This window comes from Arthrobacter sp. 10T419 (genome assembly GCF_056394105.1).
In genome coordinates, this window is the sequence record NZ_JBFTHF010000011.1 from 54,984 (window position 1) to 110,638 (window position 55,655).

A 55,655-nucleotide genomic window follows, 5' to 3' on the forward strand; every position below is an offset into this window, starting at 1 on the left:
GTAAGCACCATGGCGGCGATGCCGGCCAGGATGTGCCACCCTCTGAACTTACCCACAATTCAAGCGTAACCCCGGCCTCTGCCGCGTTTCCGCGCCGGGACGGGATCGTTGTTTGATCCTTATCACGCCGTCACGAAGCATCCGCGCCGCCGCTGTCATTGCTGTCAGCTGAGTCGCCGACGGCCTCGGGTGCCGCATTTTCCGCGGCGGTTTTCTTCTTTTGCGTCTCCAGCCACGCCATGATGTCGGCCAGCCGGATCCGCCGGTGCGTGCCGCGGTACTCGACCGGGATCTCGCCGCGGTCCGTCATGTTCCGCAGGTACGTGTGCGAGATGCCCGCCAGCTCCGCCGCCTTCGACGTGGTCAGCATCTCCTCCATGCTGCTGACGGTGACCGACTCGCCCCGGCTGAAGCGGCCCAGCAGGTCGACGACGGCGTCCCTTGCCGCGGGCGGCAGGCGGTGCACGGTGCCGTCGACGAAGACCGTGATGTCGTTGCTGCCGTTGAGCGCGTACTGGAGTTTTTGTGCGTCCTCGGCCGGGAGCCCGGCGGTCACCCGGGGAGCAATCAGTGTCATGGAGTGCATCCTAGCGCCCCGGGTGCGGGCTCACGCTCCGGTTACAGACCCAGTTCTTCCAGCACCGGCAGCTTGGCCCGGACCCAGGCGCGCGCCTCTGTGGCGCTCGGGGCGGAAAGTGCCAGCTTGGCCAGCTCCTGCGCCTCGGCCAGGGTCACGGTCTTCAGCACCGCTGCCACGGCCGCGATGGAACGCGCCGTCATCGACAGGGTCGTGACGCCCAGCCCGGTCAGCACGACGGCGAGGGCAGGATCCGCCGCGGCCTCACCGCAGACGCCCACCGGTTTGCCGTGGCCTTCGGCGGCGGAACCTTCGACCGTCAGGCCCACGAGCCGGAGCACGGCCGGCTGCCACGGGGTGTTCAGCGCGGCGAGCGGGCCCAGCTGCCGGTCCGCGGCCATGGCGTACTGGGTCAGGTCGTTGGTGCCCAGGCTCGCGAAAGACACTTCCCGCAGGATGGCCTCCGCGGTCAGCGCCGCGGACGGCACCTCCACCATGACGCCGGGGGTCTTGATCCCGGCGGCAGCGCACAGGGACGCGAATCGTGCGGCTTCCTCCGCCGTCGAAATCATCGGTGCCATCACCCAGACGTCCGCCTCGGATTCCTGCTCCGCCAGGGCGATGGCCTGCAACTGGCGTTCCAGCACTCCCGGGGTGGTGAAGTCGGTCCGGTAACCGCGGACGCCAAGGGCCGGGTTGGGCTCGGTGGCGTCGGTCAGGAACGGGAGCGGCTTGTCCGCGCCGGCGTCGAGGGTGCGGAGCACCACCTTCTTGCCGGGGAAGGCGTCGAAGACGCCCTTGTAGGCGGCGGCCTGCTCCTCCACGGTGGGTTCGGTATCCCGTTCGAGGAAGCAGAACTCGGTCCGGAACAGGCCCACGCCCTGGGCGTTGAGCCCGGCGGCGGCCACGGCATCCTTCGCCCCGCCCACGTTGGCCAAGAGCGGCACGAGGTGGCCGTCCGCCGTCGCACCGGTACCGTCAAAGTCCGCCAATAGCGACGCGGTCGCGGCCCAATGCTCCGCGGCGGCGCGCTGGGCGTCGTCCGGTTCAGCCGTGATGGTCCCGGCGGCCCCGTCGACGTAGACCTCTGTGCCGTCCGGCAAGGCGTCGACGCCGGCGGCAGCGACGACGGCGGGCAGGCCGAGGGAGCGGGCGATGATCGCGGTGTGCGACTGCGGGCCGCCGCCGGCGGTCAGCAGTGCGAGCACCTTTTCGGGATCGAGCGTGGCCGTGTCCGCCGGCGCCAGGTCCTCCGCAATCAGGATGAACGGGGTGGCGGCGGAGGGGATGCCCGGGGCGGGCACGCCACGCAGCTCGGCCACGATCCGCGCCCGCACGTCCAGGACGTCGGTGGCCCGCTCGGCCATGTAGCCGCCGAGGTTGTGCAGCATCTCCGAGACGGACGCGCCGGCTTCCCAGATGGCGCGCTGGTTGGAGGTCCCGCGGCCAATCAGCTTGGCGGCGGACTTCAGCAGCATGGTGTCGGTCGCCATCAGCGCGGTGGCCTCCAGCACGGCCTTGCCGTCGCCGCTGACCGTCTCGGACCGCGCCTTGAGCTCGTCGTGCACGGCCTTCGCCGCCGCCTTCAGGGCCGCTGTGGCCTCCTCGGCGGAGACGCCGGCCGGAAGCTGTTCGCCCGCCGGCGGCTCACTGACCGGCTTCGGCATCTGCCGGATGGTGCCGATGATCCGGCCGGGGCTGACGCCTACTCCTTGGAAGTTCTGCACTGAAAGTCCTCATTCTCTGCCGTGAGCCAGTAAGTCAGTCCAGGTGCCGCCACTGAACCGCTAGATCCTAGATTTCCTGCGGCTGTCCACTACGTCAACCGGCTACTTGCGGTACCTGAAAAAAGTGTATGTGATGCACTTCATATAGCGTTGCTATAGGTGCTAGGGTAGCGGTTATGAGTATCGAAGGCCAGCTACCGCCCAAAATCCGGCTGCTGCGTGCAGCTGCGGGATTGCTGGCCAAGTCCGGGGGAGCCGCGGTTTCCACGCGCCAGATCACGCAGCTGGCGGGGGTGACTGCCCCCACCCTGTATCACCACTTCGGTGACAAGGAGGGGCTGTTCGACGCCGTTGTGGCGGCAGGTTTCGAGGAGTACGTGGCCGGCGAACGAGACTTCGCTCCGTCCGGGCAGCCGCTGGAGGACATCCGGCGGATGTGGGACCAGCACGTGCAATTCGGGCTGAAGCAGCCGGAACTGTACCTCGTCATGTTCGGCAACATCCGCCCCGAGAGCCGTCCCGCCGTTGTGGCCGACGCCGAGGCGCTCATGGAGGAAATGCTGAACAAGGCCGCGGTCGCCGGCCAGCTCAACGTCCCGCCCCGGGAGGCGGCGAGGAGCATCCTGGCTGCGAACGTGGGCGTGACCCTCATGCTGATCACGGAGAAGGCACCGGAGCGCAACCTCGAGCTCTCCGCCATGACCCGCGACGCGATGATCTTCGCGGTCTCCACGGAACAGGCCCGGCAAGCCGGGCCGGAAGACTCCGGGAAGTCTCCGGTGGTGGTAGCGGCCATCGCCCTGAATGCGGCGCTGCAGGCCTCGCACTCGGACCAGCTGTCCAGCTCTGAACTCAAGCTCTTTCTCGAATGGCTCCACCGGATCTCCACCAGTTCCACCAGCTAGCTCGTCGAAAATATCGGACAATCCTGCGGTGCAGCAGGAATCACGGTTAGGAAATCACATGGCAACAGAGACCGTTGCGAAACCCCGGACCAGTATCAGGGTCGGTGTGCAGAAATTTGGCACCTTCCTGTCCGGAATGATCATGCCCAACATCGGCGCCTTCATCGCCTGGGGCATCATTACCGCCTTCTTCATCCCGGCGGGCTTCACCCCCAACGCCGACCTGGCCAAGCTGGTCGGCCCGATGATCACCTACCTGCTGCCGCTCCTGATCGGCTACACCGGCGGCCGCATGGTCTACGGCGTGCGCGGCGGCGTGGTCGGCGCGGCGGCCACCATGGGCGTGATCGTCGGAACGGACATCCCGATGTTCATCGGCGCCATGATCATGGGGCCGCTGACGGCGTGGATCATGGAGAAGATCGAAAGCCTCTGGGAGAACAAGGTCAAGCCCGGCTTCGAGATGCTGATCGACAACTTCACCGCGGGCATCGTCGCCGCCGTCATGGCCATCTTCGGCATGCTGGTGATCGGCCCGGTGGTGAAGGCCTTCAGCAACGGCGCCAGCGCCGTCGTCGAGTTCCTGGTCAACAACGGCCTGCTGCCCTTCACGAGCATCTTCATCGAGCCCGCGAAGGTATTGTTCCTGAACAACGCCGTGAACCACGGGATCCTGACCCCGCTGGGCACCGAACAGGCGCTCGCCCAGGGCAAGTCCATCCTGTTCCTGCTTGAGGCCAATCCCGGCCCGGGCGTGGGCGTCCTGCTCGCTTACATGATCTTCGGCAAGGGCATGGCCAAGGCTTCGGCCCCCGGCGCCGCCCTGATCCAGTTCGTCGGCGGCATCCACGAAATCTACTTCCCGTACGTGCTGATGAAGCCGATCATCATCCTCGCCGCGATCGGCGGCGGCATGACCGGCATCTTCACCCTCGTCCTGACCGGTGCGGGCCTGCGCTCCCCGGCCGCCCCGGGAAGCATCCTCGCGGTCTTCGCCGCGACCCCGCCGGACAGCTACTTCGGCGTGGCCTTGTCCGTGCTGCTGGCCGCGACCGTGTCCTTCCTGATTGCCTCCGTCATCCTCAAGTCCAGCAAGGACGTCGAGGGTGACGAACTTGGCGCCGCGACCACCCGGATGGAAGCCATGAAGGGCAAGAAGAGCTCCGTCTCCTCCGCCCTCGTGGGCGGCGGTGCGGGCGCCGGCGGCGTCGCGGTGCTGGCCGGTCCGGTCAAGAACATCGTCTTCGCCTGCGACGCCGGCATGGGCTCGAGCGCCATGGGCGCCTCGGTGCTCCGCAACAAGATCAAGGCCGCCGGCTACCCGGATGTCAAGGTCACCAACTCCGCGATCGCGAACCTGAGCGACACCTATGATGTCGTCATCACGCACCAGGACCTGACCGAACGGGCCAAGCCCGCGACGTCCAGCGCCGTCCACGTCTCGGTGGACAACTTCATGAACTCGCCGCGGTACGACGAGATCGTGGAGCTGGTCCGGACCAGCAACGCGCCGGCCGACGCCTCCGGTGCGATGGCGGGTGCGGGAACGGGTGCGGCCGTGGCAACGGCATCCGCACCGGAAGCGGAGCCCGAAGCCGGGCCGTCCGGCATCCTGGTGGCCGACAGCGTGATCCTCAGCGGCACGGCAACCACCCGTGACGCTGCGATCGACGAGGCGGGCCGGCTGCTGCTGGACCGCGGCGCCGTCGACGCCGGCTACCTGGACGCCATGCATGAGCGCGAGGAATCCGTCTCCACCTACATGGGCAGCTACCTCGCGATCCCGCACGGCACCAACGCCGCCAAGGACCACATCATGAAGTCCGCGGTCTCGGTGATCCGCTACCCGAACGGCATCGACTGGAACGGCAAAGAGGTCAAGTTCGTCGTCGGCGTCGCCGGCATCAACAACGAGCACCTCCAGATCCTCTCCTCGATCGCCAAGGTCTTCACCAACAAGGCACAGGTCGCGCAGCTGGAGGCGGCCACCACCGTCGACGAAGTGCTCGACCTGTTCGGAAAGGTAAATTCCTAGTGAAGGCTGTTCATTTCGGAGCCGGAAACATCGGCCGTGGATTCGTCGGACTGCTGCTGCACGAGGCCGGGTATGAGGTGGTGTTCGCGGATGTCGCGGATGCCCTCATCACCCAGCTCGCCGCGGCGGACAGCTACCAGGTCCACGAGGTGGGGGACAGCCCGGCCGTGCGCACGGTGGACAACTTCCGCGCGCTGAACTCCGGCACCCAGGAAGCCGACGTCGTCGCGGAAATCGCGACGGCGGACATCGTCACCACCGCGGTGGGCCCGCACATCCTCAAGTTCGTGGCACCCGTGATCGCCAAGGGGATCGCGGCCCGGCCGGCCGGGCTGGCGCCGCTGCAGGTGATGGCGTGCGAGAACGCGATCAACGCGACCGACATCCTGAAGTCCGAAATTTCCGCCCAATGGGATCCGGCCGCCGGTTCGCTGGATGCCGCCGCCGTGTTCGCCAACACGGCGGTGGACCGGATCGTGCCCAACCAGGAGGCCGGGCAGGGCCTGGACGTCACAGTGGAGACGTTCTATGAGTGGGTCATCGACCGGACCCCGTTCGCGGGGAAGGAACCAGCCATTCCGGGGGCGACCTTCGTGGACGACCTGGCGCCCTACATCGAGCGGAAGCTCTTCACCGTGAACACCGGGCACGCCTCGGCCGCGTACTTCGGCTTCGAAGCCGGGCTGTCCAAGATCTCCGAGGCCATGGCGGACCAGGACGTCGCCGCCGATGTGCGCGCAGTGCTCGACGAGACCAAGGAACTGCTGGTGGCCAAGCACGGCTTCAACCGCGAGGAGCAGGAAGCCTACGTGCAGAAGATCCTCGGCCGGTTCTCCAACCCGCACCTTCCGGACACCGTGAACCGGGTGGGGCGGGCACCGCTGCGCAAGCTCAGCCGGCACGAGCGCTTCATCGGTCCCGCTGCGGAGTTGGCCGAGCGCGGGATTGTCCCCGAGGCACTGCTTGGTGCAATCGCCGCCGCGCTGCGCTTCAACGACCCGGCCGACGCCGAGGCCGTGGAGCTGGCGCAGATCCTGAACTCCTCCACCCCGGAGGACGCCACGACGAAGATCACCGGCCTGGACTCGGGGCATCCGCTGTTCCCGGCCGTCTGTGCCCTCGTCGAGGAAGCCAAGGCCGCCGTCTAGCCGGACGCTTCCTCACCTTTCGCGGAAAAACAACGGGCCCTCCCTCACACCAGGTGAGGGAGGGCCCGTCGTTTAGGCCGTGGATCTGCGCGGGCGTCGCCCCAGGCCCGGCAGGCCCGGCAGGACCGGCAGGAGCTGCCGAAGCGTCAGACGCGGCTGGCGGCGGCGGTTTCGCCGTCGGCCATCGCCTTCCATTCGGCCACGCGCGCCTGGTGCAGCGGCGAGCGGCGGACGACGGCGAACGCGGCACCCAGGACCGCGAACCAGAGCGGCGTGACCAGCAGGGCCACAAGGGTGTCCGGCTGCGTGGTCAGCGCCCAGACCAGGAACGCGAAGAACGCAAACACGACCCACACCATGGGAATGCCGCCGGGCATCTTGAACGTCGAGGCCGCGTGGAGTTCCGGCCGGCGCTTCCGGAACACGAGGTAGCTGGCCAGGATGATGCTCCAGACAAACATGAAGCAGACGGCGGACACGGTGGTGACCATGTCGAAGGCCACGCCCACGTCCTTGCCCGCATACAGCAGCGCGACGCCGGCCAGCAGCAGCACGCAGGACAGGAACAGCGCGTTCTGCGGGACCTTGCGGCTGGAGAGGCGGCCGAAGAGCCTGGGGGCGTCGCCGTCGTTGGCCAGGCCGTAGACCATCCGGGAGGTGGAGTAGATGCCGGAGTTGGCCGAGGACATCGCGGAAGTCAGCACCACGAGGTTCACCACCGTGGCGGCCATGCCGAGCCCGGCGAGGGAGAACATGGCGATGAACGGGCTCTGGCCCGCCTTGAAGCCGGTCCACGGGGTGACGGACATCAAGATGATGAGGGCGCCGACGTAGAACAGCATGACGCGCAGCGGGATCGCGTTGATGGCGCGGGGCAGGTTGTGCTCCGGGTTCTTGGTTTCGGCCGCGGCGGTACCCACCAGCTCGATGCCCACGAAGGCGAAAACAGCGATCTGGAAACCGGCCACGAAGCCCATGAACTCCTTGGGGAACAGGCCGCCATGGCTCCACAGGTTACTGAAGCCCGCGGTGCCGGCGTTGGAATGGAAGCCGGTGAAGATCATAACCAGGCCCACAGCGATCAGCGCCACGATGGCCACGATCTTGATCAGGGCGAACCAGAATTCCGTCTCACCGAAGGCCTTGACGGTCGGAAGGTTCAGCAGGAGCAGGATGATGATGGTCGCGATCCCCGGGACCCACAGCTGGATGCCGGGCCAGAGCTGCTCGGCGTAGCCGGCAATCGCGATCACGTCCGCCACCCCGGTGACCACCCAGCAGAACCAGTAGGTCCAGCCGGTGAAGAACCCGGCCCAGGGGCCCAGCAGGTCGCCGGCGAAGTCGCTGAAGGACTTGTAGTTCAGGTTGGACAGCAGCAGCTGGCCCATGGCGCGCATGACGAAGAACAGCATGAAGCCGATGATCATGTACACGAAGATCACGGACGGTCCGGCCACGGAAATGGTCTTGCCGGAGCCCATGAAGAGGCCGGTGCCAATGGCGCCGCCGATGGCCAGGAGCTGGATGTGCCGGTTGCTCAACGAGCGTGCAAGGTGGGGCTCGGTGTCCCGGCTGGAGGCAGTTCTCTGCTCCGCGGTTGTCTGTTCGGGCATGTCAACAATCCTTCGTGTGGTCCGCCGCATTGGTGACGGCGGTTACAAATCAGCCTTTCTAAGGTACAGCTTCGAAGGCCGGGCCCCCTGCCGAACGTTTCATCGTTGCGTCATGGCAAGCTGGGCGGGTGACTACAAATTCGGCGGACCAGGCCGCCCTGCTAACATTCGGCGTCGACGGCGGGACGTTCCGGCTGCGCCCCGCCGCCCGCGCGGACCTGCCCGCCATTCTCCGGCTGCTCGCCGACGACCAGCTGGGCTCCTCGCGCGAGGATGCTGCGGATCTGGCGCCGTACCAGAGGGCCTTCGACGCGATCGACGCCGATCCGGCCCACCTGCTGCTGGTGGGGGAACTGACACCGGAGCGCGGCGCCGGGCCCCGGGTGGTGGCGACCTTCCAGCTCAGCTTCCTGCCCGGGCTGTCCCGGCGCGGGTCGTGGCGTGCCCAGCTCGAGGCCGTGCGGGTCGCCGGCGAACTGCGGGGCCAGGGCGTCGGCGCCGCGATGGTGCAGTGGGCGCTCGGGGAGTCGCGGCGGCGTGGCTGTTCCCTGGTGCAGCTCACCACGGATAAGTCGCGGACAGCGGCGCACCGATTCTACGAGCGGCTGGGGTTCGCGACCAGCCATGAGGGCATGAAGCTGCTGCTCTAGCGGCCGCGCCGGCGGCAGCCGCACCGTTGACTCTTAGGCCGCCTAACTGTTAGGCTCCCTAAGTATGAGTGAACACCCGCTGCCGGATCCCGTACTGCTCGCCCTCTCCCGGGATTTCCGGGAAGCCCTGCGCCACAGCATCTACCTGGTCCGGCGCTTGGACGCCGACGGCGAACTCAGCGCCGCCCAGCTCAGCACTCTCAAGATGCTGCTGGACAGCTCCGAAGACAGCGCCCAAGACAGCGCCGGGGCCAACGGCGTGCGGGTGGGTGAGATTGCCCGCAACCTCGGGGTCAAGGTTCCCAGCGCCACCGAGCAGATCATCAAGCTCGAACGGGCCGGGCTGGTCCGGCGTGAGGCGGATCCGGCCGACTCCCGGGCCGTCCGCGTCAAGCTCACCGCCGAGGGCCACGCCGCCGTCGAATCGGCCAACACCCGCCGCAACGCGGTCATGGCAGGGATCCTCGGCTCACTCACCGATGCGGAACGGCAGGCCCTCGCGGCCGCCATCCCGGTGATCGGCAAGATCAACGAGAGCCTGCAGCCCTGACAGCCAGGCCACTGCCTGCCAGGAACAACGACAGCAAGAACCCACAACCTTAGGAGCGCCCTCCATGGACGGCCAGCTCACGGCCCCCGCGCCGGAAGCAACATCAACCCTTGAGGCCGAAAAAGCCTCGCTACTCAAGCAGCCCAAGGCGGTCTGGGCCACTGCCCTGGCGGCGGTGTTCGCGTTCATGGGAATCGGGCTGGTGGATCCCATCCTGCCCGCCATCGCCAAGAACCTTGACGCCACCCCCAGCCAGGTGTCCCTGCTGTTCACCAGCTACTTCATGGTCACCGCCATCGCCATGCTGATCACCGGCTTCGTCTCCTCCCGGATCGGCGGCAAGCGCACGCTGCTGGCCGGCCTCGCCATCATCGTGGTGTTCGCCTCGCTGTCCGGCCTCTCCGGCAGCGTGACCGAACTTGTCGGCTTCCGTGCCGGCTGGGGGCTGGGCAATGCCCTCTTCGTCGCCACCGCCCTGGCCGTGATCGTCGGCGTCGCCAGCGGCGGCGCCGGGACCGCCATCATCCTCTACGAGGCGGCGCTGGGCCTGGGCATTTCACTCGGCCCGCTGCTGGGCGCCCTGCTCGGGGGGTGGCAGTGGCGTGCCCCGTTCTTCGGCACCGCCGTCCTGATGGCCTCGGCCTTCATCGCCCTGATCGCCCTGCTGCCCAAGACCCCGCTGCCGGAACGGAAGGTCCGGCTCCGGGACCCGCTGCTGGCGCTGGGCCACAAGGGCCTGCGGACGACGGCGGCCAGCGGGCTGTTCTACAACTACGGCTTCTTCACCATCCTCGCCTTCACCCCGTTCATCCTGGGGATGGACGCCTACGGGATCGGCGGCGTGTTCTTCGGCTGGGGTGTCGCCGTCGCCGTCTTCTCGGTGTTTGTCGCCCCCGCGCTGCAGCGGCGCTTCGGGGCTGTCCGCGTGCTGAGCGGCACGCTGGCGCTGCTGCTCCTGGACCTGGCCGGCCTCGGCCTGGCCGCGGGGCACTCGGTGCCCGCCGTCGTCGTCCTCGTGGTGGCCTCCGGCGCCCTGCTGGGGATCAACAACACGATCTACACCGAGCTGGCCATGGGCGTCTCCGACTCGCCGCGGCCCGTGGCCTCGGCCGGGTACAACTTCGTGCGCTGGATGGGCGGCGCACTGGCGCCGTTCGCCGCGGCGCAGCTGGGTGAACACTTCGGGCCCCAGGTTCCGTTCTTCGCCGCGGCGGTCGCCATGGCGCTGGCGATCGCGGTGGTCCTCGGCGGGCGGCGGTACCTGAGCACGCACGAGCCGCACCTGGTCTAACCCGCCGGACCTACAGTTGAGGCCCATGTTCCGCGGAACATGGGCCTCAACTTTTTGTTCGTGCAATGCCGCGGGGGCTACTTCTTGGCGGAACCCTTCGGCACGAACAGCGTCTCCGCGTGCTCCAGCGCCATGCCGTTGGTTTCCGGCACCTTGAACATCACGAAGAAGAACGACGCCGCCGCGAACAAGGCGTACATGGCGTAGGTCAGCGGCAGCGAGGCTGCCGCCATCACGGGGAAGCTCAGCGTGATGGCGAAGTTCGCGATCCACTGGGCGGCCGCGGCCAGGCCCAGGGCGCGGGCGCGGATCCGGGACGGGAAGATTTCACCCAGCAGCACCCAGACCAGCGGGCCCCAGGAGGCGCCGAAGCTGATCACGAAGACGTTGGCGGCCACCAGGGCGGCGGGGCCCCAGGCGCCCGGGAGCGTGATCGCATCGCCGGATCCGGTGGCGGATCCGAAGGCGAAGGCCATGGTCGCCAGCGAGACGGCCATGCCGATGGAACCCGCCAGCATGATGGGGCGGCGGCCGATCCGGTCCACCAGTGCGATGGCGACAAGGGTGACCAGGATGTTGGTGATCGCGGTCGCCACGGAAATCGTGAGCGAGTCCTTCTCCTGGAAGCCCACAGCTTTCCAGAGCGTCGTGGAGTAGTAGAAGATCACGTTGATGCCGACGAACTGCTGCAGCACCGACAGGATGATGCCGATCCACACCACCGGCTGCAGGCCAAGCGCCTTGCCGCGCAGGGAGCCCTTCTGGCCGGCGAGCTTGTCCTCCTCGATGGCCTTCTTGATGTCACGCAGGTGGCGGTCGGTGTCCTCGTCCGGCGCGATGGATTCGAAGACCTTGAGGGCGTCCTCGTCCTTGCCCTTGAACACGAGGAACCGCGGCGATTCGGGAAGCGTGAAGGCGATCCAGCCGTAGACGACGGCCGGGACGGCGCCGGCAATGAACATCCAGCGCCAGGCCTCGATGCCGAACCACAGGTTCTGGTCGGCGCCGCCGGCGAAGTTGGCGAACACGGCGTCGGAGAGCAGCGCCGCGAAGATACCGGTGGTGATGGCGAGCTGCTGCAGCGACGCCAGCCGGCCGCGCACGTGGCGGGGTGAAATCTCGGAGATGTAGGCCGGGGCGATCACCGAGGCGAGGCCGATTCCCAGGCCCCCGACGAGGCGCCAGAAGATCAGGTCCCAGACGCCGAACGCGAAGCCGGTGCCGAAAGCGCTGACCAGGAACAGCAGCGCGCCGAGCTTCATAGCGGGGATGCGGCCGTAACGGTCCGCGACCTTGCCGGCCAGGTAGGCGCCGGCCGCGCAGCCAAGCAGGGCGACGGCGACGGCGAACCCGGTCACGGCCTCGCTGAGCGCGAATTCTTCCTTGATGGCGTCGACTGCGCCGTTGACAACCGAGGAATCGAAGCCGAAGAGGAAGCCGCCAACGGCGCCCGCCACGGCCAGCCAAATGACCCGCTTGGGGATCTTGGCGACGGTCTGGTCTTGGGTGGTGGTCATGTGGCTCCCTCGGCAATTCGTGGTCAGCGGCTCACGCCGCAGCTACCCAGTCTGACACCGGGGATGCCGCGATGCACGTCACAGGACGGGAAAATGAGAGCAAGCTTACAATTCCGGAGGAGATGCGCCGCGCGGCCCACCGGCGGCGTCACGCCGGACCCACTTTCGACGTCGGCGGCCCTGGAAGGCCGCGTCCCGGCGGCCAAAAGCGAGGGCAGGCAGTCCAAAAGACTGCCTGCCCTGACGTGCTGCGGCGTGTGCCCTAGTGCGCGGGGACTGCCTCCTTGGCGGCGGCCTTCGGGTCCGTGAGCTTCTTGTTCGGCAGCGCGAAGCTGATCAGGAAGGCGATGCCGGTGAGCACGGCGGCGGTGAGCATGACGGCGTCGATCGACTGGGCGAATCCTTCGGTGATCGGCCGTGTCAGGCTGGCGTTCGCGGTGTGCAGCCAGCTTGTGTCGTTCAGCGAGTCGTTGCTGGCGCCGTTCTTGAAGAACTCGTAAAGCTTGGCGTTCGCGGGGTCGGCGGCAACGGCCGGGTCCTTGAGCACTTTGAGGTAGTCCGCGTTCTGCGCGGCGGCTTTCATGCCGGTGGCGATCTTGTCCGCCGCGAGGCTGAACAGCATCGAAATGAACACCGCGGTCCCCACGGCACCGCCCATGGAGCGGAAGAACGCGGCGGAGGAGGTGCCCACGCCCATGTCCTTGGCCGGAACGGAGACCTGCATGGCGAGGGTGAGCGGCTGCATGCAGAAGCCCAGGCCCAGGCCAAAGAACACAGCAATCGCGCCGGGGACCCAGAGCGGCGTATCCACGCCCAGCGAGAGTCCCATAACGACGGCGGCCGCGGTCAACACGGCGGTGCCCAGGATCGGGAAGATCCGGTAGGTGCCGGACGCCGAAATGGTCCGGCCGGCCGTGATGGACCCGGTGAGGATGCCCACCGTGAAGGTGATCATCATGAGCCCGGCCTCGGTGGGGGTGAGGCCCTTGACCAGCTGGAGGTACATCGGCAGCATCGCGATCGCACCGAACATGCCGACGCCGATGATGAAGTTCAGCAGCGAGGAGAGTCCGAAGGTGATGTTCTGGAACAGCCGGAGGGGGATCAGGGCGTAGTCGCCGGCGCGCTTCTCGGCCAGCAGGAACGCGACGATGCCGATGATGCCGAGTCCGTAGCAGAGGAAGGCCCCGGTGGAGCTCCAGCCCCAGGTCCGGCCCTGTTCGGCGACGAGCAGCAACGGCACAATCGCCAGGGTGATGGCGGCGGCGCCCCAGTAGTCGATCTTCTGCTTCAGGTGCTTGGCCGGCAGGTGCAGGTAAAGGAAGACGACGGCGAGGGCGGCCAGGCCGATCGGGATGTTGATGAAGAAGACCCAGCGCCAGCCGTCAAAGCCCAGGATGTTGGCGGAACCGGCAAAGGCGCCGCCGATCACCGGGCCCAGCACGGAGGAGATGCCGAAGACGGACATGAAGTAGCCCTGGAACTTGGCGCGGTCCTTCAGCGCCACGATGTCGCCGATGATGGTCAGCGCGAGGGCCAGCAGGCCGCCGGCGCCCATGCCCTGGATGCCGCGGGCGATCGCGAGCTCGGTCATCGAGTGGACCGAGCCGGCGTAGAGCGAGCCGGCCAGGAAGATCAGGATCGCGGCGAGGTAGAGCGGCCGCCGTCCGAAGATGTCGCTGAGCTTGCCGTAAAGCGGCGTGCTGACGGTGGAGGTGATCAGGTACGCCGTCGTTGCCCAGGCCTGCAGCGAGAGGCCGTCCAGGTCGTTGGCGATGGTGTAGATCGACGTGGACACGATCGTCTGGTCCAGGGAGGACAGGAACATGCCGAGCATGAGGCCCACCATGACGGTGATGGTCTGACGGTGCGTCAAGACCTCTCCGGGCAGGCGTGAGGACGTGGTTTTGGACATAACCGCTCCAAGGGGAAGTTTTTTTTGGGGTCAAGCAGGAAGGTTGCTTTCAGTAACTATCTTAGGGCCTGCTTTGTTCCCGCCCGCACCGGCTCCTTGGGCGTTGCCGTCCAGTTCCCGCCCATCCGCTCAGCGTTCCAGCAGGATGCCGTCCGGGTCGCACCAGATCAGCTGGCCGGGCCGGACGGCGACGCCGTCGATGTCCAGCTCGACGTCGGCCTCCCCGGCGCCTGCCTTGGCGCTCTTGCGCGGGTTGCTGCCGAGCGCCTTAACCCCGAGCGGCAGGCCGGCGACCGCCACCCGGTCCCGGATGGCACCGTTGATCACGACGCCGGCCCAGCCGTTCTCCACGGCGCTCGCCGCGATCAAATCCCCCATCAGCGCGGTGCGCAGCGAGCCGCCGCCGTCGACCACCAGGACGGCGCCGTTGCCCGGCGTGCCCAGCATGGCCTTGACCAGGGCGTTGTCCTCGAAGCAGCGGATGGTCCGGACCGGTCCGCTGAAGTGGGTGTGGCCGCCGAGCGACTGGAACTGCAAGGAGATGGAGTCCAGCTCCTCGCCACGCTCGTCGTAGAGGTCGGCGGTGTTGACGGGATTTGAGGGCTGGTCTGGCACTGGTTCTCCTTGGCTGCGTGAATAAGCGGTGGGCGTTGCTGCCCACGATAGTCTGGGCCCACACTGATCATCAGCTTCAGTCACCAGTTCCGGGGGGAACCACATGAGCCTGTCCAATGCCGCGGCACCGGCCCTTGCCGAGCCGGAACGCCGTGTCCGCCCGGTCTGGACGGCGGGTGTGGTCTTGGTCAACGTGGGCATTAATGCGGCCTTCTTCGGCCCGCTGCAGGTGCTGCTCGGCCAGCAGGCGGCGGCCTTCAACGAGGGCGAAAAGGAGGCAATCCTGGCCCTCGTGACCGGGGCGGGGGCGGCCGTCTCGCTCGTGGCCAACCCGTTGTTCGGCGCCTTGAGCGACCGGACGGTTGCGCGCCGCGGCCGCCGCGTGCCGTGGGTCCTCTTCGGTGCCATTCTTGGCGCGGCCGCCCTCACGGCGCTCGCCGGCGCCCCGAATGTCGCCGTCATGACCATTCTCTGGTGCCTCGTGCAGGCCGGCTGCAACGGAGCCTACGCCGCCATCACCGCCGCCATCCCGGACCGGGTGCCGGTACCGCAGCGCGGCACCGTGGGCGGGCTCGCCGCAATGGGCCAGACCGTGGGCATCCTGATCGGCGCCGTGATCGCCGCCGTCGTCTCCGGCAACTTCGCGCTCGGCTACGCGTTCTGCGCCGTGGCGCTGCTGGCCGGCGTCGGACTGTATTTCTTCCAGAACGACGACGTCGCGCTGCCGCGGCACGGCCGCCCGCCGTTCAAGCTGGGCGAATTTGCCCGGAGTTTCTGGATCTCCCCGGCCCGATACCCGGATTTCGCCTGGGCCTGGCTCACCCGCCTGCTCGTGAACATCGGCAACCACATGGTGACGCTGTACCTGCTGTTCTTCCTCACCGACGCCGTGCGCCTGCCCCAGACGCAGGGCATCGAGGCGGAGTTCGGCGTCCTGATCCTCACCGGCCTGTACGCGGTCATGGTGATCATCACGAGTGTGATCGGCGGCCGGCTCAGTGACCGGATGGGCCGGCGCAAGCCGCTCGTTATCCTCTCCTCGGCCGTCATCGCCGCGGCCGCGCTGATCCTCGCCTTCGCCCCGACCTGGCCGGGGGCCCTGATCGGCGCCTCGGTGCTGGGCATCGGCTTCGGCTCCTACCTCGCCGTGGACTTCGCCCTGATTACCGAGGTGCTGCCGACGGCGCTGAACCGAGGCAAGGACCTGGGGGTCATCAACATCGCCAATTCGCTGCCGCAGGTGATCGCGCCGCTCATCGCCTACCCCTTCGTGGCGCTCTGGGGAGGGTACGTTTCGCTGTACGTCGCGGCCGCGGTGATCGGCCTGCTCGGCGCTGTCTTCGTGGTCAAGATCAAGGGCGTGGACTAGGCGTTCCGGGGGTCCGTGTGACTGGCAAACGGCCCCACACCGTGCCGTATAGTGGACGGGATCGCCGCGGCAGTGCTGTGGACTAACCCTCCCGGCTGCCGAGAAAAACGACCCCCGGAACGCTGCTGATGCCTGAATTTCCTTCAGATCTTCCACCAATGGCCCCGCCGCCCACCCTGCCCCGGCAGCGCCTGCGCTATGCGCGGATCCTCGACGTCGCAGCCGGCTTTGCCCGCAAGGGACTCGACTCCGTGGTTCTCTCCGAGGTGGCAGCCAGGGCGGACGTACCGCTGGGCACCCTGTACCGCTATTTCCCCTCCTCGGCGCAGCTGATGCTGGCCCTGTACCGCAAGCAGCTCGGCGAGCTGCACCTTGGCGAATGGCCGGCGGGGACCAGGGTGCCGGTGCACGCCCTGGTGGGCGCGGTGATGGAAATCTTCCACATGCGCCTCATGCAGCCTGCAGTGGAGCAATGCCTGACCCGCGCGGTCTACGCGAAGGACACGGACACCACCCGCCTGCTGCGGGACATTGACGCGACGGCGGAGAAAGCAGTGACCGCGGTCAGCGGCGACCCCGCCGTCTCGCGGGTCCTGCTGCTCACCGTCACCGGCCTGGTGCAGTCCGTCCGCTGCCGCCGGCTCTCGCTCTTCGAGGCCGAAGAGGACCTGAAGAAGGCCTGCTCCCTGCTGTCCCGGGGGCGCCAGGCCGCCCAGCCGGTCTAGACCAGTTACCGGAATGTGTCCGGCCGAATCTCCGGCCGGCGACCGCGTTGCTTACCATGGCAGAACCGGAGCGGCGCGAGCGCCAGCACTTCCGGAGCTTCACCCGCAGGCCCGCCACCCCGGGGCCGCCGCCGGAGTTCCGCCAGACCATCTCGGGCACCCTGTGCCCCAGCAGCCAAGTGCCGTATGCCCACGGTGAGCCCCAGGAGACAACGACGTGTCCATTGAAACGACCATTCCCGCCGATCCCACTGCCCCCGAAGGGGCCGCAGAAGCGCCGGTAGCGGCGCTCAGCGACGAGGAGATCTTCGCCTCCCACCAAGGCGGCAAGCTCTCGATTTCCAGCACCGTCCCGCTCGCCAGCAAGCGCGATCTGTCCATCGCCTACACGCCCGGCGTCGCCCAGGTTAGCCGCGCCATCGCAGCCAACCCGGAACTGGCCAAGACCCTCACCTGGGCCCAGCGCCTCGTGGTCGTGGTCAGCGACGGCACCGCAGTGCTCGGACTTGGCAACATCGGCGCCAGCGCCTCGCTGCCCGTCATGGAAGGCAAGTCCGCCCTCTTCAAGGCGTTCGGCGACCTCGACTCCATCCCGCTTGTCCTCAACACGACCGACGTCGACGAGATCGTCGAGACTCTGGTCCGGCTGCGTCCCAGCTTCGGCGCGGTTAATCTTGAGGACGTTTCGGCGCCGCGCTGCTTCGAACTCGAGGAAAAGCTGATCGAAGCCGTCGACTGCCCTGTCATGCACGATGACCAGCACGGCACCGCCGTCGTCGTCCTCGCCGCGCTGACCGGTGCCGCGAAGGTGACGGCCCGCGAGCTCAAGGGACTCCGCGTGGTGGTTTCCGGTGCCGGCGCGGCCGGGATTGCCGTCGCCGAAATCCTGCTGACCGCCGGCATCGACGACGTCGTGCTGCTGGACTCCCGCGGCGTGATCAACCGGGACCGCGCGGACATCGCCGCGGACCCGGCCAGCAAGAAGGCCCAGCTGGCCGTCCGCAGCAACCCCCGCGGCGTCTCCGGCGGCCCCGGCGAGGCGCTGCTCGGCGCGGACGTGTTCATCGGCGTCTCCTCCTCCCGGCTGGACGAGGAACACTTGAAGCTGATGAACCACAGTTCGATCGTTTTTGCCCTTTCCAACCCGGATCCCGAAGTGCTGCCGGAGGTCGCGTCCAAGTATGCGGCCGTCGTCGCCACGGGCCGCAGCGACTTCCCCAACCAGATCAACAATGTGCTGGCGTTCCCAGGCATCTTCCGCGGCGCCCTCGACGCCGGTGCCCGCCGCATCACTCCGGCGATGAAACTCGCCGCGGCCCGCGCCATCGCGGACCTGGCCGAGGACGAGCTTTCCGCCGACTACATCGTGCCGAGCCCGCTCGACCCGCGTGTGGCCCCGGCCGTGTCGGCGGCCGTAGCCGCGGCGGTGGAGGCGGAATAACCAGCCGCCGCCGTGGCCAACCCTAAACTGGGGGCATGAACCCCGAGATCATCGTGACCGTCCTCTGCGGGCTCGCCATTCTGGTGGGCGTGGCGGGCATCGTCATCCCTGTGCTCCCCGGCAGCATCCTGATCGGCCTCAGCCTGCTGGCCTGGGCCCTGTGGGGCGGTGCCGGAACCACCGGCTGGGTGGTCTTTGGCGTTGGCCTGGCCTTGGTGCTGGCGGGAATGGCGGCTAGCGCCGTGCTGACCGGCCGCAAACTCAAGGAACACCGCATTCCCAGCCGCAGCGTGGTGACAGGCCTGGTCTTTGGGGTGGCGGGCATGTTCCTCATCCCGGTGGTAGGACTCTTCGTGGGGTTCGCCGCCGGCCTGCTACTCAGCGAATCCCACCGCACCCGGGATTTCCGGACCGCCATGACCACCAGCTGGGCGGCCTTGAAGGCCACCGGTGTGGGCATGCTGGTGGAGTTCGGTCTGGCTTGCCTTGCCGCGAGCACCTGGGTGATCGGCGTCTGGGTGGCTGCCGCCAGTTAGCCCTTCCACCGGCTGCCAAGGGTGCACTACTAGCATGGAAGAATGAGCGCCGGACAGTCCCCAGGACCCATCTATCGCGACACCCGTGACCTCACCCCGTTCGGCGTCCCGCAGGTCCGCACGCCGGTGCGGGACATCGCAGACGGCGTCGGCGGCATCCTGCATACCGCCCTGGGCGGCCGGAACGGGGCGCTGCTCAGCGTGGACGGCGCCACCCCCCGGCTCAAGCGGATGCCCGGAAAAGCGGCGAAGGCGGTGTACGAGGCGACCTTCCACAACACCGACCCCAACCGGCTGATCGCCTTGGGCCGCGCCTACCCGGGCTGGGCCGGGCTTTGCTACGTGCTGGCTGGTCTCCTGGCGCACAAGCAGGGCGGCTACCTGCGGGCCTCGGAGCTCCTCCAGCGCGGACTCACCACCGGGAACGACGACGACGCCAACCGGTTCGCGTCCGGCTATCTGACCCGTGTGGTCACCCGGGTCGAAGTAGCCGAGCGCATCGAGGTTCCGGTTCTGTTCAGCGAGGAAGCGGTGTTCCTCGCACTTTCGCACTCCCTGCGGGAGACAGGCCACCTGGAGGCAGCGGTGCAAACCGTGGCCTCGCTTCCGCCGTCGCTGCCCGCGGCCCTGGCCCGGTGCTCGGTGGCGTTCTCGATGGGCCGGGACAAGGAAGTGATGGTCTGGACGGAGGGGCTGCTGAATGCCGACGACCTCTCGGCCGCGCTGCTGCTGATCCGCGCCCGGTCACTGCGCCGCCTTGGTGCCGCGGCGGCCTCCCAAGCGGCGGTGAAGGAAGTTCTCCGGCGGCGGAAGACCCACCTGGCACTCCGAAATGATGCCCTGACCGACCGCGCCTTGATGCTCCTGGACAACGGCCGCAAATCACTGAATCCCCGCGACTGGCTGCGCGGCCGGCCCGCCCAGCTGGAAACTTTCGAGGTCATCCGCAAGGACGTGGAGGAACGCAGGCTTTGGGAACAGGAATGGAAGCAGTTGAACGGGGAATGATGCCATCCTGGCGGTTTCCGGAGGGCTACTGCCAGATGGTCTGCGCAGCCAGCGGCACCAGCTGTTCGCCCAGCAGCACCAGGCCCAGCGCCACCATGATGATTCCGCTGGCCAGCGTCACCCGGCGGGCAGCGCCGGGCCGGGTGTGCAGGAGCTTCCGGGCCAAGAGCGCCACGCAGCTGTAGACCACGGCCACCAACAGGACAAAGGTGAGCCCCAGCAGGCCGGACTGCAGCGGCACGGACAAGGCGGCGTCGGTGCTGACGAACTGCGGGACCAGGGCAACGAAGAAGAGCAGCCCCTTAGGGTTGATGCCGCTGGTGCCCATGCCCTGCAGGAAGACCCGGAACTGGTTGGCCTGGGCCGGCGCGGTGGCGGCTTGGCCGCCGAAGCTGGCGCCCCGCCAGGAGCGTACCGTGCTGACGCCCAGCCAGAGCAGGTAGCCCGCGCCCGCCACCGTAAGCCAGCCCAGGAGCCCGGGCATGCCCGTGATCACGGCGGCCAGCCCGGCGGCCAGGAGTGCGGTGTGTACGACGTAGCCGCCGCAGAGGCCGGCCACTGCGGGCACGAAACTGCGGTCCTTGAGCCCGGCGGCGATGGAGTAGGCCCAGTCGACGCCCGGGGTGCAGGCGAGGGCCACGGCGACGCCGATGAAGGCGAGGAACAGCTGGGGGTTCACGGCGGACTCCTGACGGTGGGCTCTAGGAGTAAGCCTAGGAATTTTCGGGCCAAAAGTGCTTACTGATTTCGCCCGTAAAGCCGTGCCGACGGTAAGGTTATTGCGTGATTGACCATATTGACAGAAGTATTTTGCGCAACCTCCGTGAAGACGGCCGGATGACTGCCACGGCGCTCGCGGCGAAGGTCGGGCTCACCGTGGCGCCGTGCCACCGGAGGCTTCGCGAGCTGGAGACGTCCGGCGTCATCCGCGGTTACCGCGCCGACATCGATCCGGCCGCCGTCGGGCTGGGCTTCGAAGCGATTGTGTTTGTCACGCTGCGTCAGGTGGACCGCGCCACCATGGAGATCTTCGAGAACCGCGTGGCGGAGAACCCCAACATCGTCGAGGCCCAGCGGCTCTTCGGCGAGCCGGACTATCTGCTCAAGGTCATTGCAGAGGACCTCCCGGCGTACCAGCGCTTTTACGACGCCGAGCTGACCTCGCTGCCCGGCGTCGAGCGTCTAACCTCGACGCTGGTCATGAAGAACCTGAAAGCGAATACCGGGCCGCCCGTGTGATCCGGGCGGTTAGCCTTCCAGCAGCCCTGTGGTCCGGTAGGGGATGACCTCGCGCAGGAACATGCTGGTGGACGTCCGCACAATCCCCGGACACAGCCGGATTTCCTCGGAAACCCGGTAGAGATCGTCGGGGCTCGTGGCGACCACCCGGATCAGCAGGTCGGTGTCGCCTGCGGGCGCATGGCATTCGAGCACCTCCGGGATGTTCCGCAGCGCGGCGATCGCCTCATCCAGGTGGCTCTGGTCCAGTTCGGCGCTCACCGCCGCTGCCACTCCGCGACCAAGTGCGGAGGGCAGCACCCGGCTGCTGTTCGGGCGGAGCGCGCCCGACGCCGTCATCCGCTCGAGCCGGGACTGGACAGTTCCGCGGGCCAGGCCCAGTTTCTGGGCCAGCACCATGATGGGGACCCGCGGGTCAGCATCCAGGGCCAGGAGGATCCGGCGATCCGTCGAGTCGAGCTGCTGCAATCTGACCACTTCCTGCCAATAGTCGAAGCTCTCAATGGTCAATCTGACCAACGAGCGCGGTGCCCGTTGCACCAACTGTATGGCTACTGCTCAAATAGTGGCAACAAGGGATGCGGGCCACCGCCGGCACCCGAAGGCTACAGATCCCCCGGCACACCTCCCGGACCCTGGATGAGGCATCCCGCAAGGAGCCCGCCGCTGATTGACTCTTGTTCACGCATCGTCTTTCCGCACACCCTTAACGGCAAGAGCCCCTGAGCCCCCGACGTCGGATGTCCGAAGTCATCGGTGGCTGAGGGGCTCTTGTGTTGCGCCGCATAGGCTTGTCCCATGACATCAGCCGGACGCTTCGCCCCCAGCCCCTCCGGCGAGCTGCACGTGGGCAACCTCCGTACGGCCATCCTCGCGTGGCTCTTTGCCCGGTCTACCGGCCGACGCTTCCTGATGCGGGTCGAGGACCTGGACCGCGCCCGCGCGGGTGCCGAGGCCGGGCAACTCCGTGATCTGGCGGCGATCGGCGTGAACTGGGACGGCGGCGTCGTCCGTCAGACTGACCGGGAGCACCTCTACGCCGCCGCGATCGACCGGCTGACCGCGGCCGGGCTGACCTACGAATGCTTCTGTACCCGCCGCGAAATCCAGGAGGCGCCGTCCGCCCCGCACGCCCCGCAGGGCGCGTACCCGGGCACCTGCCGGAACCTGGGCGAGGCCGAGCGTGCGAGCAAACGGGCGGTCCGGCCTGCGGCGGTCCGGCTCCGCGCGGCCGTTGCCGAGGCGACTGTTCGGGACGTGCTGCACGGCAGCTTCACCGGGGTGGTGGATGACTTCGTGCTCCGCCGCAACGACGGGGTCACCGCCTACAACCTGGCCGTGGTGGTGGATGATGCCGCGCAGGGGGTCGACCAGGTGGTCCGCGGCGATGATCTGTTGCCATCCACTCCGCGGCAGGCCTACCTGGCCTCCCTCTTGAATATTCCCGTTCCGGAATATGCCCACGTGCCGCTGGTGTTGAACGCCGACGGCGCCCGGCTGGCCAAGCGTGACGGTGCGGTGACGCTCGCGGATCTTGCTGCCGTGGGGGTCGCCGTCGATGAGGTGCGGGACGCGCTGCTGGAATCCCTGGGTTTGCCTGCGGGATCCCTGCAGCAGGCGCTGGCCGTGTTCGATCCCGCGGGCCTGCCGCGGGAGCCGTGGGTGTGGCCGGGGATGGGCGGCCCCGACGCGTAGGCTGGAAGCATGTCAGAACCAGAGTTCATGGAAGCGGCCGCGCCGAAGACCGGGTTTACCGTCGAGACGGCCAGGGTCCTCGCCGAGGTGGCCCACAACCGGCAGAAGGACAAGCTCAAGCGGCCCTACCGCGAGCATGTGATCGCCGTCGGCGATGCGCTGGCCGACTTCGATGACGACATCCGGATCGCCGGATACCTGCACGACATCGCCGAGGACACCCCGATGACGCGGCAGGCGCTGCTGGAGATGGGGGTCCCCGAACGGGCCGTGGACATCATCGAACGGGTCACGAAGCGGCTGCACGAGAACCCGGACGACTACCAGGCCGGCATCCGCTACATCGCCGAGGACCACGATGCCACCCTGGTCAAGATCGCCGACAATGCGCACAACTCCCTGCCCGAACGGGTCAAGGCGCTGGCGGAGAAGTGGCCGGACAAGCCGCCGGTCACCCGCTACGACGAGGCCCGGCCGGTGCTGTACGCCGCGGTTCCGGTGGAGGAAACCCGCAAGATCCTGGCCCGGATCAACCCGTGGTTGCTCGAGGAGCTCGATGACATGCTCGACGAGGCCGACGACACCGACTACGAGAACCTCTCCTACGACGGCAACCCGGAGGGCTAGACCCGGCCCAGCAGGTCGATGTCCTCGAGGAACTCCTGCTGCACTTCCGCGCTGACGGTGGTCCGGGTGTCCGCGATCGCGTCGAGGTAGTCCTGCGTCGCCGGGCCCTTCCGGACCGCCTCGCGGACGGACGCGCCGCCGTCGTCGTACACGGCTTTCTCAAGCGCACGCTGGGAGGCGCTCCGGGCGGCGTATTCGATGTCGGCGGGAGAGAAGCCCTCAGTGCGATCCACCAGCAGCTCCACGTCCACATCGTCCACCACGGTGGCGGGGATGAAGCGCTGCCACATGGCCTCGCGGGCCAGGCGGTCCGGCAAGCCGATCGGGATGACGTAGTCGAAGCGGCCGTGGCGCAGGAACGCGGAATCCAGGGCGCGGATGAAGTTGGTGGCGCAGACCAGCAGCCGGCCGGGCTGTTCGCGGAAGGCCGGAATGATCTTCAGCAGCTCGTTGGTGACGCCCTGCAGCGGCGACGGCGGCTCGCCGGAGCGCTGCGAGGCGATCTCCTCCACCTCGTCGATGAACACGACGGCATGCTCCAGCTCGGCAATCTCCAGGAAGGTCTCGCGCAGGGCCCCGGCCAAGCCCAATGGGTCGGCGGCGAGCCGGGAGGGGAAAACCTCCACAAAGGGCCACTCCAGCCGGGACGCAATCGCCTTGGCGAAGGTCGTCTTGCCGGTGCCCGGAGGGCCGAACAGCACGACCGCGCGCGGCGGGACCACGCCATACTCGTCGGCCAGGTCGGCTTCGGCCAGCGGCAGGACGAGGCGGCGCTCCAGGAGTTCCTTCTCGTTGCGCATGCCGGCGACGTTTTCCCAGAGGTCGCGGGCCAGGATCCGCCCGCCCAGCTGGCTCAGCGGCTCGAGTTCCTGGCGCTGCACCGGGATCTTGCGTTCAAAATAGCGCAGGTTCTTCTTCAGCACGAAGCCGCGGCTCAGGAAGGCCTCGACGCGGGTTTCGGACTCCGGCATGAGGGCGGAGAGCTTGTTCAGCCCGTGCGGGGCCATCCGGTTTTCCACGGAGGCCAGCAGCGAGGTGCCGATTCCGCGGCCGCGGAACTCGGGCAGGGTGGCCAGGAAGACGATCCAGCCCTGGTCGTGCGCGGCGCGGCCGACGGCGGCACCCACCACCTGCTCGCCCTGCACCGCGACGACGGCGTGGTCCTTCTCGCACGAGGCCAAGACCTCGGAGAGCGCGTAGACCGGCTCGACATTCGTGGCCTTGAGGGATTCCCAGAGGTGCAGGATCCCGTCCAGGTCGGCCGAATGGAAATCCCTGATCCGCCAGTTGGTCATGAGGTGTCTCCCGGGTGGTTCGTCGCTGAGCCAAGTGGAACTGTTGTTCCGAGCTTAGGCGACAGGCACCCGGCGGGAGCGCTACGGTACTCTCCGTTACGCCGCCCGTCCCCCAACTAGCTCGCAGTTGTTGTCGTTTTGAGCCCTGAAAACGACAACAAGTGCGAGCTAGTTGGGCGGCGGCGGCCCGGTTCTATTCGTTCCCGGAGTTCCCGGAGTTCCCGGAAGGCCGGTTGGCCACCAGCGGGTACGGCCCGGTGAAGCCGTCGCGGACCGCGGCGATCTCCAGGATGCGGTGCCGGCAGAGGCGCCACCCGAGCATCAGGAGCGGGACGATGACCACAAGGGACGCGATGGTCCAGGTCCCCACCGGCGAGTCGAACGCCATCAGGACCAGCACGGCGAGCAGGAACGCGAGCGTAATCCAGCCTGTGACGGGTGCGCCGGGCATCCGGAACGCGGGCCTGAGCAGTTCCCCGCGGGCTGCGAGCCGGGCAAGCTGCATCTGGCACAGGACGATCATGGCCCAGGTGCTGATGATACCCAGCGACGCCACGTTCAGGACGATCTCGAAGGCCTCGGCCGGGACCACGGCGTTCAGGATGACGCCCAGCACGGCCACGCCGGCAGTGAGGGCGATTCCGCCGTAGGGCACGCCTGCCTTGTTCATCCGGGCGGCGAACTTCGGCGCGGACCCTGAAACGGACATGGACCGCATAATCCGGCCGGTGGAGTACAGGCCGGCGTTGAGCGAGGAGAGGGCCGCGGTCAGGACCACCAGGTTCATGATGGCGTCCACGCCGTCCACACCAATGGAACCGAAGAACGTCACGAACGGGCTTTCACCGGCCTTGTAGGAGCTGTAGGGGAGCAGCAGCGAGAGCAGCACGAGTGAGCCGACGTAGAACACGGCGATGCGTACGATCACGGTGTTGATGGCGCGCGGCATGATCTTTTCCGGGTTTTCCGTCTCGCCCGCCGCCGTGCCGATCAGCTCGATCGATGCGTAGGCGAACACAACGCCCTGCATCACCACGATTGCCGGCAGCAGGCCGTTGGGGAACAGGCCGCCGTTGTCCGCGATCAGGGTGAAGCCGACCTCCTGGCCGGCGACGGGGGTGCCGAAGATGACGAAGTAGATGCCGACTATCAAAAAGGACACGAGCGCCACGACCTTGATGAGCGCGAACCAGAATTCGAGCTCGCCGAACACCTTCACGCTGATGAGGTTCAGGCCCAGCACCAGGATCAGGGCGGCAAGGGCCCAGGTCCATTGCGGTACATCTGCGATCGGCGCCCAGTACTTCTTGAAGAAGTTCATGTACAGCGCGACGGCGGTGATGTCCACGATCGCGGTCATGGCCCAGTTCAGCCAGTACAGCCAGCCGGTGACGAACGCGGCCTTCTCGCCGAAGAATTCGCGGGCGTAGGAGACGAAGGAGCCTGATGACGGCCGGTGCATCACGAGTTCGCCGAGTGCGCGCAGGATCATGAACGCGAAGAACCCGCAGAGGGCGTAGCTGATGATCAGGGCCGGTCCGGCGGTGGCGAGTCGGCCGCCGGCGCCCATGAACAGGCCGGTGCCGATGGCGCCGCCGATCGCGATCATCTGGACCTGCCGGGGTTTCAGGCCTTTGTGGTAGCCCTGGTCTTCGGCATGGAGTGCGGCCTCGGAGGCGTGGGCATGCGCCGGAATGGTGTGGTCGGAGATGCCCTGCTGCGGGGTTGGCTGTTCTTGGGCCGGCGGTTTTTGGGCGCGGGCAGTTTCTGGATAGGTCATGGGGGTCCTTCGGGGTTCGAGGGGGCGCTACTTGCTCAGGTTGGCCAGTCGCTGCGGGCTGAGCAGTTCGGTGAGCTGCTCGGCGGTGAGCAGCCCGTGTTCGAGTACGAGTTCCGCGACTCCCTTGCCGGTGGCGAGGGCTTCCTGCGCGATCGCCGTGGCGGTCGCGTAGCCCAGCTGCGGGTTGAGGGCGGTGACGAGGCCGATTGACTGTTCCACCGTCAGGCGGAGCCGTTCGGTATTGGCGGTGATACCCCGGACGCAGCGGGCCGTGAGGGTGCGGCAGGCGGCTTCCAGGTGCGAGATGCTCTTGTGGAGGCTGTGGACGATGATCGGTTCGAAGGCGTTGAGCTGGAGCTGGCCGGCTTCTGCGGCCATGGTGATGGTGACATCGTTGCCGATGACCTCGTAGGCCACCTGGCTGACCACCTCCGGGATGACCGGGTTGATCTTGCCGGGCATGATGGAGGAGCCGGACTGCACGGCCGGAAGGTTGATTTCGCCGAAGCCGGCGCGCGGGCCGGAGGAGAGCAGCCGGAGGTCGTTGCAGATCTTGGACAGTTTCACGGCCACCCGCTTCAGCACCCCGGAGAGGTGCACGAAGGCGCCGACGTCCTGGGTGGCCTCGATCAGGTCCGCCGCCGTGACCAATGGCAGGCCGGTGATCTCGGCAAGGTGCCGACAGGCGGCCTCTGCATAGCCCGCCGGGGCGTTCAGACCGGTGCCGATCGCCGTGGCGCCGAGGTTGATCTCGTGGATCAGCAGGTCGGCTTCGGCCAGCCGGAGCCGGTCCTCGCCGATCGTGACGGCGTAGGTGCCGAACTCCTGCCCCAGCGTCATGGGGACGGCGTCCTGCAACTGGGTGCGGCCCATCTTCACCACCGTGCGGAATTCGACGGCCTTGGCGGCGAAGGCATCTTCCAGCTCGGTGAGGGCTGCCAGCAGTTCCCGGGCGGCGAAGATCGTGCCGAGTTTGACCGCGGTGGGGTAGACGTCGTTCGTGGACTGGCTGAGGTTGACGTGGTCGTTGGGGTGCAGCCGTGCGTAGTCGCCCTTCGGGTGTCCAAGGATTTCCAGGGCCCGGTTGGCGATTACCTCGTTGGCATTCATGTTCGACGACGTTCCGGCACCGCCCTGGATGACGTCCACCACGAACTGCTCGCTGAGTTTGCCGCTCATGACATCGGTGCAGGCGTCCTCGATGGCACGGGCGCGCTCGGCGTCGAGCAGCCCGAGCTCGTGGTTGGTGCGGGCGGCAGCCAGCTTCACGGCGGCCAGCCCTCGGACCAGGTACATGTTGGAGGACAGCGGCTGGCCGGTGATGGGGAAGTTCTCTACGGCCCGAAGGGTGTGGACACCCCAGTAGGCGTCAGCGGGAACATCCCGGTCGCCCAGGAGGTCATGTTCGGAGCGGAAGTCGGCGGGTTCGTCGAGCGGGGTCATGGCGGTCCTTATAGGGCGTGGGGGTCGTTGAAAGTTACGTGGGCGGCGAGGAAATCGGTGGCCTGCAGCAGTCCGACGGGCCGGCCGCCGCCCAGCACAGCTGACGTGGTGAGCCCCGTCAGAGGCGAGGTGTCGACGTCGAGCGCCTCCAGCAGGCGCACGGTGACAGGCATCCGGGCGCGGTCCCCGCCGTCGGAGATTTTGACGGCGACGGCGCGGCCGTCCGGAAGGCCCACGAGCTGGACGCCCTCAAAGCCGTCCTTCGCGAGGAGGCCGGGGACCAGGCGCATCAGTGCGGTGACATCTCGGTCCTCGCCCGCCACCATCCCGGGGTGGCGGCGCATGGCGTGGGCCACGGCAGCCTCCGCGCTGTCGGATCCCTTTGCCGAGGCCAGCTGGCCGAAGGCGCGGGCCATGCCGCGCAGGGTCAGGGCGAACAGCGGGGTGCCGCAGCCGTCGGTGGAGGCGCGCTCAGGCTGCTCGCCGGTCAACTCCGCCACGGTCCGGGCCACGAGTTGCTGCAACGGGTGCGCCGGGTCCAGGTATCCCCGGACGGGCCAGCCGTTGACGAGGCAGGTGGCAACCATCGCGGCGTGCTTTCCGGAGCAGTTCTGCGCCAGCCGGGTGGCCTGGCCGCCGCCGCCGAGCCATTCCTCGCGTTCGCGGACGCCGTAGGGGAGGTCGGTGCTGTTCTCAAGGTCAGCGGGGTTGAGGCCGTACAGGTCCAGGATGCGCAGCGCGCCGTCGCGGTGGACGGTGGCTCCGGAGTGGCTGGCGGCGGCCAGGGCGAGGAGTTCCTCCGGGAGGTCGAGGCCGGCGCGAACCATGGCGACCGCCTGCAGGGGCTTAAGGGCGGAGCGCGGGTAGAACGGGGCGAGCGGCTCGCCGGCGGCCAGGAGGGTGCGGCCGTCCGCCGCGGTGGCGATGGCCGAGCCGTAGTGGACGCTCTCGGCCATGCCGTCGCGGGTCTGGACCGCAAGGGGGACGTGCTGCGGGAGCCTCGCGGGGGCCGCTGGAGTTGGAATGTGCGCGACGGCAGGGGAAATCATTGCGTCCTTAGCAGTGGAGGTGTTCGTTGCTGTTCAAGGTGCTGTTGCTGGGTCTGCCCGCTGGGCCGGATCACACGCCGGCGTGGGGATGCAGGATCGAGGCGAGGGCAAGACCAACGGCGTGCAGGTGCTGGCTCATGGCGATTCGCGCTGTTGCTGCGTCGCCGCCCTCGATGGCGGCCAGGATGCGCCGGTGCTCTTCATCCGAGGCGTGCTGGCGGTCCGCCACCATATTCAGGGTCTCCGACTGATGTGCCAGGGCCTCGCGGATGTCCGCGACGACGTTCTCGAAGACCTTGTTCCGGCTGGCCTTCGCGATCAGGGCATGGAAATTCGAATCCAGGCCAACCCACACTTCGGGGTCGTCCTCGGCGGTCATGGCCGCGACGATGTCCCGCATGGTGTCCAGTTCCTCCGGCGAACGGCGTTCCGCGGCGAGCCCGGCGGCCGGAACTTCGATGTGGGGGCGGGCCTCGGTGAGGTCCAGGGCGGAATACTGGCCCAGGACCAGGTCTTTGGCCACATGGTCGGCGACGACGAAGGTGCCCCGCCCGGTCCTCGTGACGGTAAGCCCCAAGGCGTTGCAGGAACGCAGGGCCTCGCGGACCACGGAGCGGCTCACGCCGTACTGCTGGGCGAGCGTGGCTTCGGAACTCAGTTTGGCGCCGATGCCGAGCTTGCCGGATTCGATCTCGGAGCGCAGGACGTTAAAGACGGCCTCGGCCGCGCTGAGGCGGGCGAGTGGTTGTCCGGCTGTCCGGCTGTCTGACAGGTTCACCCCTCAAATATGGCAGAGGTCACACTGGGGTGTCAACCGGCTCCCACGCCCGGGAGCCGGCCGAGCGGACACTTGGGCACACTCCGAGGGCCCGGTCAGGGCTACAAGTGTCCGCTCGGACCCGGCAGCTGAGCCTAGAGGCCGGCCAGCAGTCCCTTCATTTCCTTGATTTCGTCCGTCTGGGAGGCGGCGATGTCCCTGGCCAGTTTGATCGCGTCCGGGTTCTTGCCGCTTCGGACCTCCGCGTTGGCCATCTCGACGGCGCCCTCGTGGTGGGCGATCATTTGGGTGAGGAACAGCTTCGCGGCCTCGGTGCCCGTGGCGGCGTCGAGCTGGCGGATTCCGTCATCGCTCACCATGCCGGACATGACGTGGCCTCCCGGCATTTGGGTGGATTCGTTCCAGCTCCGGAGCCAGCCGGTCATCCGTTCGATCTCCGGCCCCTGGGCAGCCTTGATGCGGCCGGCCAGGGCGGTCACCTTGGGGTCGATGCCCTGCTCCTTGAGCATCATCTCGCTCATTTCGACAGCCTGGGCGTGGTGCGGGATCATCCCCTGGGCGAACATGGTGTCCGTGCCGTTGTGGTCCGCGGCTGCGGGCGCGGAACTCGATCCCGCGCTGCCGTGGTCCATGCCGGGCATGCTGCTGCCGGAGCCGGTGCTGGCGGAGCAGCCGGCCAGGGCGATGATCGCGGCGAGGGCGGTGGCGGAGATTGTCAGTGCTTTGTTCATCAAAATTCTGTCCTTTGGGAATCCGGCGTGCGCCGGCGGCGGACGATGCGAGCCTAAGGGGTGCGCACCGTGTGGGGGCGTGGGTGCCGGCGAAGCGCGGCACGGATCCCCTTTACGTCCGGCTAATGGACAGCTCGTTCGGCGTTGGCGTGGAGGGGAGGTAGGAGTTGGCGGCGAGCTGGTCCACTTCCGCCGCGCTCCGTGGCCGGAACGTGAGCAGTGTTGTCCCGGGCAGGGGCGCGCTCAGGGACGCGCCCGAGGGGGCCGGGGTGCACGACGTGTGTGCCGCGTGCTGTTCGCCGCAGCCTCCACCGCAGACGCACGACGGCGGCGTCGGAGTTTCGTGATGGATCGCCTGGCCGGTGTGCGCGGGTGCAGTATGGCCGGCAGCTGCGTGGAAGGATGCAGAATGGCCGGACGCTGGGGCGGTCTGGACGTGCTCAGCCGAGGCGTGCGCTCCCTGGGTGCCAGCGAGGACGTGCATGCCGAGAAGCCCGGCAAGCACGGCGAGGATGCCGGCCAGCAGGGCGAAGCGGAGGAGGCAGGCGGCCGGATCATGCTTCGATGCTTCGGTCACGTCGCACCTCCTTTCAGGCTGATGTCCCGCAGTTCAGGCTACCGGTGATCAACGATGGCTCCGCTGATTGTGTTCCAGCCACCCGCGGCCAGCCCGGTTAACAGTTGGACCGACGCGGCGGGTGTGAAAGTATCTGCGTATGAATGCAGATATGCGGGTTGATGTCGAAAGCCCCCACGTGGAGCTGGCCGTCGAAGTATTTTCCATGCTGGCCGACGCCACGCGGGTCCGGCTGATCCTCGCTCTGGGGAACGGTGAGCTGCCGGTTAACGCCTTGGCGGAGCAGGTCGGGAAACCGGCCTCTGCCGTCTCGCAGCACCTGGCCAAGATGCGGCTGGGCGGTATGGTCGCCACCAGGCAGGAAGGCACCAAGGTCTTTTACCGGTTGCAGAATGATCACGCCCGCCAGCTGGTGATGGATGCGATCCACCAGGCCGAGCACGCGCTAGGCACTGCCCCGGGACACGGCGCATGAGCGGGCCGGGGAACGCAGTGGGCCACAACCGCCACGGGGAACACGACGGCCACGATCATCCGCATGATCACGACCACCCGCACGAGCACGACCACGATCACGACCACCCGCACGATCACGAGCACGAACACGAGCACGATCACGACCACGACCACGCGCACGATCACGACCACGCGCACGGCCACACCCACGCCCCCGGGCTGAAGGGTTGGCTGCACGAGCTCTTCGTCCCGCATTCCCATGACGCCGCGGACTCCATCGACGAGGCACTCGAGTCCAGCGCCCAGGGCATCCGCGCGGTTAAAGTCTCACTGCTGGGCCTGGGCGCCACCTCGCTGTTCCAGCTGGCGATTGTGCTGATCAGCGGATCGGTGGCGCTGCTGGCGGACACCGTGCACAATTTCTCCGATGCGCTTACCGCGGTGCCGTTGTGGATTGCGTTCCTGCTCGGCCGGCGCAAACCGACGCGTACCTACCCGTACGGCTTCGGCCGCGCCGAGGACCTGGCCGGACTCTTCATCGTCGCCATGATCGCCCTCTCCGCGGTCGTGGCCGCCGTCGAATCCATTCGCCGCTTCTTCGAACCGCAGCCCGTGCAGAACCTCGGCTGGGTCCTCGCTGCAGGCCTCGTCGGCTTCGCGGGCAATGAGCTGGTGGCGATCTACCGGATCCGGGTCGGCCGGCGGATCGGGTCCGCGGCGCTGATCGCCGACGGCGTGCACGCCCGGACTGACGGCTTCACGTCGCTCGCCGTGGTGGCCGGTGTCATCGGCGTCTGGCTCGGCTTCCCGTTGGCGGATCCGATCGTGGGGCTGCTGATCTCGGTGGCGATCATGGTGCTGCTCTGGGGCACCGTGCGCGACGTCGGGCGGCGACTCATGGACGGCGTCGACCCCCAACTGAGCGATGCGCTCGCTGGCGTCGTCCGGGAGCGCTCGCCACTGGGCGGGACCTCCCGGCTGCGCTGGTCCGGGCACCGGCTGCACGCCGAGATCACGGTCCCCCTCAGTCCGGACGCCCGGCTGGCCGATCTTTCCTCGGTGGCCGCGGACCTGGAAGAGGGCGCCAAGGCGGCGCTGCCGCACCTCGGCTCGGTGACGGTGGTGCCGTCCATAACGCAGTCCGCTTAGCCGGGGTCAGATCCCCAGGGAAGCGAGGCTCTGCCGCAGGGTCTCGGCCGAGTGGTGGAGGGAAGCGAGTTCGCCCTCGTCCATGGGTGTCTCCAGGACCGCGCGCACGCCGCCGTTGCCCACGATGCTGGGCAGTGAGAGGGCGATTCCGTCGATCCCGTACTGCCCGCCCAACACCGTGGAGACCGGGAGCACCGCGTTTTCCGAGCGCAGCAGCGCCTCCACGATCCGGGCACCGGAGAGGCCGATCGCGTAATTCGTGGCGCCCTTGCCGGCGATGACTTTGTAGGCGGCCTGCGTGACTTCGCGGGCGGTTTCGGTGAGGTACCCGGGGGTGAAGATGCGCTCGCCGTCGACCCTCCAGTCCCGGATCGGCACCGGGCCGATGGTCGCACCGGACCAAGCCGGGAATTCGGTGTCGCCGTGTTCGCCGACCATGCTGGCGTGCACGCTGGTCACGGACACGCCCGCACGGTGCGCCAGCAACCAGCGCAGCCGCGAGGTGTCCAATACGGTGCCGGAGGAGAAAACCCGGGAGGTAGGCAGCCCGGTGATCTTTTGCGCGGCCACGGTCAGCACATCACAGGGGTTGGTGACAAGCACGTAGACCGCGTCCGGGGCGTGTTCGAGCAGTTGCGGCATGAGCTGCTCGAGGATGCGGACGTTGGTGCCGGCCAGGTCCAGGCGGGTCTGGCCGGGCGCCTGTTTGGCCCCCGCGGTGATGACGACGACGTCGGCGCCTTCGGTGACGCTGATGTCCCCGCCGCCGTTGACGGTTGCCGCCGCCGCCGTGAACTGGGTGCCGTGCGCCAGGTCCAGGACCTCGGCCTCGGCCTTGGCCGCGTTGACGTCAAAGAGCGCGACGTGGCTGGCCGAGCCGCGGATCAGGGCGGCGTAGGCAAGCGACGTGCCGACGCTGCCGGCGCCGACGACGGCCAGTTTGGACCCGGAGCGTGCGGACATGAGCCTCTCCATCCTGCGCGGTCAGCTGCCGGGCGGCACGACGGTGCCCGCGGTTTCGCCGCCATCAATGACGAATTCGGCACCCGTGACGAAGGAGGATTCCTCGCTGGCCAGATAGACGGCGAGCTGCGCGATCTCGGCGGGTTGGCCGATCCGGTGCAGCGGCACATGGCCGGTGTCGAAGGTCATGCCCTCGGTCATGGGGGTCTGGATGACGCCGGGGTGGACGGAGTTGACCCGGATCCCGTCCCGCCCGAGGTCGAGTGCGGCTGCCTTGGTCAGGCCGCGCACGCCGAATTTCGACGCGGTGTAGCCGGCGAGGTTCTCGTAGCCGCGCAGTCCGGCGATGGAGGAGACGTTGATGATGGAGGAGGAGCCCGCCCTGGCCAGCGCTGGGGCGGCGGCCTTGATGCCGTTGAAGACCCCGGTGAGGTTCACCTCGATGATCCGGGCCCATTGTTCGTGCGGGTAGTCGTCGATCCGCCCGAAGTTCACGATGCCGGCATTGTTGACCAGGATGCTCAGGCCGCCGAAAGCGGACACGGCCTCGTTAACTGCTGCGTCCCAGTCCGCCGGGCTGGTCACGTCCAGGTGAACGTAGCGGACGCCGTCGCCGAGTTGAGCCAGTAACTGGGCGCCGTCGTCGTCCAGCACATCGCCGACGACGGCCGTCGCCCCTTCGTCAAGGAAGCGCTGCGCGATCGCGGCGCCAATGCCGCGGGCGCCGCCGCTGATCAGTGCGACTTTGCCGTCCAAACGTCCCATACCGTTGTCCCTTCGAGCTGCACCAGTCAGCGCTGTATCCGTCTGCGCTGCATCCGTCTGCGACGGGCCGGCCGTGATGCGGTCAGCTATCCCAGCTTGGCTGGGGGAGACGTGGTTGGGCAGGGCCGTTGGGCCCAAGGGCGACGTCGGCAGGCGGCGGCGAGCCGGCGTCGTGTGGCGCCTAGAGGTGCTGGATCCCCGCCCGCTGCATGGCGTCCTTGTAGACCGCGACGTTCTTGGCCAGGAGTTCTTCCTGCTTGGCCGGCGATACGGCAAAGGCGCGGCCACCCAGCGCGGTGGCTTTGTAGATTTTCACGCCGCGGTTCTTCAGTGAGGAGTGGTAGGTCTTTTCGAACAGTGTCAGGAAGGCGTGGGCGTCGGCACCGTGGGCGATGATCGCGGAGGTCCGCTTGTTGATCTTCATGAACTGGCGGAAGGGCCGCAAGCCGTCGGTCTTTTCCTGGACGTTCAGGGCTGACGGGAGCTCCGGGTCGCGGACCCAGGGATAGGCGTTCCACGGCATCACATAGCGCGGGTCGAGTTCGACGGCTTCGTAGATGGAGGTGGCGCGGCGGGCTGCCTCGTCCTCGTTGAAATGCGAGACGAACCCCGATTCGCAGCCCTTGCCGGGCGCAATATGGAGGGTCACGATGCGGCACTCGTCCTCATCATGGACGGGGTCGATGTACGGGACCACAGATCCCGGCTTCTTCTCCATCAGTTCGTCGCAAAGTTGGGTCACGGCCGCGATGTTCGGTTCCTGCAGCAGAGTCTTCTTTTCGTCCCAGTCAATCGTCACGATTTCTCCCTCAGCACTCGGCGTCCAGAATCAGGCGTCTTGTTCCACTCTACGCTTCTGTGCCGGAGGGTGTTTTCGTGCGGCCCGGAAGAGGCGACGGACCCCTAGCCTCGGCTTCTGGGCAGGCGTACGCTTAAAGCGCCTGCAGGTAACCACTTGATTAAGCCGGGTCGTTCTGGACATGAAAATGTCCGAGCCGTCTCATAGCGAGATCGCGAAGGTACCTGCAGGTCCTGTGTTTAACGGATTTTTGGCGTTTAGCGGATACATGGCGGCCTGCCGCCCTCCCCGAAGTCCCTCAGCAGGCCGCGGACGGCCAACCTCGTCCCTAAGTCTCAGGCCGCAGTCCTGAGCCGCCCGAGCTTCAGCACCTTGACGAGGTGTCGAAGTTCCCGACGCTGGCCGAATGTCGCCGTCGACCGATATGCCCCTCCCGGCAGCGGCGGGGCGGTGGAGTGGTAGCTGTGGCCGGTGGGTGTGGTGAGTTGGAGGGTGTGCCGGGGTCCGGGGCGGGGTTGTGCGTTCCAGCCGGGGGTTTCTTTGGCGTGGTTGCAGGCCTCGCAGACTCCGGCGCCGTTGGCTGCTGTGGTTGCGCCGCCGGTGTGCCAGGGGATGATGTGGTCCAGGTGGCGGATGGGTGCGTCGCAGTACGGCGTCCGGCAGGTGTGGTCCCGGGCCTGGAGGAACCGGCGCAGCCCGGGCGGGAAGAGCCTCGCGCGGGAGTCCATGGCCACGAGTTCGCCGGTGGCCGGCGCGGTGTAGAGCCGGCGGAGCCAGGTCGCGAAGGCGCGTTCGTCGCCAGAGCCGCCCGAGCCGCCCGAGCCGCCGGCCGCGTCCCTGAGCAGGTTCCGGGCCCACCCGGCGGGGACGATGCCGTAGCCGGGGAGGCGGGCGGGTTCGCTGTCGGCCTGGAAGAGGGTGCGGTCGGTCATGATGAGCTGGATGTCGATGCCGCTGATCCCGCCGGCTTTGCCGGTGGTGCGTTCGACCAGGGCGTCGGCCATCAGCTGGCCCCGGGAACGGGGATCCCCGGCGGCGCGGGCAGCGTCTGCGTGCCGGGTGAGGGCGGCGTGCACGGCCACGCCTTGGCCGACGGGCAGCAACGCGGTGAGGTAGCACATGGTGTCGGGGGCCGGGCGGAGGCTGACGTGGCGTTCGGTTTCGGCGTGGCCGGCGCGCTGGGTGATGGAGCGCGGGTCCCGCCGGTACGCGGCGGCACGGGCCGCGGCGACGATGGCGCGGTCGCCCGCGCCGTCGAAGGTCCCGGCGTCGGGGGCGAGTTCCTCGTCGACGGCGGCCCGGTCGGCTGCGGACAGGCAGGCGGTTTCGCGGGCCAGGAGCGTGGCGCGCCATTCGTTGAGCTGGCCGGTTTCCAGGCCGGCGAGGGTGTGCGGCATTTCGGTGACGAGGGCTTTGGCGAGGCCCAGGAGTCTCCCGCCTTTGGCCGGGGATTCGCGGCGGGCGAGGGCGAGCTGCGCGCCGACGCCGGTGCCGAGTTGGTCGGCGGGAACGCCGGCAAGGGATTGTTCGCGGCGCTGGGCCAGGTCGAAGGCGACGGCGTCCCGGGCCTGCCGGGCGGCCAGGACGGACTTCAGGTCCTCCAGCTCGCGTGTTTCGTCGATGAGGGCCGCGGCGCTGGCCGGGGCCGGGATCCCGGCCAGGATCCGCGCGAGGTCCGCGACCGTTACGCTGTCCGTCAGAGCCACGTCGGGCCCTTGCTTGCCGTCCATGGAATCCAGTCAATCAGGCACCTGTGACAATTAAGGCGGCCGAGAAACCGCCGCCTCCGTAGGCACCAAGAGCACCGCCACGCCCAAAAGCCCAAGCCAAGGAACCCATGCCGATCAACAGACAGTCACTGAAGCAGGACGGCTTCACCGGGTTCCGGGCGCTAACGGAGCTGGACATCAACCGGATCCCCCAGAAACCCGGCATCTTCGCCGTGCTGCTGCCCGAGAGCCCCGGGCCGGGCAGCGCCCGGCCTCAGTTCCTCGCCAAGAGCACGGCTGGCATCTTCAAGAAAAAGGATCCAACCCTCAAGCCCGAGGCGCTCGACGTCGAATGGGTCGACGGTGCCGACGTCCTCTACGTGGGCAAGGCCGGGCCGGGCAGCAAAGGCAACCGGGGGCTGCGCCGGCAGATCCAGGAGTTCGTGGACTTCGGCAAGGGCAAGCCGCCGGGCCACTGGGATGGGCGGCTGATCTGGCAGCTCGCCGCCGCCAACAAGCTGATCATCGCGTGGAAGGAGCTACCCGTGGACCAGCTAGCCGCGGCCGAAGCCGGCTACCACGCCGCGTTCATCGCAGACCACGGCAGGCTGCCTTATGCCAACCTGGTCCAGGCCCGCGTCAAGGGCGCCTAGCCGGTTGCGCCGCGCGCCCAGCTAAAACCCGCCGCGGTGCGTGAACCGCCCCGCCACCAGCGTCGCGGCCACCGGCATCGCGGCAAACTCGGCGTCGGAGGCGGCCAGCGGGTCGGCGTCGAGCACGACGACGTCGGCCGGGTCGCCGACGCTGATCCGGCGCCGTCCGCGCGACGACGCAGCCAGCGCCTCCTGCCGGGTCAGCGCCTGCTCCGGGTGCCACGGACCGCGGCCGTCCTGCCGGGCCCGGGTGGTGGCCGCAGACATGGCCGTCCAGGGTTCCAGCGCCGCGACCGGAGCGTCGGAGCCAAGTGCCAGCGTGGCCCCGGCGTCGAGCAGGGAGCGCAGCGGGAACGCCCGCTCCGTCCGGCCGGCCCAGTTGGAGTCGGCCGCGTCGCGGTCATCGAGGGCGTGGGCGGGCTGCACGCTGGCGGTCAGGCCCAGTTCGCCGAACCGTGCGAAGTCTTGCTGCCGGACAAACTGGGCATGCTCAATCCGGCCCCGTACTCCGGCCGCCTCGAAGGCGTTCAAAGCCACCTCGTTGGCGCCGTCGCCGATCGCGTGTACCGCGGGGACGAACCCGGTGTCGCGGGCCCGCACCAGCAGCTCCAGCAACTCCGGCTCGCTGACCGTGAGCAGGCCGCGGCCGCCGTGCGGGTAGGGGTCCACGCAGTACGCCGTGCGCGTGTTCAGTGAGCCGTCGATCAAGACCTTCAGCGGACCCACCCGAAGGAGTCCGCCGCCCTCCGGAACCTGCTGGCCGGTCCGCATCCCCGCGCCGACGGCTCGGTCCAGATCCTGCGGATAGACCCCCGCATCAACGCGGAAGGAATCGAACCCCGCCGCGATCCGCCGCAGCCACGTATCCCGGTTCCAGACCATCTCGAAGTCGACAATCCCCACGATGCCTCGCGCAGCGGCTGCCTTCCCGGCGTCGCGGACCATGGCGTCGACCGCGACGTCGGGCAGTCGGCCCAACTCCCTGGTGAGTTCAAAGGCCGGATCCTCGCGGAGCAGTCCGTCCGCACCCACGGCCACGCCGTAGCGCCCGGCGGCCGCGGTGTTGAGCCACACGCAGTGCAGATCGTGGCTGATCAGCGCCGTGGGGACGCCGGCGGTTGCGCCGTCGAGCAGTTCAAGACTGGGCATGTCCGCCCAGACAGCGTCGCGGAATCCGACGCCGACGAGCGTCCGGCCGCCGGCCGCGGCGCCGCCGTAGCCTCTACCTTCCGCCGCCCCGGAACCCTTTTCATTCAGCTGGGATTGCACGACGGCGGCCGCTTCCCGAGCGGAGCCTGCGCCGGAAAGATCGATCCGGCCCGCGGCCAGGGCCCACTGGGTCATGTGGACATGCTCGTCCCACAGCCCCGGCATCACGAAGCGCCCGTCCAGGTCCACTACGTCGAGACCGCCCGCCGAAGCCTCCGACGACGGACCCCGCGAGCCCGCGGGCACAATCCGAGCAACAATGCCGTCCGTAATGAAAATGTCACACAGCGGCATTTCCCCCGGCTGCCGGACCGAGGTGAGGGCAAGACCCGGCTGAGCGGCGGAAACGGCATTTTTCGGCATAGGAACAGGCTAGGGCCACCTGGGGGTGGCAACAATTCGCGCACCACTGGTCACTGCCAACACACGCCTCCCAGTCGCCCGAGCCCCGGCGCGTGCAAGGGACTTTCGCCCCCTTGCCCGCGAACAGCACGGAGGTCATTCTGGAATTGGGGCGGTTCCTGCACGGCCATGGGGGATGAACCGCCTGCAAGCATTTTCGGTCTCGCTAGGACCCTGGGGTGAGGAAATGGCATTTGCACTTTCCAGCTTGGGCAGGAAAGGCAGGAGACCATCCAACATGTCTAGTCAATATTCTGTCGCAGCCGATGCGCACACGACGACCGCCACCACGGCTGCGCAGCGGGGGAGCTCTGAGAACGCATGAGCCCGCTGCGACACTTGAACCAAGCCAGCCGCGCCCGGTCTTTCCACGCACACCCCTCCCACGGCGATCCGCGGATTAAGGTGGTCATCCGGATCGACCCCGCGGAGGAGTCCGCGCGCGTCGAGGTGCGCGGCGTCGTCACGACCGCCAACATCCGGGCTCTCTACGTGGTGTGCCGCCGAGTGACTTCCAGACTCGCAGGCTACGAGATCATCGTGGACCTGGCGCACGCCCGGGTCACCGCGGCAGCTTTCGAGGAACTCCGCGAGCACGCCCGCCAGTCCATCGTTTCTTCCGGCATTGACTCGTCTGTCACCCCCTGCCGCCTGCGGATCGTCGATCCGCACGTCATCCTCAGAACCAAGGAGCTCGCATGAAAGCCCTCGTGTACGGCGGCCCCGGCCAGAAGTCCTGGACGGACGTCCCGGATCCGAAGATCCAGAATCCCAGCGACGCGATCGTCAAGGTGGATACCACCACCATCTGCGGCACGGATCTCCACATCCTCAAGGGCGACGTGCCCGCCGTAACCAAGGGCCGGATCCTCGGCCACGAGGGCGTAGGAACCATCACCGAGACCGGGTCCTCCGTGACCGGATTGAAGGTGGGGGACCGCGTCATTATTTCCTGCATCAAGTCCTGCGGGCACTGCGCCAACTGCAAGACCGGGCTCTACTCGCACTGCATGGGCGAGGAAGGGCAGTCCGGGATCGGCTGGATCTTTGGACACCTGATTGACGGCACGCAGGCCGAATACGTCCGCGTCCCCTACGCCGAAAACTCGCTCCATCTACTGCCGGAGGGTGTGAGCGACGAGCAGGCAGTGATGCTGTCCGACATCCTGCCCACCGGGTTTGAGATCGGCGTGCAGTACGGCCGGGTCAAGCCCGGCGACACCGTGGCCGTGGTGGGTGCCGGCCCGGTCGGGCTTGCAGCAATCGCCACCGCGGGCCTCTATGGCGCCGCCACCATCATCGCCATCGACCTCGACGCGAACCGGCTGGAAAAATCACGCGAGTTTGGCGCCACTGACGTCGTGCTTTCCGGGGACGCCGACTGGAAGGACCAGGTCATGGTGCTCACCGACGGGCAGGGCGTGGACGTGGCGATCGAGGCTGTCGGTATCCCGGCAACCTTCAGCATGTGCACCGACATTGTCCGTCCGGGCGGCAACGTGGCCAACGTGGGAGTGCACGGAAAATCCGTGGAACTTCACGTGGAGGACCTCTGGATCCGGAACATCAACATCAGCATGGGTCTGGTCAATGCCAACACCACCCCGATGTTGCTCAAGCTGGTAGCCCAGGACAAGGTGCCGGCAGACAAGTTCGCCACCCACCACTTCAGTTTCGACCAGTTCCTGGACGCCTACGACACCTTCGCCAGAGCCGCGGAAACGAAGGCCCTGAAAGTGGTGATCACCGCATGAAAGCCCACGTTGTCTACGATTCGGCGTTCGGCAACACCAAATCCGTGGCGGAAGCCGTCGCCGGCTCGCTCGGCGAACTCCACGCCACACCCGTGCCGGTCAACGAGTTTTCCCCCGACGACCTGGCTGCGGGGGACCTGCTCGTACTTGGAAGCCCCATCAACGGCTGGCGTCCGACGCCGAAGATCACGGAGTTGCTCTCGACGCTTGGGGACGGCCATCTTAACGGGGTCAAAGCGGCAGCTTTCGACACCCGCGTCCGGATGTTCGTCCACGGCGACGCGGCGAAGAAGATGGCGCACGCGCTCCGGGACAACGGCGCCGACATCATTTCCGAGCCTATGCCCTTTTACGTCCAGGGCAGCGAGGGGCCGTTGCGGCCCGGCGAAATCGAGAAGGCCGCACGATGGGGCAAGTCACTGCTGGAGGCGTTGGAACGGCCATGAAACCGGGCCGGATTGTCATGCTGGTGCTCGGCACGCTTGCGGCGCTGCTGGGACTGGGACTTCTCGCCGGGGCCGGCTTCACCGGTTGGGCCAATTACCAGCAGCGCGACGGCGGCTATTTCACCACCCCGTCCGAGCGCTACACGGTGGACTCTTACGCGTTGACCTCGCCGCGGCTGAATGTCATGACCGACGCCGGACCCGCCGGAGTCGACCCGGCCGCGGCGGCCGGCAGCGTGATGCTGCGCGGCTCCGCTGCGGACTCGGCGCAGCAGATCTTCATCGGCATTGCTCCGCAGGCAGACGTGGCCGCCTATTTGAGCGGCGTCAAACATTCCGAGCTGACCGAGGTCCGCTTCTCGCCTTTCCGGGCCGAGTACCGTGATGTGTCCGGAACCAAGCCTCCCGCCCGGCCTGCGGATCAGAAATTTTGGACGGCGTCCGCCACCGGGGCCGGCAGCCAGGAACTCAAGTGGGACCTGCGCTCCGGGAACTGGGCGGTCGTGATCATGAACGCCGACGCGAGCAGCCCGGTTTCTGTCGACCTCCGCGGCGGTGCCCGCTCGGACCTCCTCTGGCCAATCTTCCTCGGGCTACTGATCGGCGGCATTGTGTTGCTGGCGGTGGGTGTCCCCCTGATTGTGGCCGGCGCAGCCGGGCTGGGACGCGGCAGGCCGCCGCAGGGTCCCGGGCAGCAGCCTGGGGCTCCTTACGCCGGCGCTCCACACGCCCCGGCTCCTTACCCAGGTGCTTCCTACGCCGGCGCTTCCTACGCAGGTGCCCCGTACTCGGCGGGACCGCTGCCGTCCGGCGCCCCTCCCGGGGGTTATGTTTATCCGGCCCGGCTCAGTGGCTATCTGGACCCGCAACTGTCCCGCTGGCTGTGGCTGGTCAAGTGGTTCCTGGCCATCCCGCACTACATCGTGCTGTTCTTCCTTTGGTTCGCCTTCGTCGTCACCACAATCGTGGCCGGCTTCGCGATCCTTTTCACCGGCCGCTATCCGCGCTCGCTGTTCAACTTCAACGTGGGCGTGATCCGCTGGAGCTGGCGGGTGGCGTTCTACTCCTACGCGGCGATCGGCACGGACCAGTACCCGCCATTCACGCTGGCCCGCACCGGCTATCCGGCGGACTTCGACGTCGACTACCCGGAGAAACTGTCCCACGGCTTAGTGCTGGTGAAGTCCTGGCTGCTGGCCATCCCGCATCTGCTCATCGTGGGGGTCCTCACCGGCACCACGAGAGTCTGGGGCAGCCGCGAGGGTTACTGGGACGACGGGCAGTGGGTCCAGCAGAACGCCGGCATCTCGCTGATCGGGCTGCTGGTGCTCATTGCGGGCGTCATCCTGTTGTTCACCGGCCAGTACTGGCGCGGGCTGTTCGACCTGCTGATGGGCCTGAACCGCTGGATCTACCGCGTCATCACCTACGTGGCCCTCATGCGGGACGAATACCCGCCGTTCCATCTGGACATGGGGCCCACCGATCCGGGCGACCTCCAGCCGGTGCCGACCGCCGGCCCTCCGCCGGCCCCCGCGTACGGCCAGCCGGCACCCGGCCCGGGCCAGACTGCGGCCCAGGCCGGAACGCCCGAGCAGCAACCCGGGCCGCCGGGCTTCTATGGGATCGGCGGCCCGTCCGCGGCTGTTCCTCCGGAAGTTCACGAGGGGAGAGGCGGCCCGGAGGTCCCTCCGCGTCCCTAGGCCACCCCAGATCGTCTCCTGCGGCAGCCGGGCACCTCACTGAGGAACCCGGCTGCTGGACTACGTCCGCTGGGCACGCACAGTCCTCCTGCAAAACATTTCTACATGCATCTGCATCCAAACGGCCCCACGCGCCGGTAGTAGGGGTGTAAGCAAATAATCGCCCGCTCCCCGGGCCGTTGAAGGAGATGTAAATGCGTACCAGCCTTTTCAGTGCAGGCGCCGTGGCAATCGCGGCAGCACTCACCCTTGCCGGCCCCGCCCAGGCAGCCGAGCCCGACGCCCAGCTTTCCGTCCTCCACGGAGTGCCGGGGTTGACCGTTGACGTATGGGTCAACGGCGAACGCACCTTGGATGACTTCGCCCCGGGGACCCTGGCCGGTCCGCTGGCCCTTCCTGCCGGGGCCTATGAACTTGCCATCACCGCCGCAAATGCCAAGGACGCCTCTGCCCCCGTAATCGGTCCCGTGAAGGTCAACCTCGCCGCCAGCGGCAACTACACGGCCGTTGCCAACCTCGACGCTGCGGGCAAACCGACGGCCAACTTCTTCACCAACGACGTGTCGCAAATCGGTCCCGGCAAGGGCAAGCTCACTGTCCGCCATACGGCAGCGGCGCCGGCCGTGGACATCCTTGCAGGCGGCGCCCCCGTCATCTCAAACCTGGCCAATCCCAAGGAGAAGACGCTCACCCTTGACCCCGGGACCCTGTCCGTTGCCGTCGCCGCCGCCGGCACCACGGCTCCGGTGATCGGCCCGGCCAACGTGACTGTCGCCGAAGGCACCCACACCGTGGTCTACGCATGGGGCAGCCTCGCGGACAAGAACCTGAAACTGGCCGTACAGAAGATCGAGGGGCTGCACTCCGCTCCCGGCGGCGTTCCGGGCGGACGCTCCGGCGCCGCCGACGCCGGCACCGCACCCTTCGGTCAGACAGCCGCGACTGTAGGCATCGGTGCCGCAGTGATGCTGCTGCTTGTCGGCGGTGTTGCTGTGGCCCGCAGGCAGCCGGCGTTCCGCCGCACCCGCTAGGACGCGAACGCCCACGCCGGCCGCCCGGACACCCCGGGCGGCCGGCCCTTGGGCTCACTACGGGAGGAGGAAGAACATGCTGCGCAAGACGGCGAAGGCCACCTGGCGTCTCCACGCCGATGTTCCGCAAAGGTCCGCCCAGCGCTCCGCCGCGCGGATCGCCGCATCCGCCGCCACGGTGGCGCTGCTGATCGCCGGTTGCGCCGCCCCCCAGTTGAGCTCCGCTCCGCTGCCTTCGGATACAGCCGGCCTGGGGACTGCAGCCCCCGGCGCCGGCCAACCCGGCGTCGAAATACCGCCGCAAACCCAGCCCACGCGGCCTGTGCAGGTCGCGCCGGCTCCCGCCCCAAAGTCAGCGGTCCCGAAGTCACCCATCCCGGTCCGGCCGGCGGCCCCGGTGGCCAGCCCGGCCAAGGACCCCGCCCCGCGCTTCCTGACTGTCGCTGGAACCACCATCAACATGCCCATTGTGGAGGTGGGGGTCAGCCCCGACGGGGCCATGGAGATCCCGGAGCCCTTCAACCAGGCCGGCTGGTACCGCTTCGGGCCTGCTCCCGGGGCCGCCGCCGGCACTGCCGTGGTGGCGGCGCACGTCGACACGACTTCCGAGTCGGCGCCGTTCTCCCAGCTCAAGTCGTTGCCGGCCGGCTCCATCGTCACGGTCCAGCGGCACGGTGCCGCGCCCCTGGCCTATCGGGTGATCCGGGTGGAGCTGATGGCCAAGGACGCGTTCGACGGCGCCTCCGTGTTTCGGCGCGACGGGCCGCCGCAGCTGAAGCTCGTGACCTGCGGGGGCAGATGGCTGGACGAACAACAGGACTACGGCGACAATGTGATTGTCACGGCGGTGCCGGCGTGATCCAGGACGCAGCGCTCATTGTCGCCGCCAGCAGGGGGAAGGAGCCGGGCTTGGCACCTTTCGAGTCCCCCTCCGCCTGGGACGCGCGACTGAACGAGGCGTTCGCTGCCGGGGACGAAACCGCGCTGGCAGAGGCGTACCGGCAATTCTCACCCCTGGTGCACACCCTGGCCTTGCGCTCGCTGCGCGACAGCGCCGCGGCCGACGATGCCACCCAGGAAGTCTTTATCCGGGTCTGGCGCTCGCGGTCCGCGTTCGATCCCTCGAAGGCGCGGCTGCCGGCGTGGATCGTCGGCATCACGCGGAATGTCATTGCGGACGCCCAGGCGGCTACAACGCGGGAAACCCGGAAGGTCCTGGCCGCCGTCGAACACTCACCGGACCCGGGCCAGGCCGCCGGGCACGCGGCGGCCGAGCTGCTCGCCGACCGGCTGCTGCTGGATGGGGAACTCGAGCGGCTGGGCGAACCGCAAGGATCCATCCTCAAGCTCGCTTTTTACGACGACCTGACGCACTCGCAGATCTCACAGAAACTGGACCTGCCGCTTGGTACCGTCAAGAGCCACATCCGCCGCAGCCTGTCCGTGCTCAGAAGCCGATTGGAGGTAGACCGTGCAACATCTTGATCCGGAGTCCCTGAGCCTGCTGGCACTTGGCGAGGAGCTCGGGGACGACGCCGCGGACCACCTCCGCTCCTGCGCCGGCTGCGCAGCGGACTTTGCGGGGCTCCGCCGTGCCGTGGTCGCGGCCAAGCCGGGACCGGACGCCGTCGCGCTCGAAGCGCCGGGACCGCAGGTGTGGGCAGGAATTCACAGCGCGCTGGGGCTTTCCCCCGCCGTCGCCGCAAACCCGCTCGCGGCCTCCGATTCGCCGGCGCCGTCGCCGTCGGCGTCGTCGGAGTCGCCGGTGTCACCGTCACCGGCGCCGCTGCCCTCCAGGGAAGAGCGCGCCGCCCGGAAACGGAAGCCCGGCGGGGGCGCGGGCTGGATGCGCCGCCCCGGGGTGTGGCTGGCGGCCGCCGCCGCCACAGTCCTTCTGGCGGCGGGAGCCTTCTGGTCCGTACAGCAGAACCAGGCGCAGGTGACCCCGTTGGCCCGCGCCGAGCTCGCCCCGGTCGATCAGCACTCGGCCACCGGATCGGCCCGCGTCGTCGAGGCCAAGGACGGTCAGCGCACCCTGGAAGTTCAGGTCAACAAGAATGAGGCCCGCGGGTACCAGGAGGTCTGGCTGATAGCGCCGGACCTGTCCCGGCTGGTGAGCCTTGGGGTCATGACCTCTGATTCGGGCACCTTCCCGGTGCCGGCGGGCCTGAACCTGAGCGAGTACCCGATCGTGGACGTGTCCGACGAACCGGTCGACGGCAATCCCGCGCACTCCAGCGTGAGCATCGTGCGCGGAACCCTCGTGTCCTGAGCCGTTCGTCCCGTTGCCACCTGACCCCTTGCCACCTGACCCCAGCGAGAACATAGTTGAGGGAATTCACCACTCCGCGGCGGGAGGCAGGGAACGATGCTCACTAACCAAGTGCCGGCTGGCGGCCTACTGCAGGGCAAGACCGCGCTGATTTACGGCGCCGGCGGTGCGATCGGCGGAGCGGTGGCACGGGCCTTTGCGGGCGAGGGCGCGACGGTGTATCTCGCAGGCCGCACGGAATCCAGGCTGGAGAAAGTCGCGCGGGACATCAGGGAGCAAGGTGGAGCGGCGGAAACCGCCGTCGTCGATGCCCTGGACGAGGAGCAAGTGGACGCCTTTGTGGACTTCGTGGCGAAAAAGTCCAAACGGATCGACATCTCGTTCAACGTCATTTCCTTCGGCGATATCCAGCAGCCCCTGATGGAAATCGACGTCAATGACTTTGCCCAGCCCATCACACTGGCCACCCGCACCCACTTCCTCACCACCAGGGCCGCAGCGAGCTACATGATCAAGCAAAAGTCTGGCGTCGTGCTGATGTTCGGCGGCTCGGGCCCGCAGACCCTCGCCGGCCTCGGCGGCTTCAAGGTGGCCTTGGATGCGATGGAGGGCCAGCGGCGGCAATGGGCCCTGGAACTGGGGAAGTCAGGGGTGCGCGTCGTCACCATGGTCACCGGCGGAATCATCGAGACCATTCCCTGGCAGGTGGAGGAGCGCGAGGAGATCGTGGTGGAGATCGCCAAGGCCGCGCACCTGAACCGCACCGCCACCCTGGTGGACGTCGGCAACGTGGCGAGCTTCATCGCCTCGGACAAGGCCGGCGCCATCACCGATGCCACCATCAACATCTCCAGCGGCGCGATCGTGGACTACTAGCGGTTCCCGTCCCGCTCGTCAGGATCGGTGCGGACTCGTCCGGCGGCTATTCCACCGTGACTTTGACCCGCTGGACCACATTGTTGCCCATGCCCTGGTAGTTCCAGACCGGCTCGAGCGGCTGGGTGGCGCCGCTGGAGTCCGTCGCGCGGCAGGAAAGTTCGTGCTGTCCGGGATCCGCCACCCACGGCATCGACCATGCGGACCAGGCGAATGGCGCCGCGGGATGTTCCAGCTGCGCCGGGGCCCATTTACCGTCGATTCCCACCTCCACCCGCTGGACGGCGCCGTGGCCGGACCAGGCCCGTCCGGTCAGCATCACCGGGCCCGCGGGCAGGAACCGCTGCCGGGTGAAGAAGTCCGGGATGCCCGGCGGAACCATGAGCGAACGCACCTTGATCCACCTGACCGGAGTGCCGGCGTCGTCCGCGTCCTGCTGGTAGCGGTACGCGACGGACTGCTGGAACCCGTCGAAGGGCTTGGTCAGCACCTTGATAGCAGACAGCCACTTGACGCTGGCCATGCCGTACCAGCCGGGGACGACGAGCCGCAGCGGGTAGCCGTGCTGCGGCGGCAGCTCGGCGCCGTTCATCCGGTACGCCAGCACGACGTCGGGCCGCAGCGCTTCGCTGACCGGCAGGCTGCGCGCGTACTGCTGGCGCACGCCGCCCTGGATCCCGGCGTCGGCCCCGGTGAACGCGACCTCGACGGCGTCCTCGTCCACGCCGGCCTGGGTCAGCAGGTAGGCCAGCGGCACCCCGGTCCAGACGGCGGTGCCGACGCCCTCCATCATCCAGGGCTGGCTCAGCGGCCGCGGTTTGAGCAGGGCCCGGCCGTTGCCGGCGCACTCCAGCGTGACCGGGACGCTGATGCTCGGTGCGCGGCGCAGTGCCCGGAGGTTCAGTTCCAGCGACCGCTGCACCGCGCCGCCAATCCTCAGGTGCCAGCTGTCCGCGTCGATGGCCGGGATGTCGAAGTGGTCCAGCAGGTAGTGCAGCCCGGGCGGTGTCACGTCGTTCCGGAGGGCCTCCAACGGCATCGAGTGGTTCCGCACTGCAAGCTGCAGCTCTTCGGCCGTGAGCGGCCCATGGCTGGGCTCACCGGGGTGCGCCGCCAGCTTTTGCGTTTGCCGGCGCCGTGCCATGACCGGTGAAGTGTGCTTGGACAGTTGTTTGGGCATGGGACTGCGATTCTGTGTGCTCTTCGCGTTCCTTCAGGTCTACGCCGCCGCCCGGTAGGCGTCAATACCGGGCCGCGCGCCGGCCCGCCTAGGGCCTGCCGCCTAGAGTGAGTGCGCTTCGGCGAGGAAGTCCGCCAGTCCCAGCGGCTCCCGCCCGGTCAGTTCGTGCACGGCCGACGTCGGCCCCGCGAGCTCGCCGGCGGCGATGGCGGTGTAGGTGCTGACCCAGGCGTCCACTTGCCAGGGCGGCGCTCCATAGGGTTCCCGGGAGGCGTACGCCTCTTCGAGGGTCTCGTTGTGGTACCTGATGGTGCGGCCGGTGCCGGCGGTCAGCAGGACGGCGGCCGCGGTCAGCGAAAGGTCCTTCGGGCCGGTCAGGTCATAGCTCCGGCCCACGTGCAGCGCTGGGTCCCGCAGCACAGCCAGCGCGGAACGGGCAACGTCCGCCCGGGCCACGGCTGCCATCACGCCGTCCCCGGCGGGGCCGCGGATCACACCGTCCGCGCCGGCCAGCAGCGGCAGGAAGTCCAGGTAGAAGTTGTCCCGCAGGATCGTGTAGTCCATTCCGGAGGCCTTGATCCGCTCCTCGGTGGCATAGTGGTCCCGTCCCAGCGTGAAGGTGCAGTCCGGGGCGGCGCCGAAGAACGAGGTGTACACGATGTGCTGCACGCCGGCCTCAGCCGCCGCGTCGACGAAGGTGTAGTGCTGCTGGAGCCTGTCCTCGGCCTCCGCCGCGGAGACCATGAAGAGGGTCTTCACCCCGGCCAGGGCGGTTCGTGCCTGTGCGGCGTCCGCGTAGCTGGCGAGGACGGGAACGGCGCCGTCCAGTTCCGGTGCCCGGCCGAGGTCGCGCACGAGCAGCCGCTGGGCGCTTCCCGCGGCGGCCAGCAGCCGGGCCACCTGGCCGCCGAGGTGGCCGGTGGCACCGGTGACAGCGAGATCCGGCAGAGTCTGCACGGGCTAGGCCTCGCGGGAGGCCGGCGACTTGGTCTGCGCCGGGTCCCGTTCGGCGAGGGAACCGATGGCGGCGTCGATCTTGTCCATGATGGCCGGGTCCAGTTTCACGCCGGCGGCGGCCACGTTTCCGGCGATCTGCTCCGGCCGGGACGCGCCCATGATGGCGGATGCCACATTCTTGTTCTGCAGCACCCACGCGATGCTCAGCTGTGCCATGGTCAGCCCGGCCTCCTCCGCGATCGGCTTGAGCTGCTGCACTCCGGTCAGCACCTCGTCGGACATCCAGCGCTCGATCATCCGGGCGCCGCCCTTGGCGTCCGTGGCGCGGCTGCCCTCGGGCGCGGGTTTGCCGGGGTGGTACTTGCCACTGAGCACGCCCTGGGCCATGGGGGACCAGACGATCTGGGACAGGCCCAGCTCCTCCGACGTCGGGACCACCTCGGCCTCGATGACCCGCCACAGCATGGAGTACTGCGGCTGGTTGGAGATCAGCTGGAAGCCAAGGTCCTTGGCGAGGGCATGGCCGTCGCGGATCTGGTTGGCCGTCCACTCACTGACGCCGATGTACAGCGCCTTGCCCTGCCGCACGATGTCGGCGAAGGCCTGCATGGTTTCTTCCAGCGGCGTCTCGTAGTCATAGCGGTGGGCCTGGTAGAGGTCCACGTAGTCCGTCTGCAGCCGGGACAGCGAGCCGTTGATGGATTCCATGATGTGCTTGCGGGAAAGTCCAAGATCGTTATGGCCCTTGGGCCCGGTGGGACCGAATACCTTCGTGAAGATTTCCAGCGACTCCCGGCGCTCGTCCTTGAGCGCCGCACCCAGAACCGTCTCGGCTGCGGTGTTGGCGTAGACATCCGCCGTGTCAAAGGTGCTGATCCCGGCGTCGAGCGCTGCCCGCACGCACTGGGTCGCGACGTCGTTCTCCACTTGCGAGCCGTGGGTGAGCCAGTTGCCGAAGGTGATTTCCGAAATCTTGAAGCCGCTGTGCCCGAGGTATCTGAATTCCATGGGTTCCAACGTAGCCCAGATGCCTGCCAGGGGTAAGGGTTCAGCTGGCCTTGCGTTCTGTGTTCTGCCCCTGGGCCGGCCGCGGGCTTTGCCGCTGGCCCGGCTTGGCCGGCTGGTGTTTGAGCATGGCGAGCGAGCCGGTGTCCAGGATTGGGCTCGTGGCCGGAACCGGGGGCTTCTTAAGGGCCAGTGGCGCGGCAGCCGGGACGCCGTTCCGGTCCATCGCGGACTCGACCAGGGGTCCCACTTCCTTGATGTCGCGAGCCGGGGCCTTGGGGCTCGGGAGCTCGCGGACTGAGACCTTGATTTCCGGAGCGGCTTCGGCCTTGGCCCGCGCCCTGGCACGGGCATCGGCACGCTCGACGGCGGCGGCCCACTCCGGGGACAGCTGGGGCTCCTTGCGGGCCGGTTTGGCTGGCTTAGCCGGCCTCGCGGCCTTGCCGGCGGCGGCACTAGGTTCGACGGCGATCGTCTGGCCGGCCGGTTCGCGTGCTGACTTCAGGCCGCTGGCGAGGGCCGCGACGGCGATGGCCAGCAACCGGCCGATTCCGGCAAGCAGCAAGGTGATGACGAGGGCAAGGAAGAGGCCGAAGAACATGACGAGGGCAACACCAAGGGTGCCGAAGAAGGTCAGGTTCATGGCGATCGTTGTCGGGTCTTCCACTTCGCCTCTCCAATCCAGCCTGCAGTGAGGTCCGTGCCGCAATCGTTCCGCCGGGCAACAGCCCTTCTTAACCATACGGACAATTTCGAACTGACACGCAGGTAATGGCCTTACCGGGCACTATGTGTCCAAGCTGATACCTTCGGCAACCCGCACGGGGACTCCCGCGTCCCCGCCGCTGCGAATGCCGCCGTCGGAATCTCAAATCCGGCCGGGCGTCTATAGTCGGAAACAGACCACGCCGGACCCGCCCGGCCCGCCGGAAGGATCCCTTTGACGCACGCCCAGGCCGCCAGTTCGGAGCCCCACGACGCCCCGTACCAGGGCAACTGCCCGTGCCTATCCGGCGAGCAGTATGGCGACTGCTGCGGCCGGTTCCACCGCGGCGACGCGGAGGCCCCCACCGCGGAGCAGCTGATGCGTTCCCGCTACAGCGCGTTCGTCGTGCTTGATGCGGCCTACCTGCTGCGGACCTGGCATCCGGACACACGGCCGGCCCAGCTGGAGCTGGATCCTGCCGTGGGGTGGCGGCGCCTGGACATCGTGTCGACGGGCCGCGGCGGCCCGCTGGACACCGAGGGGACCGTCGAGTTCAAAGCGTATTACCGGCACGACGGCGAACGCGGGGTCCAGCACGAAACGAGCCGTTTCCTGCGCGAGGACCGACGCTGGTACTACGTCGGCGCGGTCACTCTCGCCTAGCGCTCCTCGACGGTTTCTATCGGGGCGAAGCCTGCGCGGTCCACCTTGCGGTGGAAGCGCATGCCGGCAAGGCCGCCGAGCATCGCGCCGATGAGGGCCACCACGGCAATGACGACCGCGGCGATCATGCTCGTGGCGGTGAGGTCGCCCTCGTTGACCGGGATGCGCGGGAAGCTGTTCAGGTTTGCGAGGACGTTGAACTGCTGTCCGGCGGTCATGGCAAGGATGGCGACGACGATGGCCGCGATCAGTGCCCAGATCCACACCATCAGGCCCTGGCGGGCGCCGTTGAAGCGGGCCATCCGGCCGGCCACGTAGCCGCCGCAGTAGTAGGACACAAAGAGGATCACGAGCAGGGCGATGATGCCTGCGATTCCCACACTCTGGTTCTGCGAGGCCTGGTTGACCGCCTCGTTGACGTTGGTGTTGGTGGCCAGGCCGACGGCGGTGCCGGCGGCGGCGACCAGGGCGGTGAGCAGCACGGCCATGCCGGTGGCGGCAAGCCAGCCGAAGAACGCGGAGCCGATCTTGACGCCGCCGAACTGCTCCTTCTCGCGGGCCACCACGGTTTCGCGGGTGGGCACCTCTTCGACGACGGTGTCGTCTGCGAGGCGGTCATCGCGGGTCCCGTGGACCACCCGGTCGTCGCGGCTGGCTGTGCCCGCTGCGGCGGCGCCGGTAGCAGCGGTGCCCGCGAGCGGAGCGGCGGGGAAGGCACGGGTGTCGTTCGCGCGCTCGGCCCGTGCCTCCGCCCGGTCCTCGGCGCGGTTTTCGGCTCGCGCCTCGGCGCGGCGTTCCGCCTGCTGGTCGGCCGTGACGGGCTGTTCCGCAGTCACGCCGTCCTGGCGGGCGTCGTGGATCCGGGGATCCCGGTCAACGATTGCGTCTTCCTCGCGTGCGCGGCGGGGAAGGCGGTCTTCGGGGCCTGCTGTGCTGCTCATGATGGCTGCTCGCTTTCATTGGTTGACCCGAACCCATAATTTGAACCGGGCACTGCAATGCTTCGACCGTCATCAGGTCTTGATTCCACCTAACCACGGCAGCCGCGCCAATAGCAAGGATGCTTACTATTCATGCCAGAGCGTGGCCGCACCGGCATCGCCCCACGTCAGCGGTACTTTCGGTGCAGGTTCTCCTTCACCGAGGCGCGCGGGCTGGCATCCGCAATCCAGGGGCCGGTCCCCTCCGACTGGTCCAGCACGCCCGCCTCAAGCCATTCGAAGTCCCCGGCGAGGACCTGGCGCGTGAGGGCGCGGTCGCCGTCGTCGGTGTTGCGCCAGAGTTGGTCGAAATACTCCTCGACGCGGACCCGCGCCTGCTCGCAATAGGCGTCGGCGAGCTCGTAGGCCGAGGCGCCTCGTTCCGGGGAGGTCCGGAGCAGCATCTCCGCCCGCGAGCAGCAGGCGGCCATCGCGAACAGCTCCGCTCCGATGTCCACGATCCGGCCCAGGAACGCCTGCTTGTGTTCCAGCTTTGCCTGCCAGCGGCCCATTCCGTAGAAGGTCTGCCGCGCCAGCCGCCGCGACGCGCGTTCCACGAAGCGCAGCTGCCTGGCGAGCCGGCCGAAGTCGCCGTAGGAGCGCGGATCCATCCCGGTACCGGCCACCAGCTTCGGCAGCCAGCGGGCGTAGAAGCCGGAGGCGCCCACCGCGGCCTTCGCCTTTTCGGACAGACTGGCGTCCTCGGAGGCGAGCGCACCCGCGGCGGCCAGATGGGCGTCCACCGCCTCACGTGCGATCAGGAGCCGCATGATTTCCGAGGAGCCCTCGAAGATCCGGTTGATCCGCAGGTCCCGCAGCTGCTGTTCGGCCGGTACGGCGCGCTCGCCGCGCGCCTCCAGCGAATCGGCGGTTTCGAAGCCTCGACCGCCGCGTATCTGCACCAGTTCGTCGGCGATCCGGCAGCTGATTTCGGTGGACCACAGCTTGGCGAGGGCGGCTTCGATCCGGACGTCCTTCTGCCCGGCGTCGGCCAGCTCCGCGGACAGCTCGAACACGGCGTCCAGCGCGAAGGCGCTGGCGGCGATGAAGGCGATCTTCTTGCCCACCGCCTCGTGCTCGCCCACCGGGCGGCCCCACTGGGTGCGGGCGTTGGACCATTCCCTGGCGATTTTCAGGCTCCAGCGGCCGGAGGCAACACAGAGTGCGGGAATGGAGAGGCGTCCGGTGTTGAGCGTGGTGAGGGCGATTTTCAAGCCCTGTCCAACACGCCCCAGCCGGTTGGCGGCCGGCACCTGGACCTGGTGGAAGCGGGTGACGCCGTTTTCGATGCCGCGCAGGCCCATAAACGCGTTGCGGTTCTCCACCGTGATGCCGGGGGAGTCCATTTCCACCACGAAGGCGCTGATGCCGCCCTTGTGCGCGGTTCCGTCCGCGTCGGTGTGCGCGGGGACGAGCGCCATCACCACCACGAGTTCGGCTATCACGCCGTTGGTGGTCCAGAGCTTCACGCCGTCCAGCGTGTACGACCGGCCGTCCTCGGAGGGGACGGCGGTGCTGCCCATCCGGGCCGGATCGCTGCCGACGTCGGGCTCGGTGAGCAGGAACGCCGTCACAGCGCCGGAAGCGCAACGCGGCAGGTACTCGCGCTTTTGCTCCGGCGTGCCGAACACCTTGACCGGTTCCGGGACACCGATCGACTGGTGCGCGGACAGGAGGGCACCGAGGCTGGGGTGGACCGAACCCAGCAGGGCCAGCGCCCGGCCGTAGTACACGAGGGAAAGGCCCAGGCCGCCGTATTCGCGGGGGATCTTCATGCCAAAGACGCCCAGGGCCGCCAGCCCGGAGAGGTATTCGTCGGGGATCTTGGCGTCGCGCTCGATAGTTCGGCCGGACATGGTCCGGCAGAATGTGGTGAGCCGCTCCATGAACGCTTCGCCGCGTTCGACGTCGTCCGCCGGCGCCTGCGGCCAGGGGTGGATGAGACTGAGGTCGAAGCTGCCGAGGTAGAGACCCTTGGCGAAGCTGGGGCGGTCCCAACTGGTTTCGCGGGCGGCTTCGGCGATGGCCCGGGCATCTGCCGCGGTGGCCTCGGGACCGATCTTTTGCGCGGCCACCGGAACTCCGGCGGCGGGGCTGTCGGTGGCCGGATCTTCGGTGGCTGGGTTGTCGACGGCGGAGCTCATTGGGCATCTCCTCTAACCGGGTTGTCCGGCTCGAGCCCTGGATCCGCCGCGGGTGGAGGACCCTTCAGCTGTCCCGCAATACTACCCGCGGGTAGGTGCCCGTACTAGGGGAGGACTGCCCTATTAGTTCGCCGGGGAATTCTCCCGGGAGCTCCACCGTTGCGGCGTGGTGCAGCAGCCGGTCCCAGCCGGCGTTGATGCCATGGACCAGGCCGAGCAGCACACTGGCAGCCACGAACCAGGACAGCCGGGCTGCACCCACCAGCATCAGGGCCGCGAAGGCCGCGGCCATGATGAAGAGGGCTATCACGAGGGCGAAAACCAGCGTCCCGACGAACACCATGGTGGCCGTTTCCACTGCGCTTAAATCGAACTGCATTCTTCCTCCTGCACCGACGCTCCGGCTGAACCAGTAGCCCGAGCGTAGGGTGCCGGAGGGGAACCCAGCCAGAGTCTTGAGGCGCGTCGTGAGGCCTTGATACGGGATCGAAATGCTACCCGGGCGTAGGTCACGGAGTGGTCGCGGAAACCTCACCCGCAGCCCGGTCCTCGCGCCGGCTGACCCGCTGCGCGAGCGGTTCAGCAGGGATCAGGGATTGGGAGGCCCTGCGTTAACCTTGTAGTTGGCAGTTTTCTTAGATCCGCTGCCCGACCCCACCCTCGGCAGCGATTGGAGAATTGCGTGTCCCGTTCCGCTGTGTCCTCCGCCGACGCCATCAGCGCCCGGCTCCGGGACCTCGAACTCCTTACGAAGGGGCCGGCCTGGGCGCTGACCCGGTCGGCGCCGTGGGTGATCGCCGTGTTGCAGGCATCCTTCACCCGCACCCGGCCGCAGCTGCCGCTGGAACAGTTCCACGCCGACGTCGACGCTTTCCTTGAGCAGCTCCGGCGCCAGGAGCCGGGTCTGGGCGGATCCGCCAACGGCAAAGGCTTTGGCGACGAGTGGACCCGCAAGAACTTCCTGACCCGGCGGAACCAGTCGGGCCAGATCGTGTAC

At 68.0% G+C, this 55,655-nt stretch carries 56 protein-coding genes (2 of these 56 cut by a window edge); 28 read left to right on the forward strand and 28 right to left on the reverse strand.

Going from position 1 to position 55,655, the window contains the following annotated elements; all coding sequences use genetic code 11:
* The 3 genes from AC1DBD_RS16405 to ptsP all read right to left on the reverse strand — a co-directional run.
* Positions 1-56 carry the start of a hypothetical protein gene (locus tag AC1DBD_RS16405; RefSeq protein WP_441419236.1) on the reverse strand. The gene continues 217 nt to the left of window position 1, outside the view, so 56 of the gene's 273 nt are visible here — the first part of the coding sequence; the start codon lies at positions 54-56; its stop codon lies off the left edge, out of view.
* Between the two features lie 74 nt (positions 57-130).
* Positions 131-577: a helix-turn-helix domain-containing protein gene (locus tag AC1DBD_RS16410; protein ID WP_476982527.1), complete on the reverse strand. Its 447-nt coding sequence runs from the start codon at positions 575-577 to the stop codon at positions 131-133.
* A gap of 41 nt (positions 578-618) precedes the next feature.
* Entirely contained in the window at positions 619-2,304 is a 1,686-nt protein-coding gene (ptsP, locus tag AC1DBD_RS16415) for a phosphoenolpyruvate--protein phosphotransferase (RefSeq protein WP_476982528.1), read from the reverse strand.
* 176 nt (positions 2,305-2,480) lie between these two features.
* On the opposite strand from ptsP, the gene AC1DBD_RS16420 reads away from it, so the two are divergent.
* The 3 genes from AC1DBD_RS16420 to AC1DBD_RS16430 are packed head-to-tail and all read left to right on the forward strand — an operon-like array spanning position 2,481 to position 6,392.
* Positions 2,481-3,209, forward strand: a complete 729-nt coding sequence (locus AC1DBD_RS16420; RefSeq protein ID WP_441419239.1) for a TetR/AcrR family transcriptional regulator — start codon at positions 2,481-2,483, stop codon at positions 3,207-3,209.
* 58 nt (positions 3,210-3,267) lie between these two features.
* Positions 3,268-5,244: a PTS mannitol transporter subunit IICBA gene (locus AC1DBD_RS16425; protein WP_476917631.1), complete on the forward strand. Its 1,977-nt coding sequence runs from the start codon at positions 3,268-3,270 to the stop codon at positions 5,242-5,244.
* Positions 5,244-6,392, forward strand: coding sequence for a mannitol-1-phosphate 5-dehydrogenase (locus AC1DBD_RS16430; protein WP_441419241.1), 1,149 nt, complete (start codon positions 5,244-5,246; stop codon positions 6,390-6,392). The genes AC1DBD_RS16425 and AC1DBD_RS16430 overlap by 1 nt, the downstream gene beginning before the upstream one ends.
* Before the next feature lie 146 nt (positions 6,393-6,538).
* Here AC1DBD_RS16430 and AC1DBD_RS16435 read toward each other — a convergent pair whose 3' ends face one another.
* The gene (locus tag AC1DBD_RS16435) at positions 6,539-8,005 is read right to left on the reverse strand and encodes an amino acid permease (protein ID WP_441419242.1); all 1,467 of its coding nucleotides are present in this window, start codon (positions 8,003-8,005) and stop codon (positions 6,539-6,541) included.
* A gap of 128 nt (positions 8,006-8,133) precedes the next feature.
* Between AC1DBD_RS16435 and AC1DBD_RS16440 the strand changes: the two genes are divergently transcribed.
* The 3 genes from AC1DBD_RS16440 (at position 8,134) to AC1DBD_RS16450 (ending at position 10,496) form a co-directional block, all read left to right on the forward strand.
* Positions 8,134-8,655 carry an N-acetyltransferase family protein gene (locus AC1DBD_RS16440; protein WP_476982529.1) on the forward strand — a complete coding sequence of 174 codons (522 nt, stop codon included), beginning with the start codon at positions 8,134-8,136 and terminating at the stop codon, positions 8,653-8,655.
* A 64-nt stretch (positions 8,656-8,719) separates the two neighbouring features.
* Positions 8,720-9,205 carry a MarR family winged helix-turn-helix transcriptional regulator gene (locus tag AC1DBD_RS16445; RefSeq protein WP_476982530.1) on the forward strand — a complete coding sequence of 162 codons (486 nt, stop codon included), beginning with the start codon at positions 8,720-8,722 and terminating at the stop codon, positions 9,203-9,205.
* A gap of 64 nt (positions 9,206-9,269) precedes the next feature.
* Complete coding sequence (locus AC1DBD_RS16450) at positions 9,270-10,496, forward strand: MFS transporter (RefSeq protein ID WP_476893407.1); 1,227 nt, start codon at positions 9,270-9,272, stop codon at positions 10,494-10,496.
* Positions 10,497-10,573: 77 nt separating this feature from the next.
* On the opposite strand, the gene AC1DBD_RS16455 is transcribed toward AC1DBD_RS16450, so the two are convergent.
* From AC1DBD_RS16455 to rraA, 3 genes are all read right to left on the reverse strand, one after another.
* Positions 10,574-12,013 (reverse strand): sugar porter family MFS transporter, encoded by a 1,440-nt coding sequence (locus AC1DBD_RS16455; protein WP_441419246.1) that lies wholly within the window; start codon positions 12,011-12,013, stop codon positions 10,574-10,576.
* Positions 12,014-12,275: 262 nt separating this feature from the next.
* Positions 12,276-13,928: an MDR family MFS transporter gene (locus AC1DBD_RS16460; protein ID WP_476926442.1), complete on the reverse strand. Its 1,653-nt coding sequence runs from the start codon at positions 13,926-13,928 to the stop codon at positions 12,276-12,278.
* A 129-nt stretch (positions 13,929-14,057) separates the two neighbouring features.
* Positions 14,058-14,543, reverse strand: coding sequence for a ribonuclease E activity regulator RraA (gene rraA, locus AC1DBD_RS16465; protein ID WP_441419248.1), 486 nt, complete (start codon positions 14,541-14,543; stop codon positions 14,058-14,060).
* A 103-nt stretch (positions 14,544-14,646) separates the two neighbouring features.
* Between rraA and AC1DBD_RS16470 the strand changes: the two genes are divergently transcribed.
* The 5 genes from AC1DBD_RS16470 to AC1DBD_RS16490 all read left to right on the forward strand — a co-directional run bounded on the left by AC1DBD_RS16470 (position 14,647) and on the right by AC1DBD_RS16490 (position 19,622).
* A complete protein-coding gene (locus tag AC1DBD_RS16470; RefSeq protein ID WP_441419249.1) occupies positions 14,647-15,912 on the forward strand; it encodes an MFS transporter in 1,266 nt (421 codons plus the stop codon).
* A gap of 128 nt (positions 15,913-16,040) precedes the next feature.
* Positions 16,041-16,637: a TetR/AcrR family transcriptional regulator gene (locus tag AC1DBD_RS16475; RefSeq protein WP_441419250.1), complete on the forward strand. Its 597-nt coding sequence runs from the start codon at positions 16,041-16,043 to the stop codon at positions 16,635-16,637.
* Positions 16,638-16,872: 235 nt separating this feature from the next.
* A complete protein-coding gene (locus AC1DBD_RS16480; protein WP_476982555.1) occupies positions 16,873-18,078 on the forward strand; it encodes an NAD(P)-dependent malic enzyme in 1,206 nt (401 codons plus the stop codon).
* A gap of 35 nt (positions 18,079-18,113) precedes the next feature.
* A complete protein-coding gene (locus tag AC1DBD_RS16485) occupies positions 18,114-18,614 on the forward strand; it encodes a DUF456 domain-containing protein (protein WP_476909658.1) in 501 nt (166 codons plus the stop codon).
* A gap of 42 nt (positions 18,615-18,656) precedes the next feature.
* A complete protein-coding gene (locus tag AC1DBD_RS16490) occupies positions 18,657-19,622 on the forward strand; it encodes a hypothetical protein (protein WP_476982531.1) in 966 nt (321 codons plus the stop codon).
* Positions 19,623-19,647: 25 nt separating this feature from the next.
* On the opposite strand, the gene AC1DBD_RS16495 is transcribed toward AC1DBD_RS16490, so the two are convergent.
* Positions 19,648-20,301 (reverse strand): LysE family translocator, encoded by a 654-nt coding sequence (locus AC1DBD_RS16495; RefSeq protein WP_441419253.1) that lies wholly within the window; start codon positions 20,299-20,301, stop codon positions 19,648-19,650.
* Positions 20,302-20,405: 104 nt separating this feature from the next.
* Here AC1DBD_RS16495 and AC1DBD_RS16500 point away from each other — a divergent pair, with 104 nt between their 5' ends.
* Positions 20,406-20,861, forward strand: coding sequence for an Lrp/AsnC family transcriptional regulator (locus AC1DBD_RS16500; protein WP_175323527.1), 456 nt, complete (start codon positions 20,406-20,408; stop codon positions 20,859-20,861).
* Positions 20,862-20,870: 9 nt separating this feature from the next.
* Here the strand turns inward: AC1DBD_RS16500 and AC1DBD_RS16505 are convergent, their stop codons facing one another.
* Complete coding sequence (locus AC1DBD_RS16505; protein ID WP_476893436.1) at positions 20,871-21,329, reverse strand: Lrp/AsnC family transcriptional regulator; 459 nt, start codon at positions 21,327-21,329, stop codon at positions 20,871-20,873.
* 330 nt (positions 21,330-21,659) lie between these two features.
* On the opposite strand from AC1DBD_RS16505, the gene gluQRS reads away from it, so the two are divergent.
* Complete coding sequence (gluQRS, locus tag AC1DBD_RS16510; RefSeq protein WP_476982532.1) at positions 21,660-22,556, forward strand: tRNA glutamyl-Q(34) synthetase GluQRS; 897 nt, start codon at positions 21,660-21,662, stop codon at positions 22,554-22,556.
* Between the two features lie 9 nt (positions 22,557-22,565).
* Entirely contained in the window at positions 22,566-23,183 is a 618-nt protein-coding gene (locus tag AC1DBD_RS16515; RefSeq protein ID WP_441419255.1) for an HD domain-containing protein, read from the forward strand.
* On the opposite strand, the gene AC1DBD_RS16520 is transcribed toward AC1DBD_RS16515, so the two are convergent.
* The 7 genes from AC1DBD_RS16520 to AC1DBD_RS16550 all read right to left on the reverse strand — a co-directional run bounded on the left by AC1DBD_RS16520 (position 23,180) and on the right by AC1DBD_RS16550 (position 30,836).
* The gene (locus tag AC1DBD_RS16520) at positions 23,180-24,478 is read right to left on the reverse strand and encodes an ATP-binding protein (RefSeq protein ID WP_441419256.1); all 1,299 of its coding nucleotides are present in this window, start codon (positions 24,476-24,478) and stop codon (positions 23,180-23,182) included. The two genes, AC1DBD_RS16515 and AC1DBD_RS16520, sit on opposite strands and share 4 nt — an antisense overlap.
* A 193-nt stretch (positions 24,479-24,671) precedes the next feature.
* Positions 24,672-26,258 (reverse strand): amino acid permease, encoded by a 1,587-nt coding sequence (locus AC1DBD_RS16525; RefSeq protein ID WP_441419257.1) that lies wholly within the window; start codon positions 26,256-26,258, stop codon positions 24,672-24,674.
* A 27-nt stretch (positions 26,259-26,285) separates the two neighbouring features.
* The gene (locus AC1DBD_RS16530) at positions 26,286-27,701 is read right to left on the reverse strand and encodes an aspartate ammonia-lyase (protein WP_476893410.1); all 1,416 of its coding nucleotides are present in this window, start codon (positions 27,699-27,701) and stop codon (positions 26,286-26,288) included.
* A gap of 8 nt (positions 27,702-27,709) precedes the next feature.
* A complete protein-coding gene (locus AC1DBD_RS16535; RefSeq protein ID WP_476893411.1) occupies positions 27,710-28,750 on the reverse strand; it encodes an asparaginase in 1,041 nt (346 codons plus the stop codon).
* A 70-nt stretch (positions 28,751-28,820) separates the two neighbouring features.
* A complete protein-coding gene (locus tag AC1DBD_RS16540; RefSeq protein WP_476893412.1) occupies positions 28,821-29,528 on the reverse strand; it encodes a FadR/GntR family transcriptional regulator in 708 nt (235 codons plus the stop codon).
* A gap of 134 nt (positions 29,529-29,662) precedes the next feature.
* Positions 29,663-30,259: a DUF305 domain-containing protein gene (locus tag AC1DBD_RS16545; RefSeq protein WP_441419261.1), complete on the reverse strand. Its 597-nt coding sequence runs from the start codon at positions 30,257-30,259 to the stop codon at positions 29,663-29,665.
* A 112-nt stretch (positions 30,260-30,371) separates the two neighbouring features.
* Positions 30,372-30,836 carry a hypothetical protein gene (locus AC1DBD_RS16550; protein WP_476893413.1) on the reverse strand — a complete coding sequence of 155 codons (465 nt, stop codon included), beginning with the start codon at positions 30,834-30,836 and terminating at the stop codon, positions 30,372-30,374.
* A gap of 139 nt (positions 30,837-30,975) precedes the next feature.
* Between AC1DBD_RS16550 and AC1DBD_RS16555 the strand changes: the two genes are divergently transcribed.
* Together AC1DBD_RS16555 and AC1DBD_RS16560 are read left to right on the forward strand one after the other, a co-directional pair.
* Entirely contained in the window at positions 30,976-31,311 is a 336-nt protein-coding gene (locus AC1DBD_RS16555; RefSeq protein WP_476893414.1) for an ArsR/SmtB family transcription factor, read from the forward strand.
* Positions 31,308-32,441 (forward strand): cation diffusion facilitator family transporter, encoded by a 1,134-nt coding sequence (locus AC1DBD_RS16560; protein ID WP_476926445.1) that lies wholly within the window; start codon positions 31,308-31,310, stop codon positions 32,439-32,441. Before AC1DBD_RS16555 ends, AC1DBD_RS16560 begins: the two co-directional genes overlap by 4 nt.
* Positions 32,442-32,447: 6 nt before the next feature.
* Here AC1DBD_RS16560 and AC1DBD_RS16565 read toward each other — a convergent pair whose 3' ends face one another.
* The 4 genes from AC1DBD_RS16565 to AC1DBD_RS16580 form a co-directional block, all read right to left on the reverse strand.
* Complete coding sequence (locus AC1DBD_RS16565; protein WP_476982533.1) at positions 32,448-33,404, reverse strand: L-lactate dehydrogenase; 957 nt, start codon at positions 33,402-33,404, stop codon at positions 32,448-32,450.
* A 21-nt stretch (positions 33,405-33,425) separates the two neighbouring features.
* Positions 33,426-34,169: a glucose 1-dehydrogenase gene (locus tag AC1DBD_RS16570; RefSeq protein ID WP_476982534.1), complete on the reverse strand. Its 744-nt coding sequence runs from the start codon at positions 34,167-34,169 to the stop codon at positions 33,426-33,428.
* A gap of 181 nt (positions 34,170-34,350) precedes the next feature.
* A complete protein-coding gene (locus tag AC1DBD_RS16575) occupies positions 34,351-34,968 on the reverse strand; it encodes a uracil-DNA glycosylase family protein (RefSeq protein WP_441419267.1) in 618 nt (205 codons plus the stop codon).
* A 335-nt stretch (positions 34,969-35,303) separates the two neighbouring features.
* Complete coding sequence (locus AC1DBD_RS16580; RefSeq protein WP_476982535.1) at positions 35,304-36,698, reverse strand: HNH endonuclease; 1,395 nt, start codon at positions 36,696-36,698, stop codon at positions 35,304-35,306.
* Positions 36,699-36,805: 107 nt separating this feature from the next.
* Between AC1DBD_RS16580 and AC1DBD_RS16585 the strand changes: the two genes are divergently transcribed.
* Positions 36,806-37,330, forward strand: coding sequence for a hypothetical protein (locus tag AC1DBD_RS16585; protein ID WP_476917615.1), 525 nt, complete (start codon positions 36,806-36,808; stop codon positions 37,328-37,330).
* A 21-nt stretch (positions 37,331-37,351) separates the two neighbouring features.
* Here AC1DBD_RS16585 and AC1DBD_RS16590 read toward each other — a convergent pair whose 3' ends face one another.
* A complete protein-coding gene (locus tag AC1DBD_RS16590; RefSeq protein ID WP_476982536.1) occupies positions 37,352-38,902 on the reverse strand; it encodes an amidohydrolase in 1,551 nt (516 codons plus the stop codon).
* A 360-nt stretch (positions 38,903-39,262) separates the two neighbouring features.
* Here AC1DBD_RS16590 and AC1DBD_RS16595 point away from each other — a divergent pair, with 360 nt between their 5' ends.
* From AC1DBD_RS16595 to AC1DBD_RS16635, 9 genes are all read left to right on the forward strand, one after another.
* Positions 39,263-39,643: a DEAD/DEAH box helicase family protein gene (locus AC1DBD_RS16595; protein ID WP_441419271.1), complete on the forward strand. Its 381-nt coding sequence runs from the start codon at positions 39,263-39,265 to the stop codon at positions 39,641-39,643.
* Complete coding sequence (locus tag AC1DBD_RS16600; RefSeq protein WP_476982537.1) at positions 39,640-40,695, forward strand: zinc-dependent alcohol dehydrogenase family protein; 1,056 nt, start codon at positions 39,640-39,642, stop codon at positions 40,693-40,695. Before AC1DBD_RS16595 ends, AC1DBD_RS16600 begins: the two co-directional genes overlap by 4 nt.
* Entirely contained in the window at positions 40,692-41,141 is a 450-nt protein-coding gene (locus AC1DBD_RS16605) for a flavodoxin family protein (RefSeq protein ID WP_441419273.1), read from the forward strand. The genes AC1DBD_RS16600 and AC1DBD_RS16605 overlap by 4 nt, the downstream gene beginning before the upstream one ends.
* A complete protein-coding gene (locus AC1DBD_RS16610; protein WP_476982538.1) occupies positions 41,138-42,844 on the forward strand; it encodes a DUF4389 domain-containing protein in 1,707 nt (568 codons plus the stop codon). The genes AC1DBD_RS16605 and AC1DBD_RS16610 overlap by 4 nt, the downstream gene beginning before the upstream one ends.
* Positions 42,845-43,038: 194 nt before the next feature.
* Positions 43,039-43,875, forward strand: coding sequence for a DUF4397 domain-containing protein (locus AC1DBD_RS16615; protein ID WP_476926494.1), 837 nt, complete (start codon positions 43,039-43,041; stop codon positions 43,873-43,875).
* 76 nt (positions 43,876-43,951) lie between these two features.
* Positions 43,952-44,734 carry a class F sortase gene (locus AC1DBD_RS16620; protein WP_476982539.1) on the forward strand — a complete coding sequence of 261 codons (783 nt, stop codon included), beginning with the start codon at positions 43,952-43,954 and terminating at the stop codon, positions 44,732-44,734.
* A 50-nt stretch (positions 44,735-44,784) separates the two neighbouring features.
* Entirely contained in the window at positions 44,785-45,360 is a 576-nt protein-coding gene (locus tag AC1DBD_RS16625; protein ID WP_441419277.1) for an RNA polymerase sigma factor, read from the forward strand.
* The gene (locus tag AC1DBD_RS16630; protein WP_476909643.1) at positions 45,347-46,147 is read left to right on the forward strand and encodes an anti-sigma factor domain-containing protein; all 801 of its coding nucleotides are present in this window, start codon (positions 45,347-45,349) and stop codon (positions 46,145-46,147) included. Before AC1DBD_RS16625 ends, AC1DBD_RS16630 begins: the two co-directional genes overlap by 14 nt.
* Positions 46,148-46,243: 96 nt before the next feature.
* On the forward strand, positions 46,244-47,023 hold the full coding sequence (locus AC1DBD_RS16635; RefSeq protein WP_476982540.1) for an SDR family NAD(P)-dependent oxidoreductase: 780 nt from the start codon (positions 46,244-46,246) through the stop codon (positions 47,021-47,023).
* A gap of 46 nt (positions 47,024-47,069) precedes the next feature.
* Here the strand turns inward: AC1DBD_RS16635 and AC1DBD_RS16640 are convergent, their stop codons facing one another.
* From AC1DBD_RS16640 to AC1DBD_RS16655, 4 genes are all read right to left on the reverse strand, one after another.
* Complete coding sequence (locus tag AC1DBD_RS16640; RefSeq protein WP_476926498.1) at positions 47,070-48,167, reverse strand: sulfite oxidase; 1,098 nt, start codon at positions 48,165-48,167, stop codon at positions 47,070-47,072.
* 138 nt (positions 48,168-48,305) lie between these two features.
* On the reverse strand, positions 48,306-49,160 hold the full coding sequence (locus AC1DBD_RS16645) for an SDR family oxidoreductase (protein ID WP_476893421.1): 855 nt from the start codon (positions 49,158-49,160) through the stop codon (positions 48,306-48,308).
* Between the two features lie 3 nt (positions 49,161-49,163).
* A complete protein-coding gene (locus AC1DBD_RS16650; RefSeq protein WP_441419281.1) occupies positions 49,164-50,168 on the reverse strand; it encodes an aldo/keto reductase family protein in 1,005 nt (334 codons plus the stop codon).
* A 40-nt stretch (positions 50,169-50,208) separates the two neighbouring features.
* Positions 50,209-50,832, reverse strand: coding sequence for a hypothetical protein (locus tag AC1DBD_RS16655; RefSeq protein WP_441419282.1), 624 nt, complete (start codon positions 50,830-50,832; stop codon positions 50,209-50,211).
* Positions 50,833-51,105: 273 nt separating this feature from the next.
* Here AC1DBD_RS16655 and AC1DBD_RS16660 point away from each other — a divergent pair, with 273 nt between their 5' ends.
* Positions 51,106-51,534, forward strand: coding sequence for a YchJ family protein (locus tag AC1DBD_RS16660; RefSeq protein ID WP_441419283.1), 429 nt, complete (start codon positions 51,106-51,108; stop codon positions 51,532-51,534).
* Here the strand turns inward: AC1DBD_RS16660 and AC1DBD_RS16665 are convergent.
* The 3 genes from AC1DBD_RS16665 to AC1DBD_RS16675 all read right to left on the reverse strand — a co-directional run bounded on the left by AC1DBD_RS16665 (position 51,531) and on the right by AC1DBD_RS16675 (position 55,037).
* Positions 51,531-52,475, reverse strand: coding sequence for a YrzE family protein (locus tag AC1DBD_RS16665; RefSeq protein ID WP_476893423.1), 945 nt, complete (start codon positions 52,473-52,475; stop codon positions 51,531-51,533). The two genes, AC1DBD_RS16660 and AC1DBD_RS16665, sit on opposite strands and share 4 nt — an antisense overlap.
* Before the next feature lie 167 nt (positions 52,476-52,642).
* Positions 52,643-54,658, reverse strand: coding sequence for an acyl-CoA dehydrogenase family protein (locus AC1DBD_RS16670; RefSeq protein WP_476982541.1), 2,016 nt, complete (start codon positions 54,656-54,658; stop codon positions 52,643-52,645).
* Positions 54,659-54,722: 64 nt separating this feature from the next.
* Positions 54,723-55,037, reverse strand: coding sequence for a hypothetical protein (locus AC1DBD_RS16675; protein ID WP_441419286.1), 315 nt, complete (start codon positions 55,035-55,037; stop codon positions 54,723-54,725).
* A gap of 303 nt (positions 55,038-55,340) precedes the next feature.
* Between AC1DBD_RS16675 and AC1DBD_RS16680 the strand changes: the two genes are divergently transcribed.
* Positions 55,341-55,655, forward strand: the start of a protein-coding gene (locus tag AC1DBD_RS16680; RefSeq protein ID WP_175324001.1) for a DUF3375 family protein. The gene runs 1,134 nt beyond the window's last position; the window shows 315 of its 1,449 coding nt (coding positions 1-315); it begins with the start codon at positions 55,341-55,343; its stop codon lies beyond the right edge, outside the window.

Bases quoted from the DNA above. Each gene is read 5' to 3' on its own strand.
- AC1DBD_RS16410 (WP_476982527.1), bottom strand. From the start codon at position 577: ATGACACTGATTGCTCCCCGGGTGACCGCCGGGCTCCCGGCCGAGGAC.
- AC1DBD_RS16420 (WP_441419239.1), top strand. From the start codon at position 2,481: ATGAGTATCGAAGGCCAGCTACCGCCCAAAATCCGGCTGCTGCGTGCA.
- AC1DBD_RS16425 (WP_476917631.1), top strand. From the start codon at position 3,268: ATGGCAACAGAGACCGTTGCGAAACCCCGGACCAGTATCAGGGTCGGT.
- AC1DBD_RS16435 (WP_441419242.1), bottom strand. From the start codon at position 8,005: ATGCCCGAACAGACAACCGCGGAGCAGAGAACTGCCTCCAGCCGGGAC.
- AC1DBD_RS16445 (WP_476982530.1), top strand. From the start codon at position 8,720: ATGAGTGAACACCCGCTGCCGGATCCCGTACTGCTCGCCCTCTCCCGG.
- AC1DBD_RS16450 (WP_476893407.1), top strand. From the start codon at position 9,270: ATGGACGGCCAGCTCACGGCCCCCGCGCCGGAAGCAACATCAACCCTT.
- AC1DBD_RS16455 (WP_441419246.1), bottom strand. From the start codon at position 12,013: ATGACCACCACCCAAGACCAGACCGTCGCCAAGATCCCCAAGCGGGTC.
- AC1DBD_RS16460 (WP_476926442.1), bottom strand. From the start codon at position 13,928: ATGTCCAAAACCACGTCCTCACGCCTGCCCGGAGAGGTCTTGACGCAC.
- AC1DBD_RS16470 (WP_441419249.1), top strand. From the start codon at position 14,647: ATGAGCCTGTCCAATGCCGCGGCACCGGCCCTTGCCGAGCCGGAACGC.
- AC1DBD_RS16475 (WP_441419250.1), top strand. From the start codon at position 16,041: ATGCCTGAATTTCCTTCAGATCTTCCACCAATGGCCCCGCCGCCCACC.
- AC1DBD_RS16485 (WP_476909658.1), top strand. From the start codon at position 18,114: ATGAACCCCGAGATCATCGTGACCGTCCTCTGCGGGCTCGCCATTCTG.
- AC1DBD_RS16490 (WP_476982531.1), top strand. From the start codon at position 18,657: ATGAGCGCCGGACAGTCCCCAGGACCCATCTATCGCGACACCCGTGAC.
- gluQRS (WP_476982532.1), top strand. From the start codon at position 21,660: ATGACATCAGCCGGACGCTTCGCCCCCAGCCCCTCCGGCGAGCTGCAC.
- AC1DBD_RS16515 (WP_441419255.1), top strand. From the start codon at position 22,566: ATGTCAGAACCAGAGTTCATGGAAGCGGCCGCGCCGAAGACCGGGTTT.
- AC1DBD_RS16520 (WP_441419256.1), bottom strand. From the start codon at position 24,478: ATGACCAACTGGCGGATCAGGGATTTCCATTCGGCCGACCTGGACGGG.
- AC1DBD_RS16525 (WP_441419257.1), bottom strand. From the start codon at position 26,258: ATGACCTATCCAGAAACTGCCCGCGCCCAAAAACCGCCGGCCCAAGAA.
- AC1DBD_RS16530 (WP_476893410.1), bottom strand. From the start codon at position 27,701: ATGACCCCGCTCGACGAACCCGCCGACTTCCGCTCCGAACATGACCTC.
- AC1DBD_RS16535 (WP_476893411.1), bottom strand. From the start codon at position 28,750: ATGATTTCCCCTGCCGTCGCGCACATTCCAACTCCAGCGGCCCCCGCG.
- AC1DBD_RS16545 (WP_441419261.1), bottom strand. From the start codon at position 30,259: ATGAACAAAGCACTGACAATCTCCGCCACCGCCCTCGCCGCGATCATC.
- AC1DBD_RS16555 (WP_476893414.1), top strand. From the start codon at position 30,976: ATGAATGCAGATATGCGGGTTGATGTCGAAAGCCCCCACGTGGAGCTG.
- AC1DBD_RS16560 (WP_476926445.1), top strand. From the start codon at position 31,308: ATGAGCGGGCCGGGGAACGCAGTGGGCCACAACCGCCACGGGGAACAC.
- AC1DBD_RS16565 (WP_476982533.1), bottom strand. From the start codon at position 33,404: ATGTCCGCACGCTCCGGGTCCAAACTGGCCGTCGTCGGCGCCGGCAGC.
- AC1DBD_RS16570 (WP_476982534.1), bottom strand. From the start codon at position 34,169: ATGGGACGTTTGGACGGCAAAGTCGCACTGATCAGCGGCGGCGCCCGC.
- AC1DBD_RS16580 (WP_476982535.1), bottom strand. From the start codon at position 36,698: ATGGACGGCAAGCAAGGGCCCGACGTGGCTCTGACGGACAGCGTAACG.
- AC1DBD_RS16585 (WP_476917615.1), top strand. From the start codon at position 36,806: ATGCCGATCAACAGACAGTCACTGAAGCAGGACGGCTTCACCGGGTTC.
- AC1DBD_RS16590 (WP_476982536.1), bottom strand. From the start codon at position 38,902: ATGCCGAAAAATGCCGTTTCCGCCGCTCAGCCGGGTCTTGCCCTCACC.
- AC1DBD_RS16595 (WP_441419271.1), top strand. From the start codon at position 39,263: ATGAGCCCGCTGCGACACTTGAACCAAGCCAGCCGCGCCCGGTCTTTC.
- AC1DBD_RS16600 (WP_476982537.1), top strand. From the start codon at position 39,640: ATGAAAGCCCTCGTGTACGGCGGCCCCGGCCAGAAGTCCTGGACGGAC.
- AC1DBD_RS16605 (WP_441419273.1), top strand. From the start codon at position 40,692: ATGAAAGCCCACGTTGTCTACGATTCGGCGTTCGGCAACACCAAATCC.
- AC1DBD_RS16610 (WP_476982538.1), top strand. From the start codon at position 41,138: ATGAAACCGGGCCGGATTGTCATGCTGGTGCTCGGCACGCTTGCGGCG.
- AC1DBD_RS16615 (WP_476926494.1), top strand. From the start codon at position 43,039: ATGCGTACCAGCCTTTTCAGTGCAGGCGCCGTGGCAATCGCGGCAGCA.
- AC1DBD_RS16620 (WP_476982539.1), top strand. From the start codon at position 43,952: ATGCTGCGCAAGACGGCGAAGGCCACCTGGCGTCTCCACGCCGATGTT.
- AC1DBD_RS16635 (WP_476982540.1), top strand. From the start codon at position 46,244: ATGCTCACTAACCAAGTGCCGGCTGGCGGCCTACTGCAGGGCAAGACC.
- AC1DBD_RS16640 (WP_476926498.1), bottom strand. From the start codon at position 48,167: ATGGCACGGCGCCGGCAAACGCAAAAGCTGGCGGCGCACCCCGGTGAG.
- AC1DBD_RS16650 (WP_441419281.1), bottom strand. From the start codon at position 50,168: ATGGAATTCAGATACCTCGGGCACAGCGGCTTCAAGATTTCGGAAATC.
- AC1DBD_RS16665 (WP_476893423.1), bottom strand. From the start codon at position 52,475: ATGAGCAGCACAGCAGGCCCCGAAGACCGCCTTCCCCGCCGCGCACGC.
- AC1DBD_RS16670 (WP_476982541.1), bottom strand. From the start codon at position 54,658: ATGAGCTCCGCCGTCGACAACCCAGCCACCGAAGATCCGGCCACCGAC.
- AC1DBD_RS16675 (WP_441419286.1), bottom strand. From the start codon at position 55,037: ATGCAGTTCGATTTAAGCGCAGTGGAAACGGCCACCATGGTGTTCGTC.